Annotated in this window: 48 protein-coding genes and 1 pseudogene; 26 read left to right on the forward strand and 23 right to left on the reverse strand. The window is 67.0% G+C overall.

Going from position 1 to position 57671, the window contains the following annotated elements; genetic code table 11:
• Both folB and folP read right to left on the reverse strand, forming a co-directional pair.
• Window positions 1-429: dihydroneopterin aldolase (gene folB, locus RIV12_RS06770; protein WP_309322918.1), on the reverse strand; the 429-nt coding region annotated here is incomplete at its 3' end.
• Window positions 426-1313 carry a dihydropteroate synthase gene (gene folP, locus RIV12_RS06775; protein WP_309322919.1) on the reverse strand — a complete coding sequence of 296 codons (888 nt, stop codon included), beginning with the start codon at window positions 1311-1313 and terminating at the stop codon, window positions 426-428. The genes folP and folB, both read right to left, overlap by 4 nt.
• 511 nt (window positions 1314-1824) lie before the next feature.
• On the opposite strand from folP, the gene RIV12_RS06780 reads away from it, so the two are divergent.
• On the forward strand, window positions 1825-2598 hold the full coding sequence (locus RIV12_RS06780; RefSeq protein ID WP_309322960.1) for an ABC transporter ATP-binding protein: 774 nt from the start codon (window positions 1825-1827) through the stop codon (window positions 2596-2598).
• Window positions 2598-5084 (forward strand): FtsX-like permease family protein, encoded by a 2487-nt coding sequence (locus tag RIV12_RS06785; RefSeq protein ID WP_309322920.1) that lies wholly within the window; start codon window positions 2598-2600, stop codon window positions 5082-5084. The genes RIV12_RS06780 and RIV12_RS06785 overlap by 1 nt, the downstream gene beginning before the upstream one ends.
• Window positions 5085-5125: 41 nt before the next feature.
• On the opposite strand, the gene RIV12_RS06790 is transcribed toward RIV12_RS06785, so the two are convergent.
• Complete coding sequence (locus tag RIV12_RS06790; RefSeq protein WP_075418132.1) at window positions 5126-5800, reverse strand: response regulator; 675 nt, start codon at window positions 5798-5800, stop codon at window positions 5126-5128.
• Between the two features lie 68 nt (window positions 5801-5868).
• Between RIV12_RS06790 and RIV12_RS06795 the strand changes: the two genes are divergently transcribed.
• Window positions 5869-7074 (forward strand): sensor histidine kinase, encoded by a 1206-nt coding sequence (locus tag RIV12_RS06795; RefSeq protein WP_309322921.1) that lies wholly within the window; start codon window positions 5869-5871, stop codon window positions 7072-7074.
• Window positions 7075-7433: 359 nt separating this feature from the next.
• On the opposite strand, the gene RIV12_RS06800 is transcribed toward RIV12_RS06795, so the two are convergent.
• The 9 genes from RIV12_RS06800 to dacB form a co-directional block, all read right to left on the reverse strand.
• Complete coding sequence (locus tag RIV12_RS06800) at window positions 7434-7757, reverse strand: DMT family transporter (protein WP_060956739.1); 324 nt, start codon at window positions 7755-7757, stop codon at window positions 7434-7436.
• Window positions 7754-8107, reverse strand: coding sequence for a DMT family transporter (locus tag RIV12_RS06805; protein ID WP_309322961.1), 354 nt, complete (start codon window positions 8105-8107; stop codon window positions 7754-7756). Before RIV12_RS06805 ends, RIV12_RS06800 begins: the two co-directional genes overlap by 4 nt.
• A gap of 116 nt (window positions 8108-8223) precedes the next feature.
• Window positions 8224-8634 (reverse strand): YvaD family protein, encoded by a 411-nt coding sequence (locus tag RIV12_RS06810; protein ID WP_075418128.1) that lies wholly within the window; start codon window positions 8632-8634, stop codon window positions 8224-8226.
• A 49-nt stretch (window positions 8635-8683) separates the two neighbouring features.
• Window positions 8684-9256 (reverse strand): GTP cyclohydrolase I FolE, encoded by a 573-nt coding sequence (folE, locus tag RIV12_RS06815; RefSeq protein ID WP_309322922.1) that lies wholly within the window; start codon window positions 9254-9256, stop codon window positions 8684-8686.
• Between the two features lie 51 nt (window positions 9257-9307).
• The gene (gene ftsH, locus RIV12_RS06820) at window positions 9308-11374 is read right to left on the reverse strand and encodes an ATP-dependent zinc metalloprotease FtsH (RefSeq protein WP_309322923.1); all 2067 of its coding nucleotides are present in this window, start codon (window positions 11372-11374) and stop codon (window positions 9308-9310) included.
• 237 nt (window positions 11375-11611) lie between these two features.
• The gene (locus tag RIV12_RS06825) at window positions 11612-12940 is read right to left on the reverse strand and encodes a hypothetical protein (protein ID WP_309322924.1); all 1329 of its coding nucleotides are present in this window, start codon (window positions 12938-12940) and stop codon (window positions 11612-11614) included.
• Window positions 12941-13155: 215 nt separating this feature from the next.
• The gene (hpt, locus tag RIV12_RS06830) at window positions 13156-13710 is read right to left on the reverse strand and encodes a hypoxanthine phosphoribosyltransferase (RefSeq protein WP_003789094.1); all 555 of its coding nucleotides are present in this window, start codon (window positions 13708-13710) and stop codon (window positions 13156-13158) included.
• A 113-nt stretch (window positions 13711-13823) separates the two neighbouring features.
• Window positions 13824-15029 carry a zinc-dependent metalloprotease gene (locus tag RIV12_RS06835; RefSeq protein WP_309322925.1) on the reverse strand — a complete coding sequence of 402 codons (1206 nt, stop codon included), beginning with the start codon at window positions 15027-15029 and terminating at the stop codon, window positions 13824-13826.
• Window positions 15030-15110: 81 nt separating this feature from the next.
• A complete protein-coding gene (gene dacB, locus RIV12_RS06840) occupies window positions 15111-16502 on the reverse strand; it encodes a D-alanyl-D-alanine carboxypeptidase/D-alanyl-D-alanine endopeptidase (protein ID WP_075418124.1) in 1392 nt (463 codons plus the stop codon).
• Between the two features lie 236 nt (window positions 16503-16738).
• On the opposite strand from dacB, the gene RIV12_RS06845 reads away from it, so the two are divergent.
• Entirely contained in the window at window positions 16739-17239 is a 501-nt protein-coding gene (locus tag RIV12_RS06845) for an inorganic diphosphatase (protein WP_010614423.1), read from the forward strand.
• Window positions 17240-17476: 237 nt separating this feature from the next.
• On the opposite strand, the gene RIV12_RS06850 is transcribed toward RIV12_RS06845, so the two are convergent.
• Window positions 17477-18892 (reverse strand): C40 family peptidase, encoded by a 1416-nt coding sequence (locus RIV12_RS06850; protein ID WP_309322926.1) that lies wholly within the window; start codon window positions 18890-18892, stop codon window positions 17477-17479.
• An 816-nt stretch (window positions 18893-19708) separates the two neighbouring features.
• Here RIV12_RS06850 and RIV12_RS06855 point away from each other — a divergent pair.
• From RIV12_RS06855 to RIV12_RS06870, 4 genes are all read left to right on the forward strand, one after another.
• Window positions 19709-21133, forward strand: coding sequence for an O-acetylhomoserine aminocarboxypropyltransferase/cysteine synthase family protein (locus tag RIV12_RS06855; protein ID WP_309322927.1), 1425 nt, complete (start codon window positions 19709-19711; stop codon window positions 21131-21133).
• Between the two features lie 11 nt (window positions 21134-21144).
• Window positions 21145-22368, forward strand: coding sequence for a homoserine O-acetyltransferase MetX (gene metX, locus RIV12_RS06860; protein ID WP_309322928.1), 1224 nt, complete (start codon window positions 21145-21147; stop codon window positions 22366-22368).
• A gap of 185 nt (window positions 22369-22553) precedes the next feature.
• Entirely contained in the window at window positions 22554-23258 is a 705-nt protein-coding gene (locus tag RIV12_RS06865; RefSeq protein WP_309322929.1) for a hypothetical protein, read from the forward strand.
• A 549-nt stretch (window positions 23259-23807) separates the two neighbouring features.
• Window positions 23808-26513, forward strand: a complete 2706-nt coding sequence (locus tag RIV12_RS06870) for an exo-alpha-sialidase (RefSeq protein ID WP_309322930.1) — start codon at window positions 23808-23810, stop codon at window positions 26511-26513.
• Between the two features lie 302 nt (window positions 26514-26815).
• Here the strand turns inward: RIV12_RS06870 and RIV12_RS06875 are convergent, their stop codons facing one another.
• A complete protein-coding gene (locus tag RIV12_RS06875; protein WP_309322931.1) occupies window positions 26816-27070 on the reverse strand; it encodes a Txe/YoeB family addiction module toxin in 255 nt (84 codons plus the stop codon).
• On the reverse strand, window positions 27070-27321 hold the full coding sequence (locus RIV12_RS06880; RefSeq protein ID WP_309322932.1) for a type II toxin-antitoxin system Phd/YefM family antitoxin: 252 nt from the start codon (window positions 27319-27321) through the stop codon (window positions 27070-27072). The genes RIV12_RS06875 and RIV12_RS06880 overlap by 1 nt, the downstream gene beginning before the upstream one ends.
• A gap of 181 nt (window positions 27322-27502) precedes the next feature.
• On the opposite strand from RIV12_RS06880, the gene RIV12_RS06885 reads away from it, so the two are divergent.
• A complete protein-coding gene (locus RIV12_RS06885; protein WP_309322962.1) occupies window positions 27503-27826 on the forward strand; it encodes a HigA family addiction module antitoxin in 324 nt (107 codons plus the stop codon).
• A gap of 402 nt (window positions 27827-28228) precedes the next feature.
• Entirely contained in the window at window positions 28229-29089 is an 861-nt protein-coding gene (locus tag RIV12_RS06890; RefSeq protein ID WP_309322933.1) for a glycoside hydrolase family 16 protein, read from the forward strand.
• A 71-nt stretch (window positions 29090-29160) separates the two neighbouring features.
• Here the strand turns inward: RIV12_RS06890 and RIV12_RS06895 are convergent, their stop codons facing one another.
• Window positions 29161-30765, reverse strand: coding sequence for a cation:proton antiporter (locus RIV12_RS06895; RefSeq protein ID WP_309322934.1), 1605 nt, complete (start codon window positions 30763-30765; stop codon window positions 29161-29163).
• Between the two features lie 1011 nt (window positions 30766-31776).
• On the opposite strand from RIV12_RS06895, the gene RIV12_RS06900 reads away from it, so the two are divergent.
• From RIV12_RS06900 to RIV12_RS06915, 4 genes are all read left to right on the forward strand, one after another.
• A complete protein-coding gene (locus tag RIV12_RS06900) occupies window positions 31777-36405 on the forward strand; it encodes a DUF5979 domain-containing protein (RefSeq protein ID WP_309322935.1) in 4629 nt (1542 codons plus the stop codon).
• A 175-nt stretch (window positions 36406-36580) separates the two neighbouring features.
• On the forward strand, window positions 36581-37249 hold the full coding sequence (locus RIV12_RS06905) for an AIM24 family protein (protein ID WP_075418376.1): 669 nt from the start codon (window positions 36581-36583) through the stop codon (window positions 37247-37249).
• A gap of 153 nt (window positions 37250-37402) precedes the next feature.
• Entirely contained in the window at window positions 37403-38008 is a 606-nt protein-coding gene (locus RIV12_RS06910) for a hypothetical protein (RefSeq protein ID WP_309322936.1), read from the forward strand.
• Window positions 38009-38112: 104 nt separating this feature from the next.
• Entirely contained in the window at window positions 38113-38331 is a 219-nt protein-coding gene (locus RIV12_RS06915) for an AIM24 family protein (protein ID WP_309322937.1), read from the forward strand.
• A 142-nt stretch (window positions 38332-38473) separates the two neighbouring features.
• Here the strand turns inward: RIV12_RS06915 and RIV12_RS06920 are convergent, their stop codons facing one another.
• The 4 genes from RIV12_RS06920 to RIV12_RS06935 all read right to left on the reverse strand — a co-directional run bounded on the left by RIV12_RS06920 (window position 38474) and on the right by RIV12_RS06935 (window position 44219).
• The gene (locus tag RIV12_RS06920) at window positions 38474-38812 is read right to left on the reverse strand and encodes a PH domain-containing protein (protein ID WP_309322938.1); all 339 of its coding nucleotides are present in this window, start codon (window positions 38810-38812) and stop codon (window positions 38474-38476) included.
• A gap of 289 nt (window positions 38813-39101) precedes the next feature.
• Window positions 39102-40895, reverse strand: a complete 1794-nt coding sequence (locus RIV12_RS06925) for an ATP-dependent nuclease (protein WP_309322939.1) — start codon at window positions 40893-40895, stop codon at window positions 39102-39104.
• A 564-nt stretch (window positions 40896-41459) separates the two neighbouring features.
• Window positions 41460-42545, reverse strand: coding sequence for a redox-regulated ATPase YchF (ychF, locus tag RIV12_RS06930; RefSeq protein WP_309322940.1), 1086 nt, complete (start codon window positions 42543-42545; stop codon window positions 41460-41462).
• An 81-nt stretch (window positions 42546-42626) separates the two neighbouring features.
• Window positions 42627-44219 (reverse strand): alpha/beta hydrolase, encoded by a 1593-nt coding sequence (locus tag RIV12_RS06935; RefSeq protein WP_309322941.1) that lies wholly within the window; start codon window positions 44217-44219, stop codon window positions 42627-42629.
• Between the two features lie 287 nt (window positions 44220-44506).
• Here RIV12_RS06935 and RIV12_RS06940 point away from each other — a divergent pair, with 287 nt between their 5' ends.
• The 10 genes from RIV12_RS06940 to RIV12_RS06985 all read left to right on the forward strand — a co-directional run bounded on the left by RIV12_RS06940 (window position 44507) and on the right by RIV12_RS06985 (window position 50346).
• On the forward strand, window positions 44507-45772 hold the full coding sequence (locus tag RIV12_RS06940; RefSeq protein WP_309322942.1) for a DNA recombination protein RmuC: 1266 nt from the start codon (window positions 44507-44509) through the stop codon (window positions 45770-45772).
• Between the two features lie 159 nt (window positions 45773-45931).
• Window positions 45932-46189, forward strand: coding sequence for a GlsB/YeaQ/YmgE family stress response membrane protein (locus RIV12_RS06945; RefSeq protein ID WP_075418372.1), 258 nt, complete (start codon window positions 45932-45934; stop codon window positions 46187-46189).
• 288 nt (window positions 46190-46477) lie between these two features.
• Complete coding sequence (locus RIV12_RS06950) at window positions 46478-46954, forward strand: Asp23/Gls24 family envelope stress response protein (RefSeq protein WP_075418371.1); 477 nt, start codon at window positions 46478-46480, stop codon at window positions 46952-46954.
• Between the two features lie 32 nt (window positions 46955-46986).
• A complete protein-coding gene (locus RIV12_RS06955; RefSeq protein WP_178388850.1) occupies window positions 46987-47163 on the forward strand; it encodes a hypothetical protein in 177 nt (58 codons plus the stop codon).
• Between the two features lie 2 nt (window positions 47164-47165).
• Window positions 47166-47582 (forward strand): hypothetical protein, encoded by a 417-nt coding sequence (locus RIV12_RS06960; RefSeq protein WP_309322943.1) that lies wholly within the window; start codon window positions 47166-47168, stop codon window positions 47580-47582.
• The gene (locus RIV12_RS06965; protein ID WP_309322944.1) at window positions 47579-48127 is read left to right on the forward strand and encodes a DUF6286 domain-containing protein; all 549 of its coding nucleotides are present in this window, start codon (window positions 47579-47581) and stop codon (window positions 48125-48127) included. The genes RIV12_RS06960 and RIV12_RS06965 overlap by 4 nt, the downstream gene beginning before the upstream one ends.
• A 13-nt stretch (window positions 48128-48140) precedes the next feature.
• Complete coding sequence (locus RIV12_RS06970) at window positions 48141-48788, forward strand: hypothetical protein (protein WP_309322945.1); 648 nt, start codon at window positions 48141-48143, stop codon at window positions 48786-48788.
• The gene (locus RIV12_RS06975) at window positions 48778-49440 is read left to right on the forward strand and encodes an RNA polymerase sigma factor (RefSeq protein WP_309322946.1); all 663 of its coding nucleotides are present in this window, start codon (window positions 48778-48780) and stop codon (window positions 49438-49440) included. Before RIV12_RS06970 ends, RIV12_RS06975 begins: the two co-directional genes overlap by 11 nt.
• Complete coding sequence (locus RIV12_RS06980) at window positions 49437-49985, forward strand: Asp23/Gls24 family envelope stress response protein (RefSeq protein ID WP_309322947.1); 549 nt, start codon at window positions 49437-49439, stop codon at window positions 49983-49985. The genes RIV12_RS06975 and RIV12_RS06980 overlap by 4 nt, the downstream gene beginning before the upstream one ends.
• The gene (locus RIV12_RS06985; RefSeq protein WP_309322948.1) at window positions 49975-50346 is read left to right on the forward strand and encodes a transcriptional regulator; all 372 of its coding nucleotides are present in this window, start codon (window positions 49975-49977) and stop codon (window positions 50344-50346) included. Before RIV12_RS06980 ends, RIV12_RS06985 begins: the two co-directional genes overlap by 11 nt.
• 489 nt (window positions 50347-50835) lie before the next feature.
• On the opposite strand, the gene RIV12_RS06990 is transcribed toward RIV12_RS06985, so the two are convergent.
• Entirely contained in the window at window positions 50836-52449 is a 1614-nt protein-coding gene (locus RIV12_RS06990; protein WP_143224104.1) for an amino acid permease, read from the reverse strand.
• Between the two features lie 114 nt (window positions 52450-52563).
• Entirely contained in the window at window positions 52564-53613 is a 1050-nt protein-coding gene (locus RIV12_RS06995; RefSeq protein ID WP_309322963.1) for a 4-hydroxy-3-methylbut-2-enyl diphosphate reductase, read from the reverse strand.
• Window positions 53614-53675: 62 nt separating this feature from the next.
• Between RIV12_RS06995 and xseA the strand changes: the two genes are divergently transcribed.
• The gene (gene xseA / locus RIV12_RS07000) at window positions 53676-55037 is read left to right on the forward strand and encodes an exodeoxyribonuclease VII large subunit (RefSeq protein WP_075418362.1); all 1362 of its coding nucleotides are present in this window, start codon (window positions 53676-53678) and stop codon (window positions 55035-55037) included.
• A gap of 227 nt (window positions 55038-55264) precedes the next feature.
• A pseudogene (locus tag RIV12_RS07005) lies at window positions 55265-56303 on the forward strand (IS481 family transposase).
• On the opposite strand, the gene RIV12_RS07010 reads toward RIV12_RS07005, so the two are convergent.
• Window positions 56248-57642: an MFS transporter gene (locus tag RIV12_RS07010; protein WP_309322949.1), complete on the reverse strand. Its 1395-nt coding sequence runs from the start codon at window positions 57640-57642 to the stop codon at window positions 56248-56250. The pseudogene RIV12_RS07005 and the gene RIV12_RS07010 sit on opposite strands and share 56 nt — an antisense overlap.
• Window positions 57643-57671: the final 29 nt, after the last annotated feature.

The raw sequence follows: 57671 nt of genomic DNA on the forward strand, positions 1-57671 counted from the left end.
CTGGCTGGTGGCGGGGGCCCCGCCGTGGCCGGCTGCGGCGTCGGCCACCCGGTGGATGGTCACTGAGACGTCCTCGAAGGCGACATCGAGGGGGGCCTGGGGCTTGTGCACGGTGACCTCGGCGGCCACGACGCGGGGGAAGGACAGGACCCGCTCGGCGATCCGGTCCGCCAGGGACTCGATGAGGTTGACCGGCTCCCCCTCAATGATGCTCACGATGCCGTTGGCCACGCGGGAGTAGTCAACGGCGTCGGTCACCGAGTCGGTGACGGCGGCCACGGCGGTGCCGCGCTGCCCCAGGTCGAGGATGACGTCGACCGTGAAGAGCTGGCCCTCCTCGCGTTCGAAGGGCAGGACGCCGTGGTGCCCACGGGCGGACAGGCCGATGAGGCTGATCCGGTCGGTGGTCGCGGAGACGGTGGTGCTCACTGGTGTTCCTTCCAGAGGGAGGCGGTGCGGACGGCGGCCCGGTTGGCCGGGACCTCGTGGACTCTGACGGCCCAGGCGCCTGCGGCGGCGGCCAGGGCGGTGGTGGCGGCGGTGACGGCGTCGCGCTGGACGGGGGTGGCCTCGGCCTCGGCGGCCTGGGCGAGGAAGCGCTTGCGGGAGGCCCCGACGAGGAGCGGCCGGTCGAGGTCGGCGATGAGGCGGGAGGTGGCCGCCAGCAGCTCCCAGGACTGGGCGTGGGTCTTGGCGAAGCCGAGACCGGGGTCCAGGACCACCTGGGAGCGGTCGACCCCGGCGGCGTCCAACTCGGCCAGGCGCTCGCGCAGCTCGGCCTCGACTCCGGCGACGACGCCTCCCGGGTAGTCGGTGAGCCGGTCCATGGTCTCGGGGTCGCCGCGCCAGTGCTGGCAGACGTAGACAACGCCGGTGCGGGCGATGAGGGCGTGCATGGCCGGGTCGGCCAGGCCCCCGGAGACGTCGTTGATGATGTGGGCGCCGGCGTCGATGGCGGCCTCGGCGGTGGCGGCGTGGATGGTGTCCACCGAGATGATGGCGCTGCCGGCAGCGTCGGTCCCGCCGGCCCCGTCGGCGAGGAGCGCGCGCACCACGGGCAGAACCCTGGTGATCTCGGTGTCGACGTCGACCCTCTGGGCGCCGGGACGGGTGGATTCCCCGCCGACGTCGATGATGTCGGCGCCCTGGGCGATGAGCTCGCGGGCGTGGGCGACGGCCGCCTCGGGGTCGACCCAGCGGCCGCCGTCGGAGAAGGAGTCGGGAGTGACGTTGAGGACGCCCATGAGGAGCGTCCGGTCGCGGGGCACGAACCCCGGCAGGGGGGCCGGGGCGGCGGCGGGAAGAATCGTCACAGGGTCAGGCTAACGGTTGGCCCGCCGCTGCGGGAGGACCGAAACATCTTCAGCCCACCACAAACTGAGAGCCGGGACACGATCCGGCGGGGCCAGGGCACCCCACATCGACCAAAACTTCATAGAAGACGCGGAGCCGTGTCGTCTATGAAGTTTTGGTCGAAGTGAGTGGGGGTCACGGCTGGAAGTGACTGGGTCCGCCACTGGCAGGCAGCAGCGGACCTCCCTCGAAAGGCGGAGACGCCGCCGCAGTCCGTCCCTTCGACGCATTCCGGCTCGATGGCGCCATTTCTAGGCTTTTTCGCGTCACCAGGGCAGTCCCGGGCATCGCATGACAAGCGACCGGCTCCGCCCACCACACGAGCCAGCCACCGAGAAGGGCCATGAGATGACACACCCGCCCCAACCGCCGTCCTCCGGCCGCACCATCAGTCCCACGCCGGTCCCCCAGGCGACGTCGGCCGCCCCGGGGGCGCCGACGGCGCCTACCACTCCTGCTGCAACCGCACCGATGCGGGTCGTCGAGGCCCGCGGTCTGACCAAGGTCTACGGCGAGGGCGAGGCCCGTGTCGTCGCCCTGGACTCAGCGAGCCTGGTGGTGGGACGCGGCGAGTTCGTGGCCATCATGGGCCCCTCCGGCTCAGGCAAGTCCACTCTCCTGCACTGCCTGGCCGGCCTGGACACCCCCACCTCCGGGAGTGTTCTCATCGCCGGCCAGGACCTGTCCGGCATGAAGGACAAGCAGCTCACCGCCGTACGCCGCGACCGCCTCGGCTTCATCTTCCAGTCCTTCAACCTCCTGCCCACCTTGAGCGCTGAGGAGAACATCCTCCTACCCCAGCGCCTGGCCCACCGCAAGCCGCAGCGGGACTGGTACGACGCCGTCATCTCCACCCTGGGCATCGGCGACCGCCTGTCCCACCGCCCCCACGAGCTCTCCGGCGGCCAGCAGCAGCGCGTGGCCGTGGCCCGCGCCCTCGTGGGCCGCCCCGAGGTCGTCTTCGCCGATGAGCCCACCGGGGCGCTGGACACCGCCTCGGCCGCCGCCCTGCTGGAGACCCTGGCCGGCATGTGCGAGCGCCTGGGTCAGACGGTCGTCATTGTCACCCACGACGAGCAGGCAGCCGCCACCACCAACCGCATCATCCGCCTGCGCGACGGGCGCATCACCGGGGTCGAGGCCGTACGCCGGCCAGCCGGTACCCGCGTGGCCGAGTCCAGTGCGCGTCACGCCGCCGGCCCCTCCCCCGCTGCCGGCCCTGCGCCCCGGATGGAGGCCCGCTGATGCCCTCGCTCCTCGACCTGCGGCGAACCGTCTCCGCCCTCGTGGCCGTGGCCATGAGCGCCGCCCTCATTGCCTTCGCCTTCATCATCTCCGACTCCGCCCGCACCCAGATGGAGACCGGCGCGCGCCTGTCCGTGGGGGACGCGAGCGTCGTCGTGCAGGAAGGCCGTAGAGCCAACAGTGAGGAAGGCGCTCTGGACGACTCCCTCATCAAGAAGATCTCCGCCCTCGACGGGGTCGCCTCCGTGCGGGGCCGCCACTGGGACGTCCTCGCCCTCGACCTGCCCAAGCAGCTGCGCAATGCCACCCACATCGCCGTCAGCGCTCAGGACGTTCCGACCCTCAGCCGGTTCACCACCCTGAGCAGCGGCCGCCTGCCCACCGCCTCCGGCGAGGTCGCCATCAGCACGATGCTGGCCGAGCAGCAGGGCCTCAGCGTCGGCAACACGATCCGCCTCACCACGAACGACGCCGATGACAATGCCGACGCTCCGCACAGCACACCCACGGTCGTCGGCATCGTCTCCCCCGGTCCCGACACCGAGGTGGAGGGAATTGGAGCGGTCTACGCCACCACCGCGCAGCTCCAGGCGATGGGCGCCAACACCAACTACCACCAGCTCTACGTCACCGCGAAGCCGGGAACCGACACCGCCGCCTTGACGTCCACGGTGGAGCAGACGGCCCACGCCGTCCAGCCCCACGCCTTCGTTCAGGACAGGGAGACCGTCATCTCCCAGCGCTCCGAGAACCAGCAGGGCGGCACGATGATCGCCAGCATCCTCAACGTCCTGGCACCGGTGTGCGCGATGGTCGCCATCATCGTCATCGCCACCACCTTCAGCACCCTCGTAACGCGCCAGACGCGCACGATCGGGCTCATGCGCTGCATCGGCACCACCCGCCGTCAGGTGATGCTCGCCGTCCTGCGCACCGGGCTCATCACCGGCCTGCTCGGGTCCGTCCTGGGCACGGCCGCGGGAACCGGGATCGCCGCGGCCGTCATCTCCTCGGGGCGCTTCGCGGACCTCAAGGCCGATCAACTGACCATCTCACCGGCGTCGCTGGCCCTGACCATCGCCCTGGGCACGCTGGTCACCCTCATCGCGGTCCTGCGCCCGGCCCGCAAGGCCACCCGCATCTCCCCGCTCGTGGCTCTCACCGGGCAGGTGGCCAGCGTCAAGCAGGCCGGCCGCGCCAGGGTGTGGGCGGCCGTCGCCGGGGTCCTCGTCGCCGGCGCCGGCGCGGCCGTGATCGCCCTCGGCATTCAGATCTCCGACATCTACGTCACCGCCGGCGGCAGCGCCGTCGTCGTCCTCGGAGCGGTCCTCGGTCTGCCGGCTCTGGTGACCGCCATCATCGGCCTCATCGGCCGAGTCAGCAGCAGTACTCGATTCCCCGTGCTGCACCTGGCCACACGCAACCTGGCCCGTAACTCCGGACGCTCCGCCGCAGCCGCCGCCACGCTCTTCATCTGCGTCCTGGTGGGCTCGGGGCTCTTCGTGGGCCTGTCCTCCCTGAACGCCTCCTTCGAGAGCATCCTCGGCCACAGCTCCCCCGTGGACGCCAGGATCTTCGGGGTCACGCCGCAGACCGATACCACGCACCTGACGCAGCAGATCAAGGCGGTCGACGGCGTCAAGGACGTCACCTACGTCCCAACGCTCGAGCTGACTCAGACCGTCGACGGACAGACCAAGAACATCGTCGTCGACGTCATCGACACCAAGGCCATCGTCCCCATGGTGCGCACGACGAGCGGCCTGGAGGACCTTGATGACGGCACCCTCATTGTGGGCGAGCTCTACGACATTCCGGATGGTTCCAAGGTGACCCTGACCGGCGCCGCCGGCAACGTTGAGCTGACGGCCCGCGTTCGCGAGGGCTGGGGCGGTGTCATCACCCCGGCGACGGCGCAGCGCCTCAACGGGGACGCCCCCACCGACACCACCATGTGGGTGCGTTCCACCGGCAGCACCATGACACCGGCCACCGAGCACGCCCTCCATGCCGCGGTCCGGGGCCAGGAGCTCATGGTGAGCGGGAGCGCCGCCGGTGTCGAGCTGATGTCGGCCCAGATCATGAAGGTGGCCCTCATCGTCTGCCTGGTTCTGGGTGCCGCTTTGGTCATCGCCCTGTCCGGGCTGGCCAACATCACGGATGTCTCGGTCCTGGAGCGGGTACGCGAGATCGGGGTGCTGCGCGCCACCGGCAGCTCACACCAGGAGATCCGCCGCCTCATCACCACCGAGGGGATCCTCGTGGCGGCCGTGGGTGGGGGCCTGGGGCTCCTCGTCGGGACGGCGCTGGGTGTCTCCGAAACGCTCGCGATGGCCAAGTCCGCCGAGGGTATGACGGTGCACGTCCCCTCCCTCGGACTGCTCGCCCTGTTCGCCGTGACGCTGGCCGTGGGCCTAGCGGCCTCGGTGCGCCCGGCCGGCCGGGCCGCCTCGGTGCCGCCGGTCAGGGCCCTGTCCGAGGAGTGAGATCGGCGATGAGGGCTGCTCCAGTGACCGGGACGAGGGTCTCAGGCCCCCTGGGTCTTGTGGACGGCGACGACGAGCTTGAGTCGGGACGGGACGTCGTACTTCTTCATGAGGTGGGAGACGTGGGTCTTGACCGTGGACTCGGCGACGACGAGCTGCTCGGCGATCTCAGCATTGGAGTAGCCCTCGCACAGAAGGGTGAGGACCGCCTGCTCGGCCTCGGTGACGTCGGGGGCCTGGGCCGTCTGCGGGGAGCGCAGGTGGCGGGTGACGAGCCGAGAGGTGGCGGCCGGGGAGATCGTGGTCCCGCCTGCGCTGGCGGCGATGACGGCGCGGATGATCTCCTCGGGCGAGGCGTCCTTGAGCAGGAAGCCGTTGGCGTGCTGTGCGAGCGCAGCCACCATCGCCTCGTCGTCGTCGAAGGATGTCAGCACGACGACGGCCGTGCGGGGCCACTGGCGGCGCACCCGGGTGAGCAGCTCCAGGCCGTCCATCTCGGGCATGCGCACGTCGGTGAGCAGGACGTCCACGCGGATCTTGTGGAGGAAGGCCAGGGCGTCGGCGGCGCGGGAGAAGGTGCTGGTCACCTCGATGCGCTCGTCGGAGCTGAGGTAGGTCCGCAGCGCCTGCAGGACGAAGGGGTCGTCGTCGACGATGGCGACGCGCAGGACCTGTGAGGGGGCAGCCGGGCCATCAGTCACGTTGGGAACCGTCATGGACGGATATTATCCGGATCGACTCAGGGGAGGGTGGTGAGACGGTGCCCGCTGTTGCGGCGAATCTGATGCAGCCCACGCGGTACACGACGTGGCGGCCGACGTGGCGGCTGCACCTGGCGCACGCCTTCCTGGCCGCGATGGTCACTCTCTTCTCGATCGCAATGACCTGGCCGCTGTCCTCCATCACGGTCCTCTTCGAGGTCGCCGGGGGCCTGGCGCTGGCGCTGTGCAGCCGATTCCCGTGGCCCGGGGCTGTGCTGGGTGCTGCGGTGACCTGGGCCAGCATCGTGATGCTGATCGAGGTTCCCTTTTCTCCGGGCATCATCCCTTGGCTGTGCACAGCGATCCTCGTGGCCCGAGGCTTCTCGCGTATGCCCGCCTACAGCCTGGTGGTCTTCTCGCTGGTGATTGTGATCGCCGACGTCCAGTGGGGCGGAGCAAGCACGAGTTGGTTCTCGCTGTTGCAGGTCTCGCTCCTCGCCGGGGGAGGGGCGATCACTCTGGCCGAGCTCATCCGCAGCCCGCGAGACCAGGCCGAGCGCTCCCTGCACACCTACCGCGAGAGCATGGAGCGCCAGCGCCTCCTGGTGGTCACCGAGCTGCACGACACCGTGGTGCGCGACCTGACTCACGCGGTGATGACAGCAGAGCAGGCCCGGCTCGCGCACCCCGCGGACACGGCGCTGGCGCCCGAGCTGGACGCGATGACGACGGCGGTGCGCGCGGCGGTGGAGCAGATGCGGCACGCGCTGCGCGCCATGAGCGACATCCGTGGGGGCGAGCGGCTGGATATCGAGGCGACCTCCGCGCCGCGCCCCCTGGAGGCGGTCATCGCCGACGCCGCAGCCATCCTGGGGCAGAGGGGGGCTCGCCTGGAGGTCGAGGGCCTGGAGCTGCTCGGGATTCCGATGATCCCACCGGGCGTGCGCCTCCAGCTGCTGCGGGTGCTGGGCGAGCTGGTGTCGAACATGTCCAAGTACACCGCTCCGCAGGGTCGGGCGCGGCTGGTCATCGAGTCCGACGGGCGATCCCTGGAGGCGATGGCGAGCAACGATGTCAGTCTGCCGGGGCAGGCCGGCGACGTATGGGCAGGGGCGCTGGGGAGCGGTGTGCCGGCCTGGGGTGCCTTCTCCTCGGGCCTGGGCCTGGAGGGGGCGCGGCGCCGCGTGGAGGCCCTGGGCGGCAGCCTGAGCGTGAGTCAGGGCGAGGGCCGCTGGACCACCATCTTCTCCGTCCCCCTCCAACCCATGTCCCCAGTACCTACCGACTGAGGCACCTGCGGGGACGTTCCGCGCGGCCAGGTGCGGGTGGTGCCCAGTGGGGACACGTCACGCGTCCGGGGACGCACATCCTGTCCCCGGACGCGCGGACTGCACCCGTCGATGTCGAATGTCCCCGGCCAGGAGAGCCTTCTGCCCACGCCGCGTCCCTCACGAGGGCAGGTCGGCCAGTCCAGCCGCGGAGGAAGTGAGCGGGATCGTGTCCAAATCGGAGACAAAGGCTCGGAGCGGACCCACGCTGACGAAAGAAAACCGCATGATTCCGCGGTTCATATGGACGGCCAAGGAGCGCTGGCGATCCTTTGTCACCGATTTGGACATTCTGAACCGCGGTCACCTCCGTTGCGTTGTCAGTGCGCGCTACCGAGCTCGACGAGGAGCACCCCGGCCATGATGAGCGCAATGCCGGCCACCATGGTGCGGGTCAGCGGCTCACCGAAGAGGAGCCGTGAGGCGATTGCTGTGACAGCCACTCCCCCGGCCGACCAGATCCCGTAGGCAACACCGAGCGCCATCCCCTCCTTGAGGGCCAGGGTCAACAGGGCGAAGGCCCCCAGGTAGCCGGCCATGACGAGGCCGTACCATCGCAGTCCTCTCCCGTCGGAGGCGAGCTTGAGCGAGAGTGTGCCGGTGGTCTCGGAGGCGATGGCTGCCACCAGGTAGAGACCGCTCATGACGCCTCGCCGTCCTTGTCCTGCGTGCCTGCGCGCTGCGCCCCGACCTCCACGAGGAGCACCCCGGCCATGATGAGCGCAATGCCGAGGGCGACAAGCACCGTCATCGGCTCACCGAAAACAAGCATCGACAGCACCGCGGTCAGCGCCACTCCCAGGGCACCCCAGAGCCCGTAGGCGACACCGAGCGGCATGCCCGCCTTGAGCGTCAGCGACAGGAGGATGAAGGCCAACGCGTACCCGATCCCAACCATGACGTAGAAGCCCGGATGGTTCAAGGCCTGGCGCAGGGCGAGGGTCGCCGACACCTCGGAGACGATGGCGCCTCCGAGCGCCGGCCAGGCGCACACGCCGCGGCCCGTCGCCCCCGCGCGATCCTTCAGCGCACCGAGCACGGTCGGGCCTGTGGGTGCGACTGCGCGGCACGCGCTCCCCCACGTCGACGGGCAGAGCACGTCCCTGACCGTCACGCCCGGTTCTCCGCGGTCTCGAGCCGCCGGCAGACCATGGAGCCGAAAGCCAGTGCCGGGACGATCATGAGCAGGGCGTTGGGCCCCCACCACAGCGGGTCGAAGTCACGGTAGAAGGCCCAGAAGGAGATCGCCATGAACCCGGCGCAGAAGGTGAGCATGAGCCCGACCGTCAGCACCAGGTCCCCGATCCTGCTGCCCACGCGCGTCAGGTGGGCGCCGAGGAAGACGGTCAGTGCGGCTGCCACGTCGAGAGGGAAGAAGGACCAGTTCCAGGCCTGGATGACCTGGTTGGAGTAATCCTTGAAACGCAGGTGCTCGGGAATGAGGTTGAGGAAGACAGCCGCCCAGTAGAGCAGCAGCCCGGCATCGACGGCCACCAGCAGCCTCTTGTACGTGGGACTCATCGCCCCACTATTTCACCGGTCCTCTCCGGTGTCGAGGCCTCCTGAGCGTTCAGGACCGCCGGCCCAGGACCAGGCTCATGGCCTCGGAGCGGGTGGCGGCGTTGCGCATGATGCCGCGCACGGCGGAGGTGACCGTGTTGGAGCCGGGCTTGCGCACGCCCCGCATGGACATGCACAGGTGCTCGGCCTCAACGACGACGAGCACGCCACGGCACTGCAGGCGCTCGACGAGGGCGTCAGCGATCTGCCGGGTGAGCCGCTCCTGGACCTGGGGTCGCCGGGCGTAGCCGTCCACGAGGCGCGCCACCTTGGACAGGCCGGTGACGCGCCCGTCCTCGCTGGGGATGTAACCCACGTGCGCCGACCCGTGGAAGGGCAGCAGGTGGTGCTCGCACACCGAGTACATGGGGATGTCACGCACGAGGACCATCTCCTCGTGCCCGACGTCGAAGACCCGCTCGACGTGCTCAGCCGGGTCCTGGTCGAGGCCGGCGAACATCTCCGCGTAGGCGCGCGCCATGCGCTCAGGGGTGTCACGCAGCCCGTCGCGCTCGGGGTCCTCCCCGATGGCGACGAGCAGGTCGCGCACCGCCCGCCGCACGCCCTCGGCGTCATAGCTCATGGTCAGCCTCTGCTTCTCCGCGCCTGCCGGGCCCACCGGGCCCGGGCCGACTCAATGGTTGTAGCCCCAGAAGTCGTCGCTACCGTGGGAGTCGCCGGACTCACCGCCAGGGGCGGAGGCGGCCTCGACGACGGGCAGCGACTCGTCGCTGCGCCACAGGGGCCGCTCGGGCTGCTTGACGACGCCCTCGAAGATCCTCTCCAGGTCCTTCTCCAGGAGCGTCTCGCGGGTGAGGAGCTCCTCGGCCAGCTCATCGAGCACGGTGCGGTTGCGGGTGAGGATCTCCCAGGCCTCCCGGTGGGCGGTATCCAGCAGGCTGCGGACCTCGGCGTCGACGGTGGCGGCGACCTCCTCGGAGAAGTCACGGCTGGTGGCGTTGAGCCCCAGGACCGTCTCGCTCTCGGTGGTGCCGAGCTTGACGGCGCCGACCGCACTGGTCATGCCGTAGTCGGTGACCATCTTGCGGGCCGTGGCGGTGGCCTTCTCGATGTCGTTGGAGGCACCGGTGGTGGGATCGCGGAAGATGATCTCCTCGGCGGCCCGCCCACCCATGGCGTAGACGAGCTGGTCGAGCAGCTCGTTGCGGGTGGTGGAGTACTTGTCGTCCTGGGGCATGACCTGCGTGTAGCCCAGGGCACGCCCGCGCGGCAGGATCGTCACCTTGGTGACCGGGTCGGAGTAGGCGCCGGCGGCCGCGCACAGGGCGTGACCGGCCTCGTGGTAGGCGGTGACGCGCTTCTCGTGGTCGCGCATGACGCGGGTGCGCTTCTGCGGGCCGGCAATGACGCGGTCGATGGCCTCGTCCAGAGCCCGGTTGTCGATGAGGTGGGCGTTGGAGCGGGCAGTGAGCAGGGCGGCCTCGTTGAGGACGTTGGCCAGGTCCGCGCCGGTGAAGCCGGGGGTCCGCTTGGCCACGAGGTCGAGGTCGACGTCGTCGGTCAAGGGCTTGCCCTTGGCGTGGACCTTGAGGATGGCGGCGCGACCGGCCATGTCGGGGGCCTCGACGCTGACCTGCCGGTCGAAGCGGCCCGGGCGCAGGAGGGCCGGGTCCAGGACGTCGGGGCGGTTGGTGGCGGCGATGAGGATGACGTTGGTGTTGGCGTCGAAGCCGTCCATCTCGACGAGGAGCTGGTTGAGGGTCTGTTCGCGCTCGTCGTGCCCGCCGCCGGTGCCGGAGCCGCGGTGGCGGCCGACGGCGTCGATCTCGTCGACGAAGATGATGGCGGGGGCGTTCTCCTTGGCCTGGTCGAACAGGTCGCGCACACGCGAGGCGCCCACACCGACGAACATCTCGACGAACTCGGAGGCCGCCATGGAGAAGAAGGGCACGCCGGCCTCACCGGCGACAGCCTTGGCCAGGAGGGTCTTACCGGTTCCGGGCGGGCCGTAGAGGAGGACGCCCTTGGGGATCTTGGCGCCGACGGCGCGGAACTTCTCCGGCTCGGAGAGGAACTCGCGGATCTCCTCGAGCTCCTCGACGGCCTCGTCCTCGCCGGCGACGTCGGCGAAGGTGACGTCGGGCATCTCCTTGGAGCCGACTTTCGCCTTGGAGCGACCGAAGCCCATGGCGCCGCCGCGCCCGCCGCCCATGCGACTCAGCAGCCACCACATGAAGCCGCCCAGCAGGATGGCGGGGACGAGCAGCTGAATGAGGGAGGACCACCAGCTGGTGGTGGGCACCACGGAGTTGAAGCCCTCCTTGGGGGCGGCGGCCTGCACGAGGCGGTCGACCTGCTCGGCCTGGGCGTCGGTGTAGGAGAACTCGACCTTCTTGCCCACCGGGCGGGACTCGAGCCCCTTCTTCTTGGGCTGGACATAGGTGGTGTTGAGGTCCAGCTCGACGCGCTGAGTGCCGTCGACGACGGTGATCGACTTGATCGTGTCCGGCTTGTCCCGCAGGAGCGTCAGACCATCGGAGGTGTCGATGGTGCGGTAGCCGAACATCGAGGAGAAGACGGCCCAGCCGAGGATGACGACCAGAAGGAAGGGCACCAGCCACAGGAATGGGTTGCCCAGGGTGTCGCGGAGCTTGCGGTCACGCTTGCCGCGGTCGTTCTTGCCGGCCTTGCCCGGCTTGTCCGAGTCCTTGCGGCCGGGCTCACGCCCAGAATCTTTCATCGTGCGGTAGGTCCCTTCAACATACTTGACCCTCAGACGTTAGCCGATAGCACGGCAAAGGTCCCATTGCGCTTGCTCACGTTCGCGCCGGGCGTGGCCGGGAAGATCCGGGGAAGCGGACCGATGGGAGGCTTCCTGGGCCCAGGGGACGCACCTGAAGCCCGGAGGACCGCGGCCCCCATGGTACGTGCGCGGCAGCCCTGCAGGTCTCAAGCCCGCTCAGCCCCATACCTCGCTTCAGGCACGGCGCAGACGCAGGGCGATGAGGCCGCCGGACAGCAGGATCGCCGCGACGGACAGCACGCCGATCGCCACACCGGTCACCGGCAGCCACCGCTCCCGGACGCTCCGAGCGGCGGGCCGCTCAGCAGCACTCGTGACACCCTTCGTGCCATGACTGCCGCCTGCGCCCACGACGACCTCGTTGTGGTCACCGCTGCCGGCTCCGCCCGAGGACTGCGAACCGGCGCTCGAGCCGTCCGGCACCGAGCCTCCGTTGGAGGACGGGGCGCCCGCGGCCGGCCCCTGCTGAGCCCTCTGCTGAGGCGGGGCCGACGCCGAGGCCGAGGCCTCCGGGGCCGGCGTCGCAGTGCTCCCGGCACCGGCACCGGCACCGGCACCGGCACGCTGCTGATCCGTCGGCGCGGCCGCGCCGGCCTCGGGAGCGGACCACTGCGGGCGCGCCACCAGAGCCACATCGGCCATCGTCTGCGCATCCAGGGTCTGCGCCTGGGCCGTGCCGGTCGAGGCCCGCACGACTTGGTTGTTGCCGATGTAGATGCCGACGTCGTATACGTTGGCGAACACCGTGGACTGGGAGGGAGCCGAGCCGGAATCGCCCTGCCCCTCGGGCAAGGGTTTGGAGAAGAAGACAATGTCCCCGGGGCTGATGGAGCCATCCGTGTTCAGCCACAGACGCCCCTGAGAGTTGAACCAGCCGGCCAGGTCGTCCGGCTTCCAGCTCCCAGAGAGGTCCTGCCCGACGTCGGCCCGGTAGCCGACCTGGGTGTTCTGGTCCGCCGCATACGTGGTGTGCGAGTAGTCCCAGCCGGAGAGCACCATGCCCACCAGGGCCGAGGACGTGATCGCGTAAGGGGCGGAGCCGCTGGCGTGCACGTTCGCGCCCGACAAGGGGGTGGGGCGCGACGCGTCCGACACCAGGGAACCCCCGGCGTTGACGAAGGACTGGGTCCGGGCCACCACGTCGTTGGCGGCGGCGCCGTCCGAGGCGACGGTCGGGGCGGCCGACAAGCCCTGCGGCACGGCCCACTGGCCATCGGCCAGCATGACGGACACGGCGCCCAGCGCGCCATCGGGACTGGTGCTCTCCACGTTGTAGGTCAGGCCGCCACCGTCACCGGGCGCCTCGTCACCGAGGGTGGTCAGGGTGCCGGAAGCGCCGCTGACCTGCGCCATCTCGGCCACCGTATTAAACGTGTCGTCGGCGGCCGGCTCGGCGGCCACCGGGGCCATCATGGGGATGCTCAGCGAGGACGACAGCACCACCGCGCCGACGAGGCCAACCAGCCTCGGGGCACGTCGACGCGCAGCCTTCTTCACTGTCACCAACAGTCCTTCCACGTCACCCGCCGGAAGGAGGCGTCCACCGGCGATCTATACTTGTTATCTTAACGTAACGTACGCGACTCCGACCACCTTGAAAAGGGGGCAAGTCGCAGTTCATGGGCCTCCTGATCGCCACCCGACGACGACGCTCAAGCGCCACATTCCTTTATTTTTCCGTCGTCCCCTCAGGCTTTGTCAAGGTTGACCTGGATCAGTCAGCCGCCGTAAACCTCAGGTCGCAGCGTACCGATGAACGGCAGGTTGCGGTACCGCTCGGCATAGTCCAGCCCGTAGCCAACGACGAACTCCGTAGGAATATCGAAGCCGACGTACTTGACGTCCACCTCGACCTTGGCGGCGTCGGGCTTGCGCAGCAGCGTGGCGATCTCCACCGAGGCCGCACCGCGGGAGGACAGGTTGCCCACCAGCCAGGACAGGGTCAGCCCGGAGTCGATGACGTCCTCGACGATGAGGATGTGACGGTCGGTGACGTCGGTGTCCAGGTCTTTCAGGATGCGCACCACGCCGGAGGACTTGGTGCCCGAGCCGTAGGAGGACACCGCCATCCAGTCCATCGGCGCGCTCATGTGCAGCCTGCGCGACAGGTCCGCCATGACGTAGACGGCACCCTTGAGCACACCCACGAGCAGCGGGTCGCGGCCGGCGTAGTCCGCGTCGATCTGCGCGGCCATCTCATCGAGGCGCTGCCCGATCTGCTCCTCGGTGATGAGAACCTGTTGAAGGTCCGATCCCATGTCCGTGGCGTCCATACGCCCTGCCTTCCTCATGTGTCGTCATGGCTGCGCGGGGCCACCGGGGCCGGGGAGGCCACCGGTCCGCGTCGACGCCATAAGCCTGCCACAACGGGCCCGGACCTGGCACTTCAGCTGACGCGGCGCACCCACACGTCGGGGCGGGCGAGCTCAGCCGGAGTGGGCAGCAGCTCGGGGGAGGTCCACACGGCATTGAGCCCCTCGTGCCCGATGCGGGTCACGACGCTGCGCACGAAGGCGGCGCCGTCGGCGTACTGGGCCTCCTTGGCCTCCAGCCCCATGAGCCGGTGCAGCAGGAGCGACCCCAGGCCGGGCCCGGGGCCGATGCCGCCGTCAGCCGCTCGGCTGCGCGAGAGCACGGCCCGAAGCCGGTGGACCGAGGGCATCCGGTTGGGGTGCACGTCATCCAGGACGACCTCGGCGTGCCCCTCCAGGAAGGTCAGCGCGGCCGCCAGGGAGGCGACCTCGGAGCGATCCGTGACGTTCATCAGCCCCTCGAGCACCCGTCCTCGACCGGCGCGCGCCGCAAGGCGCACCGCCCGGCCCCGCCGCGGCCGCCTCCCGCGCCCCTGTGGGCTCGCTCCGCCAGTTCCGCCGGCACTGCCGTATGCGGTCTCGACGACGGCGCCGATCACCATGCGCATGGAGTCGGACAGGTAGGGGCCGAGCCAGGGCGCGGCGGCCAGCTGGACGGCGTGCGTCATCTCATGCAGGCAGACCCAGGCGGGTAGGTCGAGCATGTCGAGGTCCATCTGGCGGCGCATGGCCAGCACGTTGGGGGCCACGAGCAGGAGGTGCGGCGCCGTCGCCTCCCCGTCTCCGCCCATTGTCACGTCACCGGCCGGTGCAGAGGCGGGCGTCGCGGCTTCGCCACCCTCGCCGATGGGGCGGGCGGAGCCGGTCCCATGGCCGTGGGGGCTGCTCGGGGCCGCGGGCACCACCTGCCCCAGGAGGCGGGTGGCGAGCAGGCTCATCGCTCCGGCGACCTCGGCGGCCCCGACGAGCTGGATCGCCTCCGAGGCCTTCGGGGCGGGCACCTGCTCCATGAGGCCGCGCAGCGCCCGGGTGGAGGCCCGCACGAGGCCGGCCCGGTCGACGACGCTCACGCGGGTGGTCTCGGCGACCTGCTGGGCCGCCCGGTTCAGGCCAGTGATCCTGGCGACCCAGGCCGGCGCCTCCTGGGCGGAGCGGCGCAGGACCGCCACCGAGCTGGCGCGAGCTGAGCGCGAGGCGCTGGGGCCCGCCGGGATGAGCGCGGTCAGGCGCTCCACCGTCCGCCAGTCGACGAGTCCCGCTGCTGTGCCCTGGGTCGTCACCGTTACGCCTTTCTCACTAAGGTCACCGGGCTGATCGAGCCCATGCCTTTCGCCGATCCTCCGGACACGCCGCCGCGTCCCTCAGGAGCAGCCGCAGGAGGCCAGGGGCGCCACGAAGTGGTTGTCGATCGCGGCTACGGCCGCCAATCCGCCGCTGGCGGGGAATCCGTTGGCCAGGACCGCGAAGGCCAGCTGGCGCCCGTCAGCGGTGGTGACGACCCCGGCCAGGGAGGAGATCTGCTCCAGTGAGCCGGTCTTGGCGCGCACCGTCCCGGCCGCGGTGGTGTCGTGCAGACGGTCTTTCAGAGTCCCGTCCAGGGCGGCGACGGGCAGATCGGCGACGAGGGTGCGTCCAGCGGGGCCGCCCTCACCGCCTGCGGCCTTGGCGAGGATCTGGGTCAGGAGCCTGGCGGGGACCTTGTTGCCCTTGGCCAGCCCGGAGGAGTCCAGGAGCGTCACCCCTGAGGTGTCGAAGCCGTCCTTGCGCAGCTGGGCGAGCACGGCCTTGGAGGCTCCGGCGAAGTCGGGGGTCTCCTTGGCCTGCACGGCCACGAGCCGACCCTCGACCTCGGTCATCGTGTTGTCGGAGGTCTTCAGCGACACGGCGAGGACGTCGGCCAGCGGGGCGGAGGAGACCGAGGCCAGCTCCCGGGCCCCTCCGGGGGCTGCGGCGCGCGTCGTCTCGCCGTCGATCGTGATGCCGGCCTCGCTCAGGTGCTTGGCGAAGGCCTGGGCGGCTTCCATGGCCGGGTCATCCGGGTAGCCCTGGTTCTGGGTGGCCGAGACATCCACCATGATCGGCTGGATCTTGGCCACGAACTGCTGGTTGCCGTCTTCCCACTTCTCGTTCCACTGGGCGCCGGTGAACAGGGTGTCGTCCAGGCGCAGGGAGACCGACGTCGTCCCCTGGGACTTGAGCTTCTCGGCGGTGGCGCGGGCGAGGTCGCCCAGGCCCGCACGGCCGGCCGTGGCGTTCGGGTTGCCCTCGTTCTCGGCCAGCAGCACGTCACCGCCGCCCACGAGGGTGAGGGTCTGTCCCTCCAGGACCGTCTTGGTCTGGAGCGTGTGGCCCGGTCCCATGGAGGACAGGGCGGCCCAGGCGGTGAGCACCTTGTTGGTGGAGGCCGGCGTCACCCCGGTGGACGCCGAGCGGTCCAGCAGCTCCTCGCCGGTGGCGACATCGATGACGGAGGCCGTCACGTTCGCACCGTTCAGGGCGGCGTCGGAGACCACGCCCTGGATGTAGCCGTTCAGGCTCGCCTTGGAGGGCACGGGAGCGCCCTGATCCAGGCCGGAGGGGGCGGTGGTCTTGGCGCTGGGACCGATCGGCGTCGGGAAGGGATGGGGGGCGACGTCGGCGTAGGCGACCGTCACCGGGCCGGGCACCAGGTCGAGAGCATCGCCCAGGCTGTAGTAGCCGCCGAAAACCAGCAGGCTCGCCGCTGTCAGGGCAGCGGTCTGGACCTTGCGCATACGTCCTCCGGACTGGGTTGTGGACAGGCTGGGATGGCCTGTATATCAGGTGGGTGGGGCGCCCAGAAGGTTACTGCCCTCCGGTGCGCCGACGTGCAGAGTACGCGTTTACCGACCTCAGGCGCTGTCGTACGCCACACTAGTGCCATCAATACCCGCCCCGCCGGATCGACGCCGACCACCAGGCACCGTTCCAGCGCCCATCGAGCTGAAGACACGAGCGAAGGAGGCTCCCCGTGGAGTTCGACGTCACGATTGAGATTCCCAAGGGCAACCGCAACAAGTACGAGATCGATCACGAGACCGGCCGGATCCGCCTGGACCGCATGCTCTTCACCTCGACGCGCTACCCCGACGACTACGGCTACATCGACGGGACCCTCGGCGAGGACGGCGATCCCCTGGACGCGCTGGTCCTGCTGGAGGAGCCGACCTTCCCCGGCTGCGTCATCCGCTGCCGCGCACTGGGCATGTTCCGCATGCGCGACGAGAAGGGCGGCGACGACAAGGTCCTGTGCGTGCCCAGCGCCGACCAGCGCGCCTCCTGGCGTACCGACATTGAGGACGTCTCGGAGTTCCACCGCCTGGAGATCCAGCACTTCTTCGAGGTCTACAAGGACCTTGAGCCCGGCAAGTCCGTCGAGGGCGCCCACTGGGTGGGCCGCGAGGAGGCCGAGGAGGAGATCCGCCAGTCCTTCCAGCGCGAGGCCGACCGCGTCGCCCGCGAGGGTCACTGACGCTAGCCGGGCGGGCGGGGCGACATACATGCTCCGGCACCGGCCCCACAGCTCGCGACTGACGAACCGCCCGCCCCGATATTCGGAGCGGGCGGGATACGTGCTCGAAGGCAGTTGACTATCTCTGCGGGTTGGCGGGAGCGGCGCGGATGGTGGCCGAGAGCGCGTGTACCGCCGGCCCCACCTTAGAGGCGCACTGCGTAGGGCGTGATGCCGGACTACCGCCCCGCCCCCGCTTTAGAGACGCACCGCGTAGGGCATGACGCCGGAGTAGCGCATGGAGGTGACGCGCACGGTCATGCCGAAGGTCGGCGCCTCGATCATCGTGTCGTCACCCAGGTAGATGGCGACGTGGTAGATGCCGGACTGACTGCCGTCGGAGGACCAGAAGACCAGGTCCCCGGGCTGGGCGGCGTCGAGCGGGACCTGGTCCCCCTCCCCGTACTGCACGCGCGAGGAGTGCGTGAGGTACACGCCGGCAGCCGCGTAGGAGACCATCGTCAGCCCGGAGCAGTCCAGGCCCGACGCCGACTCCCCGGCCCACACGTAGGGGGTGCCGATGTAGCCCATGGCCGCGCTGATGGCGGTGGAGGCGGCGTTGCCGGAGCGCGATGGTGCGGGTTCGGGGGCCGGTGCGGGCTCCGAGGACGGTGCGGGCTCGGGGGACGGTGTGGGAGCTGCCTCCTCCTCATCGACCGCTTCGGGTTCCGGCTGAGAGGTGGTGGCGGGTTCCTGGGCTGAGGCCCGGTGTCCCGGGCTGGGCTGGCTCGACTGCTCCTGCGGCGCGGGGGTCGATTCCTGGGGCTGGGCGGTGGCCTGCTCGGCCTGCTTCTGAGCGCGCTCGGCGGAGGCCTTCTCCGAGGCCGCCTTGGCGGCCGCCTGGGCGGCGGCCTCCTCGCGGGCCTTGCGCTCGGCCTCAACCTGGTTCTGGTACTTCGTCTCCAGCTCGACGGTGGTGTTGCGCTGCGCAGCCAGCTGGGTGATGAGGTTCTGGCGGTTGGTCCGGGTGGTGGCGACGGCGTTCTGGGCGTCGCCGGCAGCGGTCTCTGCGTCGGACTTGGCGGTCGCGGCGGAGGTCTTGGCGTCCTCCTTGGCCTTGACCTTCTGATCGGCGATGGCCTGCATGCTCGTGGCCACCGTCTCGAGGGCCTCGACGTTCTGGACCTTGGCGTTGTTCTTCTCGCCGGCACGGGTCAGGGCGACGTCGGCGTCAGCCAGGTCCGCCAGCGACTCGCTGGTGAGGTAGGGGGTGAGCGGGTCGAGCGGGTTGCCGCTCTCCTGGTAGGTCTGGACGACGATCGAGCCGAGGTCGGCACGGGCGGATGCGGTGCTGGAGGCGGCGGCGTCGGCGTTGGCCTGGGCGGTCTGCGCGTCCTTGGTGGCCGTGTTGAACTCATCGACGGCGGCCAGGTAGTCCTCGTTGGCGACCTGAGCCTTGATCTGAGCGTCTTCCAGGTTGCTGCTCTCCTGGGCGAGCTGGGCCTCCAGGGAGGCGATGGAGGTGGAGGTCGAGCGCTCGGAGGCCTTGGAGCGATCAATGTCGCTCTGGTCCACGGGGTCGGCCAGCACCGACGGTGCCAGGGTGCATGCCAGGGCCACGACTGCGGTGGCGACGACACCGTGTCCGTGTCGTCTTGGGGGGATCGGGATCACAGGGGTTCTCCGTCGTAATGGGGCTGAACGTGAGGATGACGCCTCACCCGGGGACTGGCGCCGGCCCACCGCCGGAATCCGTTCCGCGAGATCACGGGGGCGCGGAGTGGATGAGGGGACGAAGACGGCAGACAGCGTCAGCCCGGATGCGACAAAACCACACTAGTCGCTTTGGTCTCATCTGAAAACAAAATTCACACTATTCACAATCGTAACTTACATCCCCGTAGTTAGCGGATTGCGCTTGCGTTGACAGGACTCCGGGCCGCCGTCATAGGGCTGTGACCGATATGACATCCGACACAAATGACCGTTTGTGCAGGTCAATAAGGGTTTAAACGGCCGGCTCGTCGTTTGCGAAAGGCCCTCGAACACCGCGGCACAGCCCCTCGGCAACGGGACGCCGGACCGGAGCCGCACCCGCGTCGAGCCCTCTGTGCAGCCACATCGCGGACACGCGTTTGGACCACCCGCGGAGGAAACCGCTAAAGTCGGAGCATGTTCCGTCGTCCTGAGGCCCTTCGGCCGGACACCCCCACTACGGGGCGAATGCGCAGCTGACGCGCACGCCGCCGTCGGCCCACGTGCGCGTCCCCGCCTCACCCGCACCATCGCAGAAGTTGCAGAAAGACGGTGACGGCGGACGACTCAGCGACACGACGCCTCGCTCCCTCCAGCTGCCGGGCCGGCTCCGACGCCGGGCGCAGTGGGCTCCAAGCAGCCGTCCACACCCGCGCCGCAACCGCAGGCGCGATGCAGGCACCGCTCGTGGCACTGATATCGCCGCCGGTCACCGGGAACCACCAAGGAGTCCTCATGACCGACCAGCACCCCACCACCCCCGATCAGGCCGCCCCCCGGAGCGCCGATCCGATCCCCTCCCCCACCAGTCCGGCTGGGTGGCGCTTCGAGACCAAGCAGGTCCAGGCCGGGCACGACCCGATGTCCGAACCCGCCCACGCTCGGGCCATCCCGATCTACCAGACCTCCTCCTACGTCTTCGAGTCGGCCGAGCAGGCGGCCGCCCGCTTCGCCCTGAGCGACCTGGGCCCGATCTACACGCGCCTGACCAACCCCACCAATGACATCGTCGAGCAGCGGATCGCGGCGCTGGAGGGCGGCGTCGGGGCGCTGCTGACGTCGTCGGGGCAGGCGGCCACGACCCTCGCCCTCGTGACGCTGGGCGGGGCAGGCGACAACATCCTGGCCTCCCCCTCCCTGTACGGCGGCACCACGAACCTGCTCACCCACACCCTGCCGCGGCTGGGCATCGAGGCGCGCTTCGTGGACGACCCGGGTGACCCGGCCGCCTGGGCGGCGCTGGCCGACGAGCGCACCATCGCCTTCTTCGGGGAGACGATCCCCAACCCGCGCGGCGACATCCTCGACATCGAGGCGATCTCGGCGGCCGCGCACGAGCTGGGCATCCCGCTGGTCGTGGACAACACGTTGGCCTCGCCGTTCCTGACCCGCCCCTTCGAGTGGGGCGCCGACATCGTGGTGGCCTCGGCGACGAAGTTCCTGGGCGGGCACGGCTCGTCGGTGGCGGGCGTGATCGTGGACTCGGGCAGCTTCGACTTCGCAGCCCAGCCCGAGCGCTTCCCGGGCTTCAACACACCCGACGAGTCCTACCACGGCCTGGTCTACGCCCGGGACCTGGGGGTGGGCAGCCCGCTGGGCGCGAACCTGGCCTTCATCCTCAAGGCGCGCGCCGAGGGCCAGCGCGACCTCGGCTTCGCGCTGGCGCCGCACTCGGCCTTCCTCATCGCCCAGGGCATCGAGACGCTCTCGCTGCGCATGGAGCGGCACGTGGACAACGCCCTGGCGGTGGCCACGTGGCTCGAGGGGCGCGACGACGTCGCCTCGGTGCGTTACTCAGGGCTCACCTCAAGCCCTTACTACGAGCTGCACCGCAAGTACTGCCCACGCGGGGCGGGCTCGATCGTCACCTTCGACCTGGCCGGCGGGCGTGAGGCGGGGGCGGCCTTCATCGATGCCCTGAGTCTGTTCTCCAACTTGGCCAACATCGGGGACGTGCGCTCGCTGGCGATCCACCCGGCCACCACGACGCACTCCCAGCTCGACGACGCCGGCCTGGCCGCGGCCGGGATCAGCGCCGGGACCGTGCGCCTGAGCGTGGGGATCGAGCACATCGACGACATCCTGGCCGACCTCGAGCGAGGCCTGGCCGCGGCTCGGGCCGTCGGGGCGGGCGACGCGAGCGCGGCGGCCGGGGCCTGAGGCGGCATGCCATGAGTGCGACCACGTCCTCCTCCTACCCCGTCTCCAGCGGCAGTACCGAGACTGAGCCGGCCGCCTTCGGCGTGGGGACGGCCTCCTCCAAGCTGGTGGACCGCAAGGCCGGCTCCCCCACGGGCGCCTGGCGGCCCGGCGACGAGCCGGGGCGCCGTCGGTTCCTGGAGATCGGGGACCTGCCCCTGGAGTCCGGGGAGGTCCTGCCGAACACGGTCCTGGCCTTCGAGACCTGGGGGGAGCTGAGTCCGCAGCGCGACAACGCGGTCCTCGTACTGCATGCGCTGACCGGCGACTCCCACGTCACCGGTGAGGCGGGGCCCGGGCACCCGACGCCAGGCTGGTGGTCGGACCTGGTCGGGCCCGGGCGGGCCATCGACACCGAGCGCTACTTCGTGGTGGCGGCCAACATCCTGGGCGGCTGCCAGGGCTCGACGGGCCCGTCGTCGACGGCGCCGGACGGGCGCCCCTGGGGGTCGCGCTTCCCGTGGCTGACCACGCGCGACGCCGTCGAGGCCGAGTCGCGCCTGGCCGACGCCCTGGGGATCGAGGTCTTCCACCTGGTCATCGGGGCGTCGCTGGGCGGGCACCGGGCGATCGAGTGGGGGGTCACCCACCCGCAGCGGGTGCGCAACCTGGCGCTGGTGGCCACGGGCGCCTCGACGACCGCCGACCAGCTGGCCTGGTGTCACCTGCAGGAGCTGGCGATCGTGGCCGACCCCTTCTTCTTCGACGGCGACTACTACTCCCACTCGGTGGGGCCGGTGCGGGGGCTCGGCCTGGCGCGGGCTCTGGCACACACGACCTACCGCAGTGCCGCCGAGCTGGATGAGCGTTTCGGGCGGCGTCACCAGGGCGAGGAGGACCCGGCGGTGGGCGGGCGCTACCAGGTGGAGTCCTACCTGGACTATCACGCCGGCAAGCTGCTGGCGCGATTCGACGCCAACACCTACCTCATCGTCACCCACTCGATGATGGTGCACGACGTCGGCACGGGACGCGGCGGCATCGAGGCGGCGCTGGCGACCGTGCAGGCGCGCACGCTCGTCGTGGATGTGGACTCCGACCGGCTCTTCCTGCCCGCCCAGGCCGAGGAGCTGGCCGGGGGCATCCCCGGCGCGAGGCGCGAGACGATCAGATCCTTGCACGGGCATGACGGCTTCCTCATTGAGGCTGAGCAGATGGACACCATCCTGCGCGACTTCCTGACTGAGGCTCCCTGATATCTCAGACCGGCCACCCAAAAGGCGCCTGAAGTGCTCGGCGGGCAGCACTGCGCGTCCACCCTGATCACGACCCGAATATACCTCCACACCCAAGAGTTCCAAGTTCAGATACGTTAAACAACGAGTTTCAAGAAATTCGTACCGACTCCTGCCATCGCGGCACAACTGAGGGGGAAACGGAAGTGAAGTCAAATACAACTGCCGGAAAAACGCTTCCCTTAATTGTCGCATCACTCGCAGTTGGCCTCTCACTCACTCTCAGCGGATGCGGCGCAACCAGCAAAACCAGCGCACCAGCATCCATCACTAGTGCCGTAAAAAGTGACGTTGACGTATGCGACCTTGTGGATGCGCAGCGAATTGAAGAAGTAACCGCCTCCCAACTCACGAAATTCGCCTACGAGCACACTCCGGCCCCCGCTGACCGGCCCCACAACAAAGAGACGACTCTCCCCACTCTTCACTGCAGAATATACTTCCCCGACGATACTGCCTTCTCCAAAATTGAAATCCACTACCAGGGGCGCACCGTAGAGGACTTCGGCGAAGGCGTAGCCACCGTCCCGTTCGACCGAGCCATGCAGAACAAGGAAGTGGAGAGGATTTCTTCCAGCAATGTGGAAGGTCAGGGATTCACTTACGAGAACAACGCTTCGGGACCACTGCTCGCTTGGGGCTACCCCGACGGACATGTCCTGACAATGAGGGTCTCATATGCGGTCCGAGACGGCAAGAATACTGCCGACTTGCGTCAGAACATCCGCATGCTCACTTCCTTATTCGAACTCGTCGGTGATCGCATACCGCAGGTCGCCTCAGGACCGAAGCAGGAATTGACATTCTACCCTGAAGACTCCGACCCCCTACGCGACACAGAATCTCCCTGACCCGAGGGGCGGTGTACACAAAATGGTAGACAGCTCCAAGCCAAGCAGCACGCCCCGAGCCGTCCATTGCCTTGCCAGTGGCTCCCTGGCGGTAGGCGCCGGGAGCCGCGCCAACTGCTGCGAGCACGGGCGCTCTGCTCCCGTCCGTGGATGATCCGGGGGCGAAAGTCGCCTGCGGCAACCGTGCGGATGGTGCCGCTGACCAGGGAAACGACCCACCGCACAACGGCAGAGGCCTCTCACAGGCGTGAGCGCGGGGGCCAGTCGCTCACCCAGCCCCCGCCCCGCACTGGAGGCCGCAGCGGGACTCCGCCCAGGCGTACGACGCCGCCGGCACGGCACCGCCCCGCTTAACCCTGACCCACCGCCACTCGACACACCACATCGGGGCGCCCTAGATACCACAGAGCGAGCGACAGGCATCCTGCAACTCGCCCGACTTTGCAGAACTGAGATCTTCCGTTACCTTATCGCAAGTCATCTGACATCTGTCGTCAACATTTTTCCTGACGCAGGCAAGGCTGCCTCGCCTTTTAGAACGGAACATCTATGACATCCCACAGTCCCTTCTCCCGGAGGCGCCTGCCCGCCCTCCTGGGTTCCTTGCCGTTGGCCGCCACCGGTCTGATCGCCGCGGCGCCCCCGGTGCACGCCACCCCCACGACTGACGGCCTGGCGGACGTCACCATCACGCAGGTGAATGCCCCCGCCGACGGGCTCTACTCCGTCGGCGACGTCATGACCTTCAACATCACCCTCACCAACACCAGCGGCGAGGCCCACTCCTACGCCCCGGCCTCGACGAACCTGTCCGGGAACGTCTCCAAGTGCCGCTGGCGCAATGTCCCCGCCGGGACGACCAAGACCGACTGCTCCGGTCTGGCCACGCACACGGTGACCGCCGAGGACCTCAAGGCCGGCGGCTTCACTCCGCAGATCGCCTACGAGGTCAAGGCCGTGGAGTACGCCGGCCCGGCCCTCAGCACCCCGGAGACGATCAGCGGTGCGACGAGCCCGGTCAAGCCCACCTCGCTGCGGGTCGAGTCCTTCACGCCGTCGTCGAACCAGGAGACCTACAAGCTGGGCGACACCGTCAGCTACACGATGCGCATCCGCTCGGTGTCGGACAAGACGATCAACGTCGCCGCCACCGGCTCCTCCTTCGACGACCTGGCCCGCCAGTGCCACTGGGGCAACCTCAAGCCGGGCAACGGTGCGGTCTACAACTGCAAGCCGCTCACCCACACGATCACGCAGGCCGACGTCGACGCCGGCCGGTGGACGCCGTCGATCACCCTGACGGCGACCGGCACCGACGGCACCGCCCTCCAGACGCTCACCGCCACCGGCAACCCGATCAACGTCGTCGGCAACCACCCGCAGGCCGAGCCCGCCCCGGCGCCCGACGCGAGCACGGACCTTCCGGCCTCGATGAGCCAGGCCCAGCACCTGGCCGCCAACACGGCCACCGACAACTACCGCATCCCAGCGATCACCACCGCCCCCAACGGGGACCTGCTCGTCTCCTACGACGAGCGGCCGAAGGACAACGGCAACGGCGGCAGCGACGCCCCCAACCCGAACCACATCGTCCAGCGCCGCTCCACCGACGGCGGCAAGACCTGGTCGGCGCCCACCTACATCCACCAGGGCACGGAGACCGGCAAGAAGGTCGGATACTCCGACCCGAGCTATGTCGTCGACCACCAGACGGGCACGATCTTCAACTTCCACGTCAAGTCCTACGACCAGGGCTGGGGCGGCTCGAGCGCCGGCACCGACCCTGAGAACCGGGGCATCATCCAGGCGGAGGTGTCGACCTCCACGGACAACGGCTGGACCTGGACGCACCGCACGATCACCGCGGACATCACGAAGGACAACCCCTGGACCGCGCGTTTCGCGGCCTCGGGCCAGGGCATCCAGATTCAGCACGGCCCTCACGCCGGGCGCCTGGTGCAGCAGTACACGATCAGGACCGCCGGCGGCGCGGTGCAGGCGGTCTCGGTCTACTCCGACGACCACGGGAAGACCTGGCAGGCCGGTCAGCCGACCGGGACCGGCATGGATGAGAACAAGGTCGTTGAGCTCTCCGACGGCTCCCTCATGCTCAACTCGCGCGCCTCGGACGGCTCCGGCTTCCGCAAGGTGGCCCGGTCCACCGACGGCGGGCAGACCTGGAGCGAGCCGGTGTCCGACGAGAACCTGCCCGACTCGGTGGACAACGCCCAGATCATCCGGGCCTTCCCGAACGCCGCCCCCGACGACCCGCGCGCCAAGGTGCTGCTGCTGAGCCACTCGCCGAACCCGCGGCCGTGGTCGCGTGACCGCGGCACCATCTCAATGTCCTGCGACGACGGCGCCTCCTGGACGACCAGCAAGGTCTTCCACGAGCCCTTCGTCGGCTACACGACGATCGCGGTGCAGTCCGACGGCAGCATCGGCCTGCTCAGTGAGGACGCCAGTGAGGGAGCGAGCTACGGAGGCATCTGGTACCGCAACTTCACAATGAACTGGCTCGGCGAGCAGTGCGGCCAGAAGCAGCCGGAGCCGAGCCCGGCCCCGTCGCCGACGCCGTCGGCCGCGCCGAGTGCTGCGCCCACGCCGGCCCCTGAGCCGTCCTCTGCGCCCGAGCCGAGCGCCGCACCTGAGCCGAGCAGCGCCCCGGCGCCGGAGCCCACGATTGCCCCGAGCGCTGAGCCCACACCGGCCCCTGAGCCGTCCTCTGCGCCTGAGCCGAGCGCTGGACCGACCGCTGCGCCTGCACCGGAGACGTCATCCGCTCCGGCGACCGAGCCGACGCAGACCCCGACGGCGGAGCCTTCTGCTGAGCCCACGCAGGCACCGAGCACGCAGCCCAGTGCTGCGCCGTCGGAGAATCCGGCTCCGCAGCCGAGCTCGGCTCCCGCGCCGGGCGCGACGGGTCGGGCGCCGTCAGTGGTGACCCCGAGAGCGACCGCGGTGCCGACGCAGTCGGGGCAGCCGACGTCGAGTGCGAGCCCGGCACCGAGCCGGAACGCGGCGGCGACGTCGAAGCCGGGCATGGAGTCCGATGAGATTGATCGGCCGACTGACGGCACCATGGCACAGCCGACCGGTGGCGCCAGTGCGCCGAGCGCTTCGCCGACGCATGCGGCGAAGACCGGGCGCAGCCTGTCTCGGACGGGGGCCAACGCGCTGCTTGTCCTGGGCCTTGCGGGTGTCGCGGTTGTCGGCGGGTACCTGCTTCTGCGGGCTCGTCGCACGAAGAACTGAACACGCGATGAGCCGGCTCGACCCGGCTCTGAGCACTGACTGAGGGGTGGGGCGCCGGCGCGTCCCACCCCTCAGTGCCGTCCTGCGCGGCGGCGACGCTGACCGCCGCAGTGGAGCAGCCCAACCGGGGGACCGGGCTCGACACCGGGTGCCGGCAGGCCGCAGGGTAGGGAGATCTGCGTGCGTGACCTCTGCTCGCATCCGGAGAACTGACCTCGCACAGATCGAGCCCATGTAGACCTGTTTACCTGGCAGTCAGCAGTCGACTGCTGCACTCATCGGTGAGACGGTCACCTTCACTATTAGTAGTGGTAGCGAGCCTGGAGAATCACCAGGTCGTCGCCAGCAACGAGGTACACGAGGCGATGTTCGTCGGTGATCCTTCGAGACCACGCGCCTGAGGCGCCGTACTTGAGCTGCTCGGGTTTACCAATGCCGGCGAAAGGATCACGAAGGGCCGCATCGATGAGCGTGTTAACCCGTTTAAGGATCCGGCGGTCCGCCTTCTGCCAGTGCTTATAGTCCTCCCAAGCGGACGGGTCCCATACGAGACGCATCAGTCCTCCCGGTCGAGGTCATGCATCTCCGTCTGGCCCGCACGAGCCCGGTCATACGCATCAAGAAGGCGTCGTGCGTTCTCAGGTGATCGGAACAGGTACGCAGTCTCCTGCCAAGCGGCGTACTCGTCGGCGGGCATAAGAACAGCACGGCCCTTACGCGACACGATCTCAACAGCGTCATGATCGGCGTTGACTCGCTCGATGAGCGGGTACAACGTCTTGCGCGCCTCGCTTGCACTGATGGACACGAGAACACCTCCTTTCTCCATTGGTACCAGAATACGGTACCATCTAGGAGAAGGGGTTGCAGACTCTCTCTCCCTCCTTGACGCGGTTCGAACAGTCACCTGCCGCGCCTCATCGACCTCAGCAGTGGCCACCGGGGGCACTTCCTACGAGAGGACCAGCACTGATGAGGAGGGGCAGATGATGTCGAGCTCGTCGACTACCACTGACGCTGACCGAATCGACCCGATTCACCCGGGCGAGGTCCTCCTGGAGGACTTCATCGAGGGGTTCGGGATCACTCAGAACAAGCTCGCCACGGCCATCGACGCGCCCCCGCACCGCATCAACGAGATCGTGCACGGCAAGCTCAGCATCACCGCGGACACCGCTGTACGACTGGCCAAGTACTTCGACACATCTGTTGAGCTCTGGATGAACCTGCAGAGCCACTACGAGCCCAGGCTTGCGCGCCGGGCGCTGCGCGAGCAACTCGAGAGCAGTGTGCCGCTGCAGTCGGTGGCGTAGGCGACGCATACGACCTACGTAACCGACACTCACACCCGGCGAGCGGGTACCTGCTTCTGCGGGCTCGTCGCACGAAGAACTGAACACGCGATGAGCCGGCTCGACCCGGCTCTGAGCACTGACTGAGGGGTGGGGCGCCGGCGCGTCCCACCCCTCACTGCGTGTTTCCGCACCAATAAGGCCGTTCTCAGACTGCCCACAACAAGTATCCCGTTCATGGGACGAGCGATTAATTGACTTGTAGGATAACAACAATCGCAGACCACCTTCTGCGTGACGATACGACGACTCCAGGCGAGCGCTCACAAGATGCGTACGTGCTGGCAACACAAGGGGACGATGCCAAGAATAAATCAGATGCCAACCGGAAATACCACTCGTGTATCTTGTAGAAGGAGAACAATGAGCCCTTTGACACGACGTTCACTGATCGCCACCCTCGGACTGGGTGCCGGAGCCACAGCCGCAGGTGCACTCGCACCCACCGCAGCGTTCGCAAGCACTCCATCACGTTCCTTCAGCACTCTGATCTTCGATGAGCAGTTCACGGATGGCTCAGATTTCAGCACCGCACGGTGGCGGGAGAAGGAGCCCAGGGGCGACACGTACACGGACTACGACTGGGGGGTCATCACGCATGACAGCCACAGCGTGAGTGGCGGAGCCGGCCACCTGTTCTGGCGCAAGCGCTCAACCACCAAGACCGGCTGGCAGAACAGGTACGACAAGGGCGGAACCGTTCGTCACGTCAACGAGGCATCACTGACCACCGAAGGGCTCTTCTCCTTCGTCTATGGCGCCGTCGAAGTACGAGCGCGCTTCCCTCAGAGCAACCTCGGCCTGTGGGCCGGAATCTGGCTGAGGCCGGACGGGGCCGCGAATGGCGGAGAGATCGATATCGTCGAGACCTACGGGGGCGGCCGGGCCAAAGGAGTCGCTGAGTCGACGGTCCACTTCGACCAGTCCGGGAAGAACAAGAGCGGCAAGGGCATCAGCAACAAGCCGAACTTGAGCGCCTGGCACACCTACCGGATGGAGAAGACTCCGGAACGCATCACGTTCTTCTTCGACAACCAGCGATTCCATGAGGTACTGCGATCCAGCAACCAGCAGGCCTTCGATCGCTGCTTCGGCGCCAACACCCCCTACCACCTCCTCCTCATTACACAGACGGGGAGCCACTACTGGGGGAAGCTGGACACCAGGAACTTCAAGGAAGCGCAGTTCGACATCGACTACCTGCAGGTCCACTCCATGGACTAGCCGGTGAATGAGGAGGTGGGGTGCGCCGGCACCCCACCTCCTCATTGCCGTCCTCCGTCTTCACCCACGACTCACTCGACGTCGAGGGGGCCGTTGACGTGGAGGGTCTCGGCGTCGAAGCGCCGGTTGACTCGCGAGGCGGTGGAGTCGTCGATGCGGCCGGCGAAGCGCAGGCCGTGTACGCGCTCGCGCAGATGCTCGATAACGGCGAGCCGCAGCGTGCTCTCCGAGCCGCAGTAGACGCGCGCCTCACCCTCTGTGGCCGAATTGAGCACGGACTCGTGGCGACGTCGGTAATCGGCGCGCACCGCCTCGATGGCTGCGGCGTCGTCGACGCCCGCGCGCTCTGCGATGGCATCGAGCTGACTGATGGTGTCGGCGAGGATGTCGGCGAGGGCCTCGGTCTCCTGCGACTCGACTGACTCAGCGGTCTGCGCGCCGGCCGAGGGCCTGGCGTTGGCCCAACGGACCACGTAGGGCAGGGCAACGCCCTGAATGAGGAGGGACAGGAGGGTCGCGCCGGCAACGACGAGGATGATGAGGTTGCGCTCGGTGTACGCGGCGCCGTCGAAGGAGACCGGGATGGACAGTGCCATCGCCAGTGAGATTCCGCCTCGGAAGCCGGCAACCGTGGAGACGATGCGACCACGGATATTGGTGCGGCGCAGGCGCTGCTCGGGGCGGCGATCAAGGGCACGGATGGAGTAGATCATGAGGTGCTGCCCGCCGAACCTCCCCGCCACCATAGCGATGTAGATGATGGGGATGAGGATGAGGCCGCGCATGAGATCAGCGCGGGGTAGCTCAGCGACGATACCGGGGAGCTCCACCCCCACCATGACGAAAAGAATGGTGTTGAGGATGTGGGTGAGGATCGTCCAGAACGGGATGCCGAGGACTCGCGAGCCGAGGGACATGTGCGGGGCGGCGAAGCGGGAGACGACGATTCCGCATGTGACAACGGCGAGCACGCCCGAGCCGCCGACCTCCTCGGCGACGAAGAAGGTGAGGAACGGGGTGGCCAGGGCGGTGATCGTCGCCAGCATGGGGTCGTCGGTGATGGTGCGGACCCGGATGCCGATCTTCGTGACTGCCGCACCGACGAGGACTCCTGCACCGATTCCTCCCCCGAAGGACAGAAGGAGCTGATGTGCGACGAGGCCGAAGGTGACGCCGGAGGAGTCTTGCGCGGCTTGGAGGGCGAGGGCGAAGATGACCAGGGCGGTGCCATCGTTGAGAAGCGACTCGGCCTGAAGGACGGTGCGACCGTTGGGGTTGATGCCACGTCCCAGGCTGGAGACGGCGGTGGCGTCGGTAGGGCCGAGGCAGGCCCCGATGAGGAGAGCGGCTCCTACGCTCAGCCCCGTGAGAACACCGATGAGGGTGATGAGGGCAGCCGTGATGGCAACGAGGACCGTGGCGCTGAGGATGATGCCGCGCAGGCTTCGGCGCATGCGGTTGAGGGAGACTGACAGCGACTCCCAGTACAGGAGGATCGGCAGGAAGATCGTGAGAACCACGGCGCTGGGCAGGTACATCTCCTCCCCAAACGGAAGGAAAGCCACCCCCACGCCAGCGGCGATGAGGAGCACAGGGGCGATGAGGCGGAACCTGTTGGCGATCGTGTAAGCGACAACCGAGGCGCCAATGAGTGCGACGATCATGTCGATGGTCATGAGGCTGCCGGCTTCCCTTCCTGCACTGAGTCCGAACTGACTGCGGCCAGCCCGGGAGAGAGGCTCAGTAGTTCCGGGGCTCAACCAGGTTTACCCCAGAGCCGGCCCTGGCACAGCCTACAGACGCTTCCTTCAGCTCCCCTGGTGATACTCGATTCGCGTGCGTCACCTCTGCTCACATCCGGCGAGGTGAGCCGACGCGGATCGAGCACAGGTGGACCCGGCGCCGCTGTAGGCGCCCAGCGGACCTCCGCCCTCACGAACGAGACACCTGGCGGTGTCCAAATCGGTGACAAAGGCCTGGAACGGGGCAGAACCGACAAGAAAAAACCGCATGATTCCAACGTTTCTTCTACCGACCTGGCGACACCGGGGCTCCTTTGTCACCGATTTGGACACCACCACCCTGTGGCGGCCACGCTGATGAGATCAGGAGGCACGAGACTACGTTCGCAGGCGCCAGGGGGCGATGGGCGTTTTTAGGCGACCGAATCAGCGAGCGACCTCCCGCGAGTTCTCGTACTCGCCGGCGAGCACGAGAGCGACTCAAGGCTCAGAGGCCACATCATGAGTGAGGCAAATGGACGAGGAATCGCACCACAGCTTCAACGTCAGACGAAATTACCCCACCGCCCTTGAATGCCTCCAAGAAACCACTCCCCCATTTATCAAGAAGCCCAAACAGCGACACCGACATTTCTCAACACAAGCAGACCTATACCTCGAAACTCATTCACGAAGTAAGATAAACGCCCTCCGAACCGAACAAATACGAACACCCTCTCCACACGAAGGCACCCCCGAATCACAACGAAAACACAGGGTGAAACACTTTTTGAGCAGCCCCAAAGATATCTTTTTCACAACATTTCTATGACATTCTGATAACACCCCCAAAGCTCTCGTCAGGCACACCACAACCCTTGTTCTGAATTTCCTCATCACGATACTATTCACCAGTTACTCACGGTCATCCCCAGACCGCCGATCCCTAGTGAAGAGGATGTATACATGCAGGTTCCTGCCGATCGCAGACGCACCGCGTCTAGGGGGCAGTCGCCGGCCGCCTGGCTCGCCCTCCTGACACTGCTTGCGAGCATGATCGTGCCCTTGCAGGCCCAAGCCGCCGTCAACACCGACATCAATCTGTCTGGTCTCGCTCTGGTCAAGTCAGACCGCAGCGGCAACGACTTCCCATCAGAGGGCCTCACGACGCAGGACGTGGCCAAGCTGTCCTACACGTGGGATGCCACCAAGACCACCGTCAACCCGGGGGACTCCTTCTCCATCGACCTCGGCGCTAATTTCAAGAACCTGGAGAACCCGAAAACCGTCCCCCTCAACCTTCCCTACAACGGCACGTCCACCGAGGTGGGTGCGTGCAAGTTGACGGAAAGGACCATGGAGTGCACCTTCGGCGACAAGGTTGAAGAGCTCAAGGCAGCGGGATTCAAGGATTTCAAGGGCTCGGGCCAGGCACTGCTCCTCATCACCCAGGCCACGACGGCCCAGTCAGTGGATATGACCGTCAACGGCAGCCAGAAGGTGAGCGTCCGCCTGCCCGGCGCCGGCGGCATCAAGGGCCCCGCTGCACGGAGCTACACGGCTCTCAAGTTCAGCAAGGTCTCCTCGGTCATCACGTCGGCCTCCTCCACTATGACGTGGGAGGTCAACTTCGGCTCGGACTACATCAAGGAGCAGCTGGCCAAGGGGGACAGCCCGATCGCCTCGGACGGTCAGACCCGTGAGACCATTACCATCACGGATACGCTCGGCTCGGGCATGACCTTCAATGGTGACAAGAACAGGTGGTACCTCGGACTGCGCAACAGCGCCGCCGAGCCCGGCATCTCCGGGGTGTCCCTGACCAGCGCAGCGGGCAAGGACCTGAGCACGAAGTACGGAGACTTCGACCTGGATGTGGACATCCAGGGGCAGGTCGCCACGATCAAGGTGACGGGCCCTTTTGCTCCTGATTCCAACTACAGGATCTCCTACCCGGTGACATTCACTTCCCAGAACGGTAAGGCCATCGCCGGCGCGCAGTACACCAACGCCGCCTCGCTCAACCACTCCGAGGCTCATGGCGAGTTCACCCGTAGCTACGCCGACTCGTTCAAGGTGACCGTGGACATGGCCCCCGGTTTCGGCGGCTTCGAGGTCTCCAAGACCCTGGGCGGTGCGGCCCTGGACGCCGTCGACGTCGCAAACACGACCCTGCCGGTCAAGGTCGATTACGTGCTGCCCGGCCCCGCCAGCGGATACGCCGGTTGGCAGGCCCCGGGTACGCTCAACGCCGATGGTCTCTCCGGCACGGCCGTCCTCAACATCAGTATCGGCAAGACCAACACCTTCCAGGGCACCTTCCCCAAGGGAACCGTCGTCACCCTGTCCGAGGACATCGACCAGGCCTCTCCCGCTCCTTCGGGGTATGCCTGGGGCAAGCCGGTCTTCGCGGTCGGAAGGACGGAGACCAACACTCTGACGATCGGCGACCGGGTGTCGACCAAGGTGACCCTCAACAACACGGCCGACGTCGCCAAGGCGCCCGGCACCTTCCAGGTGACGAAGACCGTGACGGGTGCGCAGGCCGGTGACAAGGAGTTCACCTTCACCTACACCTGCACCGACGGGACCGAGGGCACACTGAAGGCCAAGGCCAACGGCGAGGCGGTCTCCGGACCGAAGGTCCCCACGGGCACGCAGTGCACCGTCACCGAGGACACCAAGACAGCCGCGATCGACGGCTACACCCTGACAGCCCCCGAGGCCCAGACCATCACCGTCAAGGACCCGGCTGAGCCGGTCGCGACGGCGGCCTTCACGAATTCCTACGTCCGTGACACGGGTACGTTCTCGGTGTCGAAGAGTGTCAAGGGCGACTACGCCCCGCAGGCCAGTGAGACCGTCAAGGTCGGCTACACCTGCAACGACCCCGACAGCACCAAGGGCACACTCGACGTCCCCATGGACGGCACCACCGTCAGCGGCCCAACCCTCCCCACAGGAACGGTGTGCACCCTGAACGAGGACAACACCTCAGCCCAACGTGAGGGCTACGCGGTCTCCACCGCCTACTCCGCGACCACAGCCACGATCGCCAAGGACCAGACCCCGAACGTGTCGGTGACCAACACCTACACCCGCCAGACCGGGGGCTTCTCAGTGTCCAAGACGGTCCAGGGCGACGGCACCAAGCTGGCACCGGAGGAGTTCACCTTCGAGTACACCTGCACCGACAAGGTCACCGGCAAGACCGCCTCCCCCAAGCAGCTGGTGGTCAAGGCTGGTGAGACCGCGCATGTGGGCGACGTGCCTACCGGGTCGTGCACACTCACCGAGAAGGACGCCCCCGTCAAGGCCACGAGCCTGTCAACCACCCTGGCCGTGAACGGCACCCCCGCCCAAGACGGCAAAGCAACCTTCGACGTCCTCGGCGGAGACAACCCCGCCATCAACATCTCAGCCACCAACACCTACACCCTCAACCGCAGCACCTTCCAGGTGACGAAGACCGTGACGGGTGCGCAGGCCGGTGACAAGGAGTTCACCTTCACCTACACCTGCACCGACGGGACCGAGGGCACACTGAAGGCCAAGGCCAACGGCGAGGCGGTCTCCGGACCGAAGGTCCCCACGGGCACGCAGTGCACCGTCACCGAGGACACCAAGACAGCCGCGATCGACGGCTACACCCTGACAGCCCCCGAGGCCCAGACGGTGACGGTCTCTGAGAAGGACCAGGTGGCCAGCGCCCCCTTCACCAACGCCTACACCCGCGACACGGGTACCTTCTCCATCGCCAAGTCGGTTCAGGGCGGCCCAGAAGGGGCGGCCAATGGCTCCTACTCCTTCACCTACACCTGCGGCGGTGACGTGCAGGGAACCCTGACGGTCCCCGGGGACGGGACAGCCGTGTCCTCTCCAAAGATCCCGACCGGGGTCTCCTGCACCCTGGCGGAGGACGCCGCGTCGGCCGCCAAGGACGGGTACTCGGTGGCCTCGACCCTGTCGCAGGACTCGGTGACCATCGCCAAGGACCAGACTGTGGCCGTGACCGCCACCAACACTTACACCCGTGATACCGGTACGTTCTCGGTGTCGAAGAGTGTCAAGGGCGACTACGCCCCGCAGGCCGGTGAGACCGTCAAGGTCGGCTACACCTGCAACGACCCCGACAGCACCAAGGGAACACTCGACGTCCCCATGGACGGCACCACCGTCAGCGGCCCGACCCTCCCCACAGGAACGGTGTGCACCCTGAACGAGGACAACACCTCAGCCCAACGTGAGGGCTACGCGCTGGCCACCGCCTACTCCGCGACCACAGCCACGATCGCCAAGGACCAGGCTCCGAACGTGTCGGTGACCAACACCTACACCCGCCAGACCGGGGGCTTCTCGGTGTCCAAGACGGTCCAGGGCGACGGCACCAAGCTGGCACCGGAGGAGTTCACCTTCGAGTACACCTGCACCGACAAGGTCACCGGTAAGACCGCCTCCCCCAAGCAGCTGGTGGTCAAGGCTGGTGAGACCGCGCATGTGGGCGACGTGCCTACCGGGTCGTGCACACTCACCGAGAAGGACGCCCCCGTCAAGGCCACGAGCCTGTCAACCACCCTGGCCGTGAACGGCACTGCCGTGCAGGGCGACAAGGCAACCTTCGAGGTCCTCGGCGGAGACAACCCCGCCGTCAACATCTCAGCCACCAACACCTACACCCTCGACCGCAGCACCTTCACCGTGTCGAAGAAGGTGGAGGGTGACGGCGCCGAGACCCACAAGAACGTGGCCTTCACCTTCGGGTACAGCTGCACCTCCGACGTCGAGGGCGAGGTGAAGGGCGAGCTGACGGCTCGCGGAGACGGCACTGCCGTGTCCGGACCCGCACTGCCGGTCGGGGCGACGTGCTCGGTGTCGGAGAAGACGTCGTCGGCCCAGGTCAACGGCTACGACGTGAAGACTCCTGAGGCGCAGAGCGTGACGATCGCGGACAAGGACGCCGCCCTGTCCTTCACCAACGTCTACGCCCGCCAGACCGGCACCTTCCAGGTGACGAAGACCGTGACGGGCGCGCAGGCCGGTGACAAGGAGTTCACCTTCACCTACACCTGCACCGACGGAACCGAGGGCACACTGAAGGCCAAGGCCGACGGCGAGGCGGTCTCCGGGCCGAAGGTCCCCACGGGTACGCAGTGCACCGTTACCGAGGATGCCAAGGCGGCCGCGATCGACGGCTACGCCCTGACGGCCCCGGAGGCCCAGACGGTGACGGTCTCTGAGAAGGACCAGGTGGTCAGCACCCCCTTCACCAACGCCTACACCGCGGTGGCGGCCACGCCCTCGCCGTCGGCGACACCTAAGCCTTCTGCATCCAGCAAGGCGACGCCGAGTGAGTCGACGTCAGGTGAGCCGACGCCTGGCGGGGCAGCGACAAATGAGTCGACGCCGAGTGACCCGACACCGAGCGGGGCGGCATCGAGTGACCCGACACCGAGCGGGTCGGCATCGAGTGCCCCGGCGCAGGACGTCTCCGGATCGCCTCTCGCGCGGACCGGGGCGTATGTGGGAATCCCGCTCGTCCTGGCGCTGGCCGCGATCGCAGGAGGTGTGCTGTTGGCCTACCGCCGCAGGGCCTGAGCCGAGGCGCTGAGAGCCGGCAGCCGCAACGCTGCTGAGTGAGGGGATCCCTACCCGTGCGGGTAGGGATCCCCATTGCGTTGCGATTCCGCGCCCGACAAGGATGGGCGGGTCAGTAGACTGAAACCGGCAATGCCCCGTATCCGTCCCGCCCCATGAAACAGAGGTACCTTCCATGCGCAGTCCCCTATTTGAGCAGGCCAACCGTGAGCAGGAGACCGGTCAGCGCTGGACTGTCCAGTCCAGCAAGATGCTTCGTGTGGCCCTGGGCCCGGAGGTGCTGGCGGCGCAGGGCGCGATGGTCGCCTACCAGGGGAACATTGACTTCTCCTACCAGGGGTCGAGGAGCCTGGGCGGCATGATTAAGAAGGCCGCCACCGGGGAGGGCGGCAACCTCATGCGTGTTGCCGGGCAGGGTGAGGTGTTCTTCGCCCGTAGTGCGCAGAACGTGTTCCTGCTTCAGCTGGAGGGTGATGCAATCACGGTGAACACGCCGTCCCTGCTGGCTTTCGACGCGCACCTGGGCTACGACATCAGGATGCTGGGCAATGCCGGGTTCCTTGCAGGCGGGCTGTTCAACCTCGTGGTTCAGGGGCAGGGCGTGGTGGCTGTGTCCTCCGATGGTCCGCCGCTGCTTCTGGACTGCTCGCAGCAGCCGACCTTCGTTGACCCGCAGGCGGCGATCTGCTGGTCGGCGAACCTGCAGCCGCAGATCAAGAGCAGCTTCAAGATGGGCTCCCTCATTGGACGCGGGTCGGGCGAGTCCTTCCAGCTGGCCTTCCACGGCCCGGGCTTCGTCGTAGTCCAGCCCAGCGAGGGCCAGCCGGTCGTGGCATCGTCCTGAGCGAGGCGACGACGGCCGAGCGCGCAGCTGCCGGCACCCGTGTAATCGTCCGGCAACCGCGAAGAGGCGTTCGCGGCAGGCGGTCATCGCTTCCCTCATGTCCATGTCTGAGGGCTGAGCAACCACCTCCGTTCTTGTTGAGACAATGACTCTGTGACTACTCCCCCGCCGATCCGCGCACCCAGGCCTACGCCCCTGTCGGGTGAGGAGGTGGTGGCCGGGACAGATGCGACGGTCGTGGATTTCTGGCGCTTCGCTCTGTCCAATCTCCGGATGAACAATGCTCGAGGCTACCTGGCCGAGTTTCTGGTGGCGAAGGCGGTCGGCTCGACTGGACTGCGGATCGAGTGGGATCCTTACGATGTTCTGGCGCCGGATGGGACCACGATCGAGGTCAAGACCTCCGCCTATCTCCAGGCGTGGGACCAGTACAAGCTCTCAACGATTCAGTTCACGGGGCTTCGCAGTCGCATCTGGTCCACAGAGGGTGGGTTGACGCCGACTCCCACCTACAACGCTGACGTGTACGTTTTCGCGATTCAGACAGCGCGTACCCACGAGGAGTACAACCCGCTCCTGGCCTCGCAATGGCGCTTCCACGTCCTTCCCAAGCGGACTGTGGAGGATCTTGGTCAGGATTCTATTGGCCTGGCAACCTTAGAGAGCCTTGCAGGCCCCTCGATTGCCTACGAAGAACTTTCTGAAGCCATCAACGCCGCCGCCGGGAAGAAGCACAAAGGCCCTCAGAACCGACGCTGAGTCAGAGACGATGTGCACCGAAAAGGCCTCATATCTGCCTAATCTTACCGAGCTCCGACCAGATACCACCGAAGGATGAGACGGTACCTGGTCCCGCTAACGGGATGCTGGCGCGTCTGGCCAACTCGCAGCAGCCTACCTTTACTGCCCCGCAGTTGGCGATCTGCTGGTCGGCGAACCTAAAACCGCAGATCAAGAACAGTTTCAAAATTGTTTCTCTCATTGGATGCGGCTCGGGCGAGTCCTTTCAACTGGCCTTCCACGGATCGAACTTCGTGGTGGTCCAGCCCAGCGAGGGCCAGCCGGTCGTGGCGTCGCCCTGAGTTGATCATCGCTGACACAGCGTTAGCGAAGGAGATGCACATCCACTGCGCCACCGCAGCCAAAAGTCTGCGGTGGCGCTCTATTACGACAGCGGCAGCAACAACAGATTGCTGATGCTCACCATCTCCTTAGTGCTGACGCTCAGTGACCCATGAGAACGCAAGCGGAGATAAGCCTATCGATCTTGCGGACGTCGATCTGGGACCCGAGCTTGATCTTGATGTGACCCGTCCGTGTCCACAACTCGACTTCTGAGTTCATGTCGAACGTTCCCGCATTTTCGGTCGACCACATGTTGATGGCACTGTAGGGCAGCGAGTAGACCTCCACCTTCCTGCCGGTCAGTCCTTGCACATCACGTACGATCAGCCGCTTCGACGTGAATACCGCAGAGCCGCGCATCGTCTTGAAGGGAGCGTAGGGTTGCTCTCCTTCAACAAGAACACCTAGGACATCCTGAGGGATCGGAACCTCCGCCAAGAAGGTTCACGTAGCCACAGAGGCCGTCTCCATGCTCACTTTTTCACCTCATCGTAAATTAATGATCACCGGGAACCCGAGCCCCATCGAACACAATTGATTATCGGACATAACTTCACAATCCAAACCTCAAAGAGGTATCCATCAGGACGCTCATGACTGTCGCTGAAACGATTCACGAATCACTGAAAACATCAACACCAAAGACTTCCCCTGCGACCACCTACAACATTTATGTTCAGAACCACGCACAGCCTCATTTAAAACATAGATAGAGACATGTGCGCATTTAACTTAGTTCACTCAGGTCGTGCTCAATTTTCCGAAGGACGCGACATACCTCATCCGGAATTTCTTCACTCATGAAACTACGCGCAATGTCTTCATTTGAAAAGTTACCTTTGAATTGTCTCCTGAATTCCGACAAAAAATTTTTGGGGTCGATCAAAGATAAGCGCGCTTGAGGGTCAGGCCAAAGTGAGTTAAATCTTGCGTTAGAGCCAGCAATAAGGCTGCTTACCTCTTTGCCATCTGGATATCCTTTCTCTTTAGCGAGTATCCTAAAATTAGTCGCAGAAGAACTCAGCCAACTTCTAACTTCTTCCTGGTGTTCATCACAGTAAAGCGCCAAAAAATCCTCAAACTCATTTTCAGAGATTGCAGCCAGTCGACAAAGCACTGAAGGACAAATAAGGTAACTCTCAATATCTCGTCGTTCCCAGATATGCCAATCGAGGCGTTTTGGGTCCCTCACAAATCGGGACATAAGTTCATTGTTTTCTTCCGAGGAGCGCCCATCCCCATCTAATAATATGAAACACTTTACATTCCCCCCAAGTTCGTTCATTATTGTACTAAAATGAGAAACTCTCTCACGATTTTCAATCCCATTCAATGCCAAAATCGAGAACCCTACGGTCTGGCTCAGATTCCTTAATTTTAGAGTTCGCGCTAACGGTATAATGAGGTCTCGGTCCTTTCCTTCTACAAATAGAATATATGGTAATCGAAGAGCACGATTGAGGCCTAACTGGAAACTACTTCCAAGAGCTGATATAACCTCTGACAAGTTATCAGACCCTTTGGTTCTCTGAGATCTGGACTCCATTCTGTTAACCCAAATCACGTCGCTGTGAGATGCTGAGGATATGAATTCGGCATTATGTGTCGCAACGATAGCCTGAGCCTCAAACTCATACTGAATCAACTGCGAAAGGCGCACCAGAAGATCGGGGTGCAGAAACACATCAGGCTCATCTAAAAGAAGAACTTCTTTATCTCTGTTTCGCCAGATATGAAATAAAACTTGTATCCATATTTGAATTCCATCTCCAGCCCACCGAAGTTCCCGAGGATAGCGAGCATTAGACTCGTCATAAAAAACGTTAAGATACGCCTTATTGTTCGAGTAGGTTAACTGTTCTTTTCGTAGGTTTTGAATTTCAGGCGTGTGAGCCGTCAAGTACTCCGCAAACTCGGTAAACTCTACATCGCTAAGAGAACTTAATGCATTTCTGAAATAGCGAGACGATACTTTAGAATTAATTCGTGGTTTCCATGTGGATTTTTCTCTAGTCGCTTCATTGTTATCAAGAGGAGTTAGGGTTGGAATTGCGCCAACGATCGGAAACCGTTCTTTCATAACTTCAAAAGTAGACTTCGACGTTCTCGTCCCGTCGGCGACTTTAAAGAACACGAAAGGATACTGCTCCTTAGAGAAAGGAGGCCACAGAATCGTAATTTGATCATTATGATTGTTGTATATGCTAATTATTGCAGGTTGCTCGTCGTTAAAATTATGATATAAGTTGTCAACGGTAATAGCGGCGTCCTGTAGCGCCTTTTTCGTTACTTTCCAACCGCGCCCCTTATATTCGTCCTCTACTATTACAGTCGTAGGTTTGGAGCGTCGCAAAGTCGGGAGGATGGCCGAGAAGAGTCGCAGTGCTGTTATTGCTGTGGATTTTCCAGCGTTATTGGTTCCAGTCAAGATGTTCATCCCGAAGTGGAAGCGTAGTTCATAGCTCTCAAACCCTTTAAAGTTCTTAAGGATCACTCGCTTGATGTATGGGGTATTACTCATGTTTTCTAGAACCCTTTTTACCTATTATTTCATTCGACGATGCCACCACTTTTTATATCCACTAAGAAGCGCCTCTCAATCATACTAGAATTGCATCCATTAATATTGTTGAGTTTAAAGCAAATTTGGAGATCTACTCGTCAGTTAGTAATTACTGATAACTGAGCAGTGATATAGACGGTGAAAACTATTCACAGGGATTACCCTGGTTCTTGTAAACGGGAGTGGAATAGCGGCAGCAGATTGTTAGTGATGGGAGTAAACGCAACGTACATAAATGCTGCGGAGATGGGCACCGCGCAAGAATAATAAGATTCCGAGGGTGTTCACTGCTCACGCCGGCAGGGGAACAAGTCTTGTCCACTAGATTGGCACCACGTCGCTCACGCACCACAAGAAAATAGCAGGACCAACCGCTCACCCTGTGATTCACCTCCATACCTAACGGCATTCTTTTGGGGTGGGTTACGACGGCATGATCTGCATATCTGCGCAGATCAACATTACATTAGTTGCGGTGTTGACCTGGACATTGAGGTCAGCTTAATCTAAATCTCTACATATTCATATGTTAAACCTAAACTCCACCACGTCCCCATCGCTCATCACGTAGTCTTTTCCTTCCATGCGCACTCGGCCGTGAGCGCGGGCTTCGGCAACGCTGCCGTACTGGACTAAATCATCATAACTCACGATCTCGGCCTTAATAAAGCCCCGTTCAAAATCAGTATGGATGACGCCCGCCGCCTGGGGCGCCGTCGCGCCCTTGCGGATCGTCCACGCGCGGGACTCCTTCTCCCCCGCCGTCAGGTACGTCTGCAGCCCCAGGGTGTCGAAGCCGACCCGGGCCAGCTTGTCCAGGCCGGACTCCTCCTGCCCGTTCTCGTGCAGCATCTCCGCCGCCTCCTCGGGCTCCAGCTCGACCAGCTCGGCCTCGAACTGGGCATCCAGGAAGATCGCCTCCGCCGGCGCCACCAGCTCACGCAGCTCGGCCTGGCGGGCCTCGTCGCTCATCCCGGCATCGTCCATGTTGAACACGTAGATGAAGGGCTTGGTGGTCATGAGCTGGAAGGTCTTGAGCACCTCCGCGTCGATGCCGGCGGCCTCCGCCCCGGCGGACAGCAGCGTCCCCTCCTCCAGGACTTTGAGGGCCGCCTGCGCCGTCTCCAGCACCACGGGCTCCGTCTTCTTGCCCCGCACCTCCTTCTCCAGGCGCGGGATCGCCGTCTCCAGGGTCTGCATGTCCGCCAGCACCAGCTCGGTGCTGATCGTCTCGATATCCCCGGCCGGCTCCACCTTGCCGTCCACGTGGACCACGTCCGGGTCCTCGAAGGCGCGCGTCACCATGCAGATGGCGTCCGCCTCGCGGATGTTGGCCAGGAACTGGTTGCCCAGCCCCTCTCCCTCGCTGGCACCGCGCACGATCCCGGCGATATCCACGAAGGAGACCGTCGCCGGGACCACCCTCGCGGAGTGGAACAGCTCGGCTAGCTTGTCCAGGCGCGCATCCGGCAGGGGCACAACCCCCACGTTCGGCTCAATGGTTGCGAACGGGTAGTTGGCGGCCAGGACGGTCGCGCGGGTCAGAGCATTGAACAGGGTGGACTTGCCGACGTTGGGCAGTCCGACGATTCCGATGGTAAGTGCCACGCAGGAGAGTTTAGACGGCCCCTCCGACACCGTGCGCCCCGAAGGCGTCCCCCGGCCGGGTCACGCCGTCGGGAGCCCCGCTCACTTCCCGGCGTTCTCGCTCACCCGGACCGAGGCCCGCAGATCACGCCACGAGGTGTAGAAGCCGCCACTGGCATTGGCCCCGATCCCCGCCGTCACCGCGACCAGGCCCGCCGCCACCATGATGACCACGACGCGCCCCAGGATCGCACCGGACAGCCGCGCCACTGACGGCTTGGCGCCGTCGCGCCCTCGGCCCCAGCGGGGCGACCAGAACATGACGACTCCGAGCGCCCCCAGCGAGGCGACCACAGCCACGATGATCGTGCCCAGACCGTTGATCTCGAAGGGCTTGGCGCGCACCGGCGAGACGGAGCCCACCACGCGCTGATCCTTGGGCGTCTCCGACAGGGGCTTCACGCCGGCAGCCGTGGCCTTGGCCCACACATCGCCCTGAGGCGCCGGAACACCGGCCGCCTTAAACACCGCCGGGTCCGAGCCCCACCACGTCAGCAGCGACGGGAAGTAGCCGTTCCACAGGACCCAGGAGTGCCCGCCGGAGGCCGGGGTATCAACCGTCAACGAATCCGGCTTGCGCACCGCGTCGTCCATGAGCCAGGCGGCCCGGGCCGCACCGGAGGAGTCGTCCTGTGCCCCCAGGACGTAGAAGCGCATGCCGTCGGGCTTGCGCGCACCCAGCATGGTGGACAGACCGTTCTGCGCCTGGAGCTTCTTACCGCTGTGCGCCAGCGAGCCCTCACCGGGAAGGTCGTAGGAGGACATGACCCCCACCGCGCCGAAGCGCTGCGGGACGTCATAGGCGGTCCGGGCCGCGCAGTAGGCGCCCGCCGAGATCCCCATGATCATCCAGCCGTCCCGCTGGTTGGTGACGTTGGGGAAGGTCGCCTGGATCATGCGGGGAATCTCCTCCGCGGTCCAGGTCCCCACAGCCGGGCGGCCGGCGATGTTGACGCAGTCGGGCTGGCCGCCATCCACGTTGAGCGAGGGGAACACCAGGATCGACGGCGGGATGCGGCCGGCGTCGATCGCCTCCTGGAGCCGCTGGGGTGAGGCAATGCCCGTCACCAGGGACTGCGGGTCGCCGACCCAGCCGTGAAGACCCACGAGGACGTTGTAGGTGCGGCCATCGTCAGGCCGGTAGCCCGCCGGCAGGACGACACGCACCGGCAGGGTGATGCCGCTGACCGGACCGGTCCAGGTGGCCTCCTGCGAGCCGTCACCGACGTCGTGGAAGGATGCCTTCCAGGCCGAGGCCGGGGCGGCGTCGTAGGCGGAGTCCTTCGGCAGGGGCGCGATGCGCGAAGTGACCTGGGTGCGAGGGGCAACGGCTGTCACGACGTCGCCCAGGGTGCGCACGTAGTGCATGGGCCGGTTGACGACCAGGCCCCCGAGCGCGATGACGAGCACCACCGGCACACTCACCATGGCGGTGCGCGCCGTGTAGCGGCCGACGGCGCGCAGCACCGTGCGCAGCGCGGGGCGGGCGGAGCCGTCCACAGTGCTGCCGCGCGTGGTGGCGGGAACAGTTCGCGGCAGGAGGACCGCGGCGACAATGGTGGTCAGAACGGCGAGGACCAGCACGACCACGATCGTTCGGAGGCTGGTCAGCTGGATGCTGCGCAAGAGGCTCACGTCCGATAAGCATGGCACCACCTGCGCGAATTCCCATACTCCTGGGGAAGTAGAAGGACAGTGCTCTTGGTCTCCTCGCACCCTCCGCGTGGAGGGGCGGGCAGGACGCAGGACTGTTGACCCAGCTCCGAACGGCCGGTTGACGCACGCCTGAGAGAAACATGCCCGACGACGCCGGAGCGGACCGATCCTGCGGGCCGAGTCCGGGGCGGCGACCTGCGGGCGCGTGACGCCGTGGTGCTTAAGGGCGCGGAATAGATGTCACACCATGAGGGCACCATCGGTTCATGAGCTCCTCAGCGGTCCTTCTTCCCATCCTGCTGCTCCTCGTCGGCCTGGCGATCGGGGTGGTCGTCGGCTACCTCGGCGCGCTCGCCCGGCGCACCACCGCGCACCAGTCGGAGGGTGAGCAGATGGCGGAGCTGCGGGCGCAGGCCGCCCAGTGGCAGGCCCGGGCCGAGGAACTGTCCTCACGCACCCAGGTGGCCGAGGAGCGCGCCGAGCGGGACGGCTCCGTGCTGCGGGCACTCGCGCCCGTGCGCAGCCAGCTGGAGCAGGTCGGGGCCCGGGTGGAGTCCTTGGAGAAGCAGCGGGCGGAGCAGCACGCGGCCCTGGCCGAGCAACTGCGGGCCACCGCCATGCGCGAGCAGGACCTGGCCCGCTCCACGGCCTCCCTGGAGGGGGCGCTGCGCTCACGCTCGGCGCGCGGCATGTGGGGTGAGGTCGAACTGGCCCGGGTCCTGGAGGCCTCCGGGATGATGCGGCACGTGGACTTCTCCGAACAGCGCACCATAGGGGCGCTCGTCCAGCGGCGCGGCGGCCTGGCGGGCCCAGCGGGCTCGGCCACCGGTGAGGAGGGGGCTGCCGGCCGTTCCCGGCCCGACGTCGTCGTCCACCTGCCCGGGGACGGCTACCTCGCCGTGGATGCCAAGGCGCCCATGGACTCCTACCTGGCGGCCACCGCCGTCCGGGGTGCGGGCCCCGAGGACGAGGAGCGGCGCAGGGAGCTCCTGGACGCTCATGCCAGGGCGCTGCGCGGGCACGTCGACCAGCTCGCCGCGCGCCGCTATGACCGGGCACTGGGAGACTCCCCCGAGCTCGTGGTCCTCTTCGTCCCGGCGGAGGCAGTGCTCTCGGCCGCCCTGGAGGCGGACCCAGCGCTCCTGGAGCACGCGCTGGGGCGGGGCGTCGCCCTGGCCTCCCCCGTGTCGCTGCTGACCCTGCTGCGCACCTGCGCCACGGCCTGGGCCCGCACCGCCGTCAACGATGACGCCCGCGAGCTCCTGGAGCTCGGCCGTACCCTCTACGAGCGGCTGGGGACTGTCGCCGGCCACCTCGACGCGCTGGGCGGGGCACTGCGGCGCAGCGTCACGGCCTACAACAAGGCGGTCGGCTCCATGGAGAACCGTCTCCTGGTGACCGCCCGATCCCTGGAGACCTTGGGGGAGCAGGTGAGCTCCCCTACGCCCATCAGCGCCGACGCCGCCCAGGTGCGCACCTTCACCGCACCCGAGCTCACCGCCGACAGGCAGACCGGCCTCACCGAGATGTAACGCATGCCACGTTCCCGCCCCGTGATGACTGACGCTTCCATGGCGTCTATCAGGGAGCGTTGTCTCCTGTCTCATGACTGGCTGACACGCTGCCAGAACATTTCAACGTCCGGTTGGAGAACATCTCCGCCTCATCGGACCTTCTCGGAGGAAGACACCATGCTGTCATTCATCGGAATGATCTTCGCCGGCGCCGTGCTCGGCGCCCTCGCCCGACTCGTCATGCGCGGCGAGCAGAACATCTCGATCCTGTGGACCATCGTGCTGGGCGCTGTGGGCGCACTTGTTGGAGGCGCAGTCGCCAGCCTCTTCGGCGTCGCTGACACCAACGGGATCGACTGGATCCGCTGGGCACTGTCCCTCATCGCCGCCATCGTCGCGATCTCCGCCTACCTGGCCATCACCGGCCGCAAGTAGCCGCCCAGCGCCCTGAAGCGGGTTCCGTGGAGGCACACACCGCCTCCACGGAACCCGTTTCACCTTTTTGTGACGCAAGCCATGGAGTGGGGCCGTGAGGATTCCCCGGCCGGCGGCGTCCTTCTTTCAGCGCGGCAATCATGACGGGCAGCAAAACAGTCAGTCACATCGGCCGGCCACATGAGCCGGCCACGGCATCCACCGAGACGCCTTGACGGACCAGCTGCTGGGCCGCGCACTACGACATCCCGTCGCCATCCATCTCACGGATTAAAGAAAGAGACTCCAATGAGCAACAACGCCATCCCTCAGACCGGCCAGCAGCGCGAGCGCAACGAGCAGGCCGAGGAGGACAAGACCCCCCGCGGTCCCCTCCAGACCTCGCACGGCGTGACCACCATCGACGAGAACGTCGTCGCCAAGATCGCCGGCATGGCCGCTCGTGAGGTTCCCGGCGTCTACGACATGGGCAACGCCGTGCGCCGCGCCTTCAGCGCGGTGACCGACCGCATCCCCAACGCCCAGACCAACGTCGCCGGCGGCATCAGCGTCCAGAAGGGCGAGACCCAGGCCGCCATCGAGGTCACCGTGGTGGTCGAGTACGGCGTCTCCATCGTCGAGGTCTCCGACGCCATCCGCCGCAACATCATCGAGCAGATCGAGGGCACCACCGGCCTGGAGGTCGTCGAGGTCAACATCAACGTCACCGACGTCCACCTGCCCGACGACGACTCCGACAACTCCGAGGCCGCCGACCTCAAGTGACCCGTCCCAACGCCTTGATCTGAGGAGCTCTCATGAAGACAACGTACCTGGCCCTCCTGGTGGGCCTGTTCCTTGGAACCATCCTCGCCTTCGGCTCCTTCGCCGACTTCGTCCTGGTGGCCCTGTGCGGCCTGGCCGGATTGGCGGTGGGCCTCTACCTGGAGGGCCGGGTCGATGTCCAAAGCATCCTGGATCGGCGAAGGAAGTGACAATGGCGACCGCGACCCAGCCCGCAATCACGCAGCCGGGACCCACCCGGGACGAGGAACCCTCCTGGGAGCAGCGCGGCACCACCACCATTCCGGCCCGAGTCGTCGCCCAGATCGCCGCCCAGGCCGCCTATGAGACCGGCAATGTCGGCTCCAACGCCGGAGGACTCCTGGGAATCGGCGCCCGCCGCAACTTCGCCTCCCGGCCCGAGGCCCAGTGCGAGCTCTACGGGCGGGTCGCCGTCCTCCACCTGGACCTCGGCCTGGTCTTTCCCGCACCACTGTCCTCCACCATCGAGGACCTGCGCGCACACGTGCGCAGCCGCGTCGAGCGCCTCACCGGGCTGAGCGTCGGCAAGATCACCATTGAGATCTCCTGGCTCAATCCGAGCAGCCACGTCAGGAAGAGCCTGAAATGAGAACACCCGTCCCGAAACTCATTCGTCGCCCGTCCCGCAGCGCACCCAGCGTCGGCCTGGCACTGCTGCTGCTCGCGGCCGGGGGCCTGGGGGCCTGGCTGACAGGGCACCGGATCGTCACCGGCACCTGGCCGGACCGGACCGTCACCACGATCGGCGCCATCGGATCCGCCACTCTCGGATCCGCTCCAGTGCTCGCAGTCGCCGGGATCGCCGCCGCCTGCGGCATGGCCTTGATCCTCGCGGCCCTGTGGCCGGGGCTCCCCGAGCGCGTCGAGATCCTCCCCGACGACGTCCCCGGCCAGACCGCGGTGAGGCGCCGCGACCTCGCCAACCTGGTGAGGACCCAGGTCGAGCAGATCGGCGGCGTCCACTCCGTCACCGTCACCACCCGTCGCTCACGGGTCGACGTCGTCGTCCTCAGCGTCCTGGACGACCTCGACCCGGTGCATGAAGCCGCCCGCAAGAAGGCCGAAGAGGCCCTGCAGACGCTCCAGCCCGTGGGCGTCACACGCAGCCGCGTGCGAATCAGGCGCACGAGCTGAAGGAGATACAACCATGCGTTCAGTTTCTGGTGTCCTCAACAGGACGGTCCTGGCCGGCTGCGGACTTCTCATCGCGGCGGCGTCATCCTGGCTCCTGACCTCCGGCCTGGGTGCCGGTCGGTCCTGGCCCGACGCCGCCCCGTACCTGGCCACAGCGCAGGACCGAGTGGACGGCCTCATCGCAGCCCAGGCGCACTGGCTCCTGCCGACGGCCGCGCTGGTGTCAGTGCTCGCCGTCATCGCCGGCCTGGCCCTGCTCGCCATGCAGGTCCCCCGCAAGGCGGCCGCCTCTCCCCTGAGGCTCAGCGACTCCGAGGGCGTCCTGCTGGCCACCGTCGCCCCCGACGTCCTGTCTCAGGCCCTGTCCGAGCGGGCTCAGGACGTCCCCGGGGTGGAGCGGTGCACCGTGTGGGTCACCGGTTCCCCGAGCAGTCTGTGGGTCCAGGCGGACACCACCGTGTCCCAGGACTGCGAGGTCGAGTGGGCCGTGGCCGAGCTCAGGCGCCGACTCGAGGACGACGTGACCACGTCCCTGGGCACGAGCCCCAGGCAGGTCGACGTCCTGGTGCGCCTGGAGCGCTCCTCGAGCTCGCGCAACGTCTCGCAGACCGTCACAGGGCAGCACTCGCCCGCGATCACCGGGAATGGCGATGACGCATGAGATACAGGACGAGGCAGTGCCGGCACCTCGCCCGCGTCCACACCAAGCCGCACAACCAAGTACCTCTACCTCGTCCGCCACGCCCCATGACAAGGACCGCTACCTGGTCCTGCGCGCCCAGGACGGGGACATCAACGCCTTCGAACAGCTCGTCGAGCGCTATCAGGGGCGCCTGTTCCGCACCGCCTACATGATCGTGCGGAACCGTCACGACAGTGAGGACATCGTCCAGGAGACCCTCATCCAGGCCTGGCGCAGTCTTCACCTGGTCAGGGAGCCTGCCGCCTTTCGGGGCTGGCTCATGCGGATCTGCACCAACAAGGCCACCAGCATGACGCGCAAGCGTCAGCGCCGGGCCACCGACCCCTACGACGCCGAGAGCCTCGAGACCGCGAGCGCCACGGCGGAGACGACGTCGAGCAGCACCGCTGATCCGGCCGAGTCCAGCGAGGTCAACGCCCAGATCGAGGCGCTGGCCGATCTGCTGGCCTCCGTGCGGCCCGAGCTGCGCATCGTCTGGGTGCTCCGAGAGGTCGACGACATGTCCTACGAGGAGATCGCCCAGGCCCTGAACCTCACCGAGTCCACCGTCCGCGGGAGGCTGGCACGCGCCCGATCTCTCGTCATGCGCCAGATGAAGGAGTGGGCATGAGCACCGTCAACCAGCTCTCACACAGCGTCCGACGCTCGACGGCGTCGGCCAGGTCGTTCGTCCGGTCCCATGAGCAGGACGACGAGGACACGCGGGAGTACCTGCGTCTGATCGCCTCCCTGCATGAGGAGTGGGACCAGTTGGAGTCTCAGGCGAGCGCCTCGGTGATGCCGCAGCGCCACCTGATGGACGCCATCATCGCCGAGACCCGTCACGGCGCCCAGGTGGAGATGCCCGCGACCGATCTGGGCCCCTACAGCATGTCCGAGTTCTCGCTGCGGGCACTGATCCGACGCACCGTGGACCGTGTGCCCGGCGCGCGCGCCCTGCGGTCCTCATTCGAGCACGCTCCCTCCGGTGAGGACCACCGCGGCCTGGGGGTCCCGAAGACCATCTTCTGCCGGATCTCCGCCCACGTCAGCGTGGGCAGCCTGCCGCAGCTCGCCCAGCGGGTCCGCGACGCCGTTAGAGCAGCCTGCCGTGAGAACCTAGGGGTGTCCCCGACCGTCAACGTCCACATCGAGGATCTCCACGATGACGACTAGCCTCTCAGCGGCCGAGCTGGCCCACCTGGTCACTGCTGTCCCCGGCGTACGAGGAATCGAGCCGGGGATAGGCAGCACGTTGAGGGCGATCGGCAGCCACATGCGGCAGCAGGATCCTCAGCAGGCCCGCTTCGGAGTGGTCGTCGAGGCGGGATCGCGCAGGGCCGTCATCGAGATCGGTATCGACGGCTCCAGGCCCGTGAAGGACATCGTGCACGACGTCCAGGAGACCATCATCCGCTCCCTGTCGGAGGAGGCCGACCGTGACGACGCCTCCGAGACACGGGAGGACTCCGGCTCGTCCGGCCTCGGGGACCGGAACGCACCCCAGGTCACGGTGCGGGTCCAGTCCCTGCTATAGGGCCCCTCCTTGTTGTCTCATGACTTCTGAGACTTTCGGATGTCATGGCGTCTCAGACACCGGCGCAGCGGGCCAGAGCAGGACCGCCCACCCGGCCCCAGCGCCAAGGTCCCGCGGCGTCGACCCCACCGGCAGCCCAGTGTCCACAGCGCTGACATCAACGATCCCGCCGTCGAAGCGCTGCGCAAGGATCGTTGGAATTCCGCGGTTCCTCCTTGGCGAGCGGCACCGGTGCAGTCTTGATGTCAGCGCCATGGACACCTGCGAGCAACCAGGCCTCTTCCCTCAGCCCACCGTCGCCTCCAGGAGAACCACCACCCCGAGCGAGTGTCTCAAGACAGCTATTGGCACCAGCAGCTCCACCTCGTGCAGGTTCCAGCACGAGTCGACGTCGGGGCACCGGTCAGATGATCGGTGCCCCGACGTCGGTCATAGGGGTTCAGGGCGTGAGCCCAGCAGACGCACGGCTCAGCGGGGGTCAAGCGGGGCTCAGCGGGGCTCGCGGACGACGGCGCCGGAGACGTCGGCGTCCTCAAGACGCACCATGCGCGATCCGGTCACCAGGCGGTGCCCCAGCCAGATCGCCCCGAAGACCGGCAGGCCGATGTAGGAGGAGAGCACCTCCAGCAGCTGTCCCTTGAAGACCGCCTCGTAGTTCTGCCCCAGGATCACCAGGGCGCACAGTGTGAAGGCCAGGACCGGCCCCAGCGGGAACCAGGGCGCCTGGTAGGGCAGGTCGGCCGGGTCGTTGCCCTGGAGCACGTAGGCGCGCCGGAAACGGAAGTGGCACGCGGCGATCCCCAGCCACACGATGAACCCGCACAGGGCGGAGACGTTGACCAACCACGCGTAGGCGGTGTTCTGCCCCACCACGGCGGTGAGGAAGCCGGCCGCCCCCACCAGCGCCGTCGCCCCCAGGGCCCGCACCGGGACCCCGTGGCGGTTGACGTAGGAGAACCAGGCCGGCGCCTGCCCCTGCAGGGCCATCGAGTGCAGCATGCGGGTCGAGGCGTACAGGCCCGAGTTGCCGGCGCTGAGCACCGCGGTGAGGATGACGGCGTTCATGAGGGCCGCCGCGATCCCGATCCCCGCCCGCTCGAAGACCAGGGTGAAGGGCGAGTAGGCCACGTCCTCGGTCTCGGTGTGCAGCAGCCGGCTGTCGTTGAAGGCGATGAGGAAGCCGATGACCGTGATCGCCCCGATGTAGAAGATCATGATCCGCCAGAACACCGTGTGGATCGCCTTGGGCACGTCCCGGCGCGGATTGCGGGCCTCACCGGCCGCCACCCCCACCAGCTCGGTACCCTGGAAGGAGAACCCGGCCACCATGAACACCGACACGATCGCCAGCATCCCGCCATGGAAGGGCGCATCGTCGACCACCCAGTTGCTGAAGCCCGGGGACTTCCCGCCGATGATGCCGACGATCATCGCCAAACCCGCCACCAGGAAGACGACGACCGTCACCACCTTGATGGCCGACAGCCAGAACTCCCCCTCCCCGAAGGCGCGGGCCGACAGGGCGTTAAGCGTCGTCAACAACGCCAGGAACAGCGCCGCCCAGATCCACGAGGGCACCCCCGGCAGCCAGTAGCCCATGACGATTCCGGCGGCCACCAGCTCGGCCGCCACCGTAATCGCCCAGTTGAACCAGTAGTTCCAGCCCATGGCGAAGCCGAAGGAAGGACTGACGAACCGGGTGGCGTAGGTCTGGAAGGAGCCGGCCACCGGCATGTGCGCCGTCATCTCACCCAGGGACTGCATGAGCAGCAGCACCATGAGGCCGATCGCCGCGTAGGCCACCAGGGCGCCGCCCGGGCCGGCAGTGGAGACCGTCGCCCCCGAGGCCACGAACAGTCCCGTGCCGATGGCGCCGCCAATGGCGATCATCTGCATGTGCCTGCTGGTCAGGCTCCGATGCAGCCCGCCATCCTCCTCCAGAGTCTCATTGGAGACCTGGCCGGAAGCGTCGGAGACCACCTCGCCGACAGGGTCTGCCGAGGTCACAGGGTCAGCACTGTCGGCGCCACCGCTACCGGACCGCCCGCCCGCCCCGGCGGAAGGAGGGCCACTGGGGGCCGACTCGTCATGGGAGTGTGTCACCCAACCGAGGGTAATCGTCGAGCATGCAACCCGGCGTTCACGTTCGGCCTGTCTCACGCACCCCGGCGTGTGTTGACGCTCACTGTCTGCCGCACGGCCGGGGGAGGTGCAGTCTCAGCAGGTGTGATCGGCGGCCGGCTCGCGGCGCGTGTGGGAGGAGGAGGCGCCCCGGGCCGCCATGAGGTCGGCGCGCAGGTTCTTGGGCAGGGAGAAGGAGATCTTCTCCGTGGTGGTGCGCACCTCCTCGACGTCGTCGAACCCGAGCTCGGCCAGGCGCTCAACCACCTCGTGCACCAGGATCTCCGGCACCGAGGCGCCCGAGGTCAGGCCGACCGTCTCAACGCCGTCGAACCAGGACGGGTCGATCTCACTGGCGAAGTCCACCCGGTGGGCGGCGCCCGCACCGGCCTCGAGGGCCACCTCCTTGAGGCGCACCGAGTTCGAGGAGTTGCCGGAGCCGACCACGATCATGAGGTCCACCTTCGGGGCGATCTGCTTGACCGCGGCCTGACGGTTCTGGGTGGCGTAGCAGATGTCCTCACCGGGCGGGTCGATCATCTCCGGGAAGCGCTCGCGCAGCAGCCGCACCGTCTCCAGGGTCTCGTCGACGCTCAGGGTGGTCTGGCTGATCCACACGACCTTGGAGGGGTCGCGCACCTCGACCTGGTCCACCTCGTGGGGGCCGTTGACGACCTGGATGTGGTCGGGGGCCTCGCCCTGAGTACCCTCGACCTCCTCGTGGCCGGTGTGGCCCACGAGGATGATGTCGTAGTCCTTGTCCGCGAAACGTACCGCCTGCTTGTGCACCTTGGTCACCAGCGGGCAGGTCGCGTCGATCGTGTCCAGCTGGCGCTCGGCGGCCTCGGCGTGGACGGCCGGGGAGACGCCGTGGGCGGAGAAGACGACGCGGGCACCCACCGGCACCTCGTCGGTCTCGGAGACGAAGATGGCGCCGCGCTTCGAGAGGGCCTCCACGACGTACTTGTTGTGGACGATCTCCTTGCGCACGTAGATCGGCGCCCCGTAGTGGGCCAGGGCCTGCTCGACGGCGTCGACGGCGCGGTCCACGCCGGCGCAGTAGCCGCGCGGGGCGGCCATGAGGATCCGCTTGCCGCCCTTGGGAGAGGGGGAAGCGGCGTCGGTGTGCTCACTGGCGAGCTCGATGGTCGTCACGGTCACCACTGTGCCACAGCAGGACCCAGGTCCCCAGTGGTGGACGTGGCACAGTGGTGCATGTGACAGGCCAGAGCCCCTCCCAGCCCAGCCCGCAGCCCTCCCCCGGCGCCGGCCCGATGTCCGGCCCCGACGCGGACGGCGGCCCCCGGGAGCTGGCGCCGCGAGCGAACCTCACCACCGCGGAGAACCCGTGGCCGCTGCGGCTGCTGTCCTCCAAGATCGACCAGTACGTCGCCCGCATGAGCCAGGTGTGGGTGGAGGGGCAGGTCATCCAGCTCAACCGCCGCCCCGGCGCCGGCATGGCCTTCCTCACCCTGCGGGACACGGACGCCGACGTCTCCATGTCGGTGTCCATCTACGCCAAGGTCCTCGACGCCGTCCTGGCGCGCACCGGCGCCGAGCTGAGCGAGGGCGCCCGCGTGGTGGTCCGCGCCAAGCCCACCTTCTGGACCAAGCGGGGCTCTCTCCAGCTGCAGGCCGACGACATCCGGCCCGTCGGCGTCGGCGACCTGCTGGCCCGCATCGAGCAGCTGCGCCGTATCCTGGCCGCCGAGGGCCTGTTCGACGCCGAGCGCAAGCGGCCCCTGCCCTTCCTGCCGCGCAAGGTGGGCCTCGTGTGCGGCCGCCAGGCCAAGGCCAAGGACGACGTGATGGTCAACGCCCGCCTGCGCTGGCCCGGCCTGCCCTTCGAGGTGCGGGAGGTCGCCGTCCAGGGGGCGCGCGCCGTCGGCGAGGTCACCCGGGCCATCCAGGAGCTCGACGCCGATGCGCAGATCGACGTCATCGTCGTGGCCCGCGGGGGCGGCGCCGTCGAGGACCTGCTGCCCTTCTCCGACGAGGGGCTCGTGCGCGCCGCGGCCGCCTGCCGCACGCCGCTGGTCTCCGCGATCGGCCACGAGACCGACTGTCCTCTGCTGGACCTGGTGGCCGACTACCGGGCCTCCACCCCCACGGACGCCGCCCGTCGGATCGTCCCGGACCTCACCCAGGAGACCGTGGGCCTGGACTCGGCCCGCGAGCGCCTGCGCAGCGTGCTCGCCTCACGGCTGGACGCCGAGCAGGCGGCCCTGGACCAGCTGCGGGCCCGGCCGGTCATGGCCGACCCCACCTCGATCGTGCGTGACCGGGTCATCGAGCTGGGCCAGGCCCGCGACAGGATGCGCCGAGCCGTGGGGCACCGGCTGTCGCTGGCGGCCGCGGACCTGCGCGCCGACCACGCCCGCCTGACGGCCCTGTCACCGCAGGGCGTCCTGGATCGCGGCTACACGATCCTACGCACCCCCGGCGGCAAGGTCATCACCAGCGCCGAGGACGTCAAGAAGGGCGATCTCATCGAGGGCGTCCTGGCTCAGGGGCGGCTCGTCGCCCAGGTCGTCGGCGCCACCAAGCCCCGGCCCGCCAACATCGACTGAGCAGCGACTGGGCACCGGCAACGCCTCTGGGAGCGCGCCCGCTCGTGGCCTCGCAGGACCTCGCCAAGCCCCCAGGACGCACCGTAGACCCTGCGGACGGCACCCCAGGGGTCAGTCGTCGAGACCTAGGTGTACTTCCTTGGGAGGTTGTGGACAGGGCTGAGGTTGTGTGAAGGCCTCCGGCAGGATGTGGGTTGACACACTCGCATCACTGACCGGAGGCCCTCATGACCCACGCTAACGCACCGCTGACCCCTGAGGGGCGCCGTCGTCTTGCCCGTCTGGTGGTGGAAGAAGGCTGGCCCGTGCGCCGGGCGGCCGAACGCTTCCAGGTCTCGCCGGCCACTGCCAGCCGGTGGGTGGGCCGGTACCGGGCCGGCCAGCCCATGGAGGACCGCTCCTGCCGTCCCCACCACAGCCCAGGGCGGCTGGCAAGGCGCACTGAGCGGCGCATCATCGCCTTGAGGCTCAACCGCCGGTGGGGACCCCACCGCATCGCCTACCACCTGGGCCAGGATGTGCTCCACCGTGGGGCGCATCCTGACCCGCTACAACATGCCCCGCCTGACCGAGGTGGACCAGGCCACCGGGCTGGCGGTGCGCCGCCCGGCGCCGGTGCGCTATGAGAAGACCAGTCCCGGGGAGCTGGTCCACCTCGACATCAAGAAGCTCGGCCGCATCCCCGACGGCGGGGGCTGGCGCGCTCACGGACGGGGCTCAGCTCCCGCCCTGGCCGCGGACCGCGCCAAGACCCGCACCCGCCGTCGGGGCGGTCCGGTCGGAGGCTATCGGTACATCCGCCACGCGATAGACGACTACTCCCGTGTGGTCTACTCCGAGATCCTCGATGATGAGCGCAAGCAGACCGCTGCCAGGTTCTTTCAGCGCGCCAACGCGTTCTTTAAGGACCTGGGCATCACCCTCCAGGCCGTCATGACCGATAACGGGGCCTGCTACCGCTCACGAGCCTTCAACCAGGTCCTGTCCGCAGCCGGCGTCAAGCACCGCTACACCCGCCCCTACCGGCCCCAGACCAACGGCAAGGTCGAGCGCTTCAACCGCACTCTGACCCATGAGTGGGCCTACGCCCACACCTACACCAGCCAGACCCAGCGCGAGGCCGCCTACCAGACCTGGCTCCACCACTACAACCACCACCGACCCCACACCGCCCTGGGCGGCCAAACCCCCGCCAACCGCGTTCACAACCTCACAGGGAAGTACACCAGGGCGCGTCCTCGCGCTCCGGGCGACTGGCCGCCCTGAGGATGACGACGGCGACGGGGATTGCGGCCACTGCGAAGACGGCCGACGCCCCGACGACTGCCCAGTGAAAGCCGGTCAGGAAGTCGCCTGAAGCGATCAGGCTGCCAAGAACGGCCACACCAACGACACTGCCGGTCTGCCGGGCCGCGTTGACGACACTTCCGGCGACTCCGGTGTACCCAGCCGATGCGGAGGCGACGGCGGCCGAGGTTGCGGCGGGCATGGTCAGTGCCGTGCCGAAACCACCCAGGAAGGTCAGGGCCGCCACCAGCAGGTACGGCGTCGAGGCCGTGGCGACAGCGAGCCCCGCGAACCCGACCGCACCGGTGAGCAGCCCGGTCAGCATGGTCGGAAACGCCCCGATCCTTGCGGTCATCCTGCCTCCCATCGGGGAGGCGACGACAGCACTGCACGCCTGCGGCGCCAGGGCCAGGCCGGCGAGCCACGGCTCGTAGCCCAGGTAGCGCTGGAGGAACAGAGCCAGCACGAATAGCTGGCCGAAGAATCCAGTATTGAGCGCGAATCCAACCGCGGCGGCCAGGGCGAAACGCGGTCGGGAGAAGACCGCCGTCGGCAGCATCGGCCTGCTGGCGGTCCGTTCAACCAGGACGAAGGCCGCCAACAGGCTCAGTCCGGCGAGGGTCGAGGCGACAACGGGCGGACTCCACCCGTGCTCGCCTGCGGCGATGATCCCGTAGGTGGTGGCTGCGAGCCCTGCGACGGAGAGGACCTGCCCGGGCAGATCGCCGCCTTCACGTCGTCGCGCTAGAGACGTCATCGGCTCAGGCAGGCATCGGGCAGTGAGCCACAAGGCGGCTGCGACGAGGGGAAGGTTCACCCAGAACACGAACCTCCAGCCGGTGAAGGTCACGAGCAGTCCCCCGGCCACCGGACCGACGGCCGCGGCGATACCACCGGCTCCTCCCCACAGGCCGATGGCTCGGGCCCTATCGGCAGGGCGATCATGAATGAGGGAGAGCATTGCCAGGGAGGCAGGGACGATCGCGGCGGCGCCGACGCCCTGCAACGCGCGGAAGGCGATGAGCGCGCCACCGGCAGGGGCCAGGGCACAGGCCGCTGAGAGCAGACCGAAGACCACCAGGCCGAGCAGGTGGACGCTTCTTGCGCCCATCCGGTCACAGGCCGCCCCTGCCGACAGCTGCAGGGCCGCGAAGGTGAGGGCGTAGGCGTCAACGACCCACTGCAGGGATGTGACCGGGGCGCCCAGGTCCCCACCGATCCGCGCCAGCGCCACGTTGACGACCGTCGTGTCAAGCATGACGATGAAGAATCCGAGCAGCGCCGCGAAGAGGGCGCCACGTCGTCGGTATCCGTTCATGAGTGGTCTCCTTGCGCCTCTGGCCCAGC

Origin of the sequence: Actinomyces stomatis, from assembly GCF_031292835.1 — a bacterium.
Lineage (GTDB): Bacteria > Actinomycetota > Actinomycetes > Actinomycetales > Actinomycetaceae > Actinomyces > Actinomyces stomatis.

What these genes read in the sequence shown, in the direction of transcription:
- RIV12_RS06780 (WP_309322960.1), top strand. Translation starts at nt 1,825, where the DNA reads ATGCGGGTCGTCGAGGCCCGCGGTCTGACCAAGGTCTACGGCGAGGGC.
- RIV12_RS06785 (WP_309322920.1), top strand. Translation starts at nt 2,598, where the DNA reads ATGCCCTCGCTCCTCGACCTGCGGCGAACCGTCTCCGCCCTCGTGGCC.
- RIV12_RS06790 (WP_075418132.1), bottom strand. Translation starts at nt 5,800, where the DNA reads ATGACGGTTCCCAACGTGACTGATGGCCCGGCTGCCCCCTCACAGGTC.
- RIV12_RS06795 (WP_309322921.1), top strand. Translation starts at nt 5,869, where the DNA reads ATGCAGCCCACGCGGTACACGACGTGGCGGCCGACGTGGCGGCTGCAC.
- RIV12_RS06800 (WP_060956739.1), bottom strand. Translation starts at nt 7,757, where the DNA reads ATGAGCGGTCTCTACCTGGTGGCAGCCATCGCCTCCGAGACCACCGGC.
- RIV12_RS06810 (WP_075418128.1), bottom strand. Translation starts at nt 8,634, where the DNA reads ATGAGTCCCACGTACAAGAGGCTGCTGGTGGCCGTCGATGCCGGGCTG.
- folE (WP_309322922.1), bottom strand. Translation starts at nt 9,256, where the DNA reads ATGAGCTATGACGCCGAGGGCGTGCGGCGGGCGGTGCGCGACCTGCTC.
- ftsH (WP_309322923.1), bottom strand. Translation starts at nt 11,374, where the DNA reads ATGAAAGATTCTGGGCGTGAGCCCGGCCGCAAGGACTCGGACAAGCCG.
- hpt (WP_003789094.1), bottom strand. Translation starts at nt 13,710, where the DNA reads ATGGACGCCACGGACATGGGATCGGACCTTCAACAGGTTCTCATCACC.
- dacB (WP_075418124.1), bottom strand. Translation starts at nt 16,502, where the DNA reads ATGCGCAAGGTCCAGACCGCTGCCCTGACAGCGGCGAGCCTGCTGGTT.
- RIV12_RS06855 (WP_309322927.1), top strand. Translation starts at nt 19,709, where the DNA reads ATGACCGACCAGCACCCCACCACCCCCGATCAGGCCGCCCCCCGGAGC.
- metX (WP_309322928.1), top strand. Translation starts at nt 21,145, where the DNA reads ATGAGTGCGACCACGTCCTCCTCCTACCCCGTCTCCAGCGGCAGTACC.
- RIV12_RS06870 (WP_309322930.1), top strand. Translation starts at nt 23,808, where the DNA reads ATGACATCCCACAGTCCCTTCTCCCGGAGGCGCCTGCCCGCCCTCCTG.
- RIV12_RS06875 (WP_309322931.1), bottom strand. Translation starts at nt 27,070, where the DNA reads ATGCGTCTCGTATGGGACCCGTCCGCTTGGGAGGACTATAAGCACTGG.
- RIV12_RS06885 (WP_309322962.1), top strand. Translation starts at nt 27,503, where the DNA reads ATGTCGAGCTCGTCGACTACCACTGACGCTGACCGAATCGACCCGATT.
- RIV12_RS06890 (WP_309322933.1), top strand. Translation starts at nt 28,229, where the DNA reads ATGAGCCCTTTGACACGACGTTCACTGATCGCCACCCTCGGACTGGGT.
- RIV12_RS06895 (WP_309322934.1), bottom strand. Translation starts at nt 30,765, where the DNA reads ATGACCATCGACATGATCGTCGCACTCATTGGCGCCTCGGTTGTCGCT.
- RIV12_RS06900 (WP_309322935.1), top strand. Translation starts at nt 31,777, where the DNA reads ATGCAGGTTCCTGCCGATCGCAGACGCACCGCGTCTAGGGGGCAGTCG.
- RIV12_RS06905 (WP_075418376.1), top strand. Translation starts at nt 36,581, where the DNA reads ATGCGCAGTCCCCTATTTGAGCAGGCCAACCGTGAGCAGGAGACCGGT.
- RIV12_RS06915 (WP_309322937.1), top strand. Translation starts at nt 38,113, where the DNA reads ATGCTGGCGCGTCTGGCCAACTCGCAGCAGCCTACCTTTACTGCCCCG.
- RIV12_RS06925 (WP_309322939.1), bottom strand. Translation starts at nt 40,895, where the DNA reads ATGAGTAATACCCCATACATCAAGCGAGTGATCCTTAAGAACTTTAAA.
- RIV12_RS06940 (WP_309322942.1), top strand. Translation starts at nt 44,507, where the DNA reads ATGAGCTCCTCAGCGGTCCTTCTTCCCATCCTGCTGCTCCTCGTCGGC.
- RIV12_RS06945 (WP_075418372.1), top strand. Translation starts at nt 45,932, where the DNA reads ATGCTGTCATTCATCGGAATGATCTTCGCCGGCGCCGTGCTCGGCGCC.
- RIV12_RS06950 (WP_075418371.1), top strand. Translation starts at nt 46,478, where the DNA reads ATGAGCAACAACGCCATCCCTCAGACCGGCCAGCAGCGCGAGCGCAAC.
- RIV12_RS06955 (WP_178388850.1), top strand. Translation starts at nt 46,987, where the DNA reads ATGAAGACAACGTACCTGGCCCTCCTGGTGGGCCTGTTCCTTGGAACC.
- RIV12_RS06960 (WP_309322943.1), top strand. Translation starts at nt 47,166, where the DNA reads ATGGCGACCGCGACCCAGCCCGCAATCACGCAGCCGGGACCCACCCGG.
- RIV12_RS06965 (WP_309322944.1), top strand. Translation starts at nt 47,579, where the DNA reads ATGAGAACACCCGTCCCGAAACTCATTCGTCGCCCGTCCCGCAGCGCA.
- RIV12_RS06970 (WP_309322945.1), top strand. Translation starts at nt 48,141, where the DNA reads ATGCGTTCAGTTTCTGGTGTCCTCAACAGGACGGTCCTGGCCGGCTGC.
- RIV12_RS06975 (WP_309322946.1), top strand. Translation starts at nt 48,778, where the DNA reads ATGACGCATGAGATACAGGACGAGGCAGTGCCGGCACCTCGCCCGCGT.
- RIV12_RS06980 (WP_309322947.1), top strand. Translation starts at nt 49,437, where the DNA reads ATGAGCACCGTCAACCAGCTCTCACACAGCGTCCGACGCTCGACGGCG.
- RIV12_RS06985 (WP_309322948.1), top strand. Translation starts at nt 49,975, where the DNA reads ATGACGACTAGCCTCTCAGCGGCCGAGCTGGCCCACCTGGTCACTGCT.
- RIV12_RS07010 (WP_309322949.1), bottom strand. Translation starts at nt 57,642, where the DNA reads ATGAACGGATACCGACGACGTGGCGCCCTCTTCGCGGCGCTGCTCGGA.